51 protein-coding genes and 2 tRNA genes (1 of these 53 running past the window's edge) are annotated in these 57,671 nt (G+C 46.9%); 34 read left to right on the plus strand and 19 right to left on the minus strand.

The annotated features are described in order from the left end of the window. The first annotated feature begins 275 nt into the window (after positions 1–275). Positions 276–1,619: an APC family permease gene (locus Q0V82_RS00005; RefSeq protein WP_297571622.1), complete on the plus strand. Its 1,344-nt coding sequence runs from the start codon at positions 276–278 to the stop codon at positions 1,617–1,619. A 52-nt stretch (positions 1,620–1,671) separates the two neighbouring features. Next, positions 1,672–2,757: a calcium:proton antiporter gene (locus Q0V82_RS00010; RefSeq protein ID WP_297571624.1), complete on the plus strand. Its 1,086-nt coding sequence runs from the start codon at positions 1,672–1,674 to the stop codon at positions 2,755–2,757. 134 nt (positions 2,758–2,891) lie between these two features. Here Q0V82_RS00010 and Q0V82_RS00015 read toward each other — a convergent pair whose 3' ends face one another. From Q0V82_RS00015 to Q0V82_RS00040, 6 genes are all read right to left on the minus strand, one after another. Continuing rightward, positions 2,892–4,112, minus strand: coding sequence for an EAL and HDOD domain-containing protein (locus Q0V82_RS00015; RefSeq protein ID WP_297571627.1), 1,221 nt, complete (start codon positions 4,110–4,112; stop codon positions 2,892–2,894). Positions 4,113–4,175: 63 nt separating this feature from the next. Beyond that, positions 4,176–6,083 (minus strand): chemotaxis protein CheA, encoded by a 1,908-nt coding sequence (locus tag Q0V82_RS00020; protein ID WP_297571630.1) that lies wholly within the window; start codon positions 6,081–6,083, stop codon positions 4,176–4,178. A 29-nt stretch (positions 6,084–6,112) separates the two neighbouring features. Next, a complete protein-coding gene (gene cheZ / locus Q0V82_RS00025; RefSeq protein WP_297571632.1) occupies positions 6,113–6,865 on the minus strand; it encodes a protein phosphatase CheZ in 753 nt (250 codons plus the stop codon). A 39-nt stretch (positions 6,866–6,904) separates the two neighbouring features. After that, positions 6,905–7,294 (minus strand): chemotaxis response regulator CheY, encoded by a 390-nt coding sequence (cheY, locus tag Q0V82_RS00030; protein WP_173532170.1) that lies wholly within the window; start codon positions 7,292–7,294, stop codon positions 6,905–6,907. A 67-nt stretch (positions 7,295–7,361) separates the two neighbouring features. Further along, positions 7,362–8,309: a chemotaxis protein gene (locus Q0V82_RS00035; protein ID WP_297571638.1), complete on the minus strand. Its 948-nt coding sequence runs from the start codon at positions 8,307–8,309 to the stop codon at positions 7,362–7,364. Between the two features lie 28 nt (positions 8,310–8,337). Continuing rightward, positions 8,338–9,288 (minus strand): chemotaxis protein, encoded by a 951-nt coding sequence (locus Q0V82_RS00040; protein WP_297571641.1) that lies wholly within the window; start codon positions 9,286–9,288, stop codon positions 8,338–8,340. A gap of 196 nt (positions 9,289–9,484) precedes the next feature. Here Q0V82_RS00040 and Q0V82_RS00045 point away from each other — a divergent pair, with 196 nt between their 5' ends. The 17 genes from Q0V82_RS00045 to fliJ all read left to right on the plus strand — a co-directional run bounded on the left by Q0V82_RS00045 (position 9,485) and on the right by fliJ (position 29,487). Next, a complete protein-coding gene (locus tag Q0V82_RS00045) occupies positions 9,485–10,660 on the plus strand; it encodes a PAS domain-containing sensor histidine kinase (RefSeq protein WP_297571643.1) in 1,176 nt (391 codons plus the stop codon). 95 nt (positions 10,661–10,755) lie between these two features. Next, positions 10,756–11,061, plus strand: coding sequence for an STAS domain-containing protein (locus Q0V82_RS00050; protein WP_297571645.1), 306 nt, complete (start codon positions 10,756–10,758; stop codon positions 11,059–11,061). Positions 11,062–11,066: 5 nt separating this feature from the next. Next, positions 11,067–12,794, plus strand: coding sequence for a fused response regulator/phosphatase (locus Q0V82_RS00055; RefSeq protein WP_297571647.1), 1,728 nt, complete (start codon positions 11,067–11,069; stop codon positions 12,792–12,794). 724 nt (positions 12,795–13,518) lie between these two features. Next, positions 13,519–13,884, plus strand: a complete 366-nt coding sequence (locus Q0V82_RS00060) for a response regulator (RefSeq protein WP_182075441.1) — start codon at positions 13,519–13,521, stop codon at positions 13,882–13,884. 24 nt (positions 13,885–13,908) lie between these two features. Then, the gene (locus tag Q0V82_RS00065) at positions 13,909–16,047 is read left to right on the plus strand and encodes a chemotaxis protein CheW (RefSeq protein ID WP_297571653.1); all 2,139 of its coding nucleotides are present in this window, start codon (positions 13,909–13,911) and stop codon (positions 16,045–16,047) included. 7 nt (positions 16,048–16,054) lie between these two features. Then, on the plus strand, positions 16,055–16,537 hold the full coding sequence (locus Q0V82_RS00070; RefSeq protein WP_297571655.1) for a chemotaxis protein CheW: 483 nt from the start codon (positions 16,055–16,057) through the stop codon (positions 16,535–16,537). A gap of 10 nt (positions 16,538–16,547) precedes the next feature. Then, positions 16,548–19,322 carry a methyl-accepting chemotaxis protein gene (locus tag Q0V82_RS16540; RefSeq protein ID WP_374758505.1) on the plus strand — a complete coding sequence of 925 codons (2,775 nt, stop codon included), beginning with the start codon at positions 16,548–16,550 and terminating at the stop codon, positions 19,320–19,322. 209 nt (positions 19,323–19,531) lie between these two features. Continuing rightward, positions 19,532–20,428, plus strand: a complete 897-nt coding sequence (locus tag Q0V82_RS00085; protein WP_297571656.1) for a CheR family methyltransferase — start codon at positions 19,532–19,534, stop codon at positions 20,426–20,428. Further along, entirely contained in the window at positions 20,428–21,042 is a 615-nt protein-coding gene (gene cheD / locus Q0V82_RS00090) for a chemoreceptor glutamine deamidase CheD (RefSeq protein ID WP_297571657.1), read from the plus strand. Before Q0V82_RS00085 ends, cheD begins: the two co-directional genes overlap by 1 nt. Before the next feature lie 93 nt (positions 21,043–21,135). Beyond that, positions 21,136–22,218 (plus strand): chemotaxis response regulator protein-glutamate methylesterase, encoded by a 1,083-nt coding sequence (locus Q0V82_RS00095; RefSeq protein ID WP_297571658.1) that lies wholly within the window; start codon positions 21,136–21,138, stop codon positions 22,216–22,218. An 11-nt stretch (positions 22,219–22,229) separates the two neighbouring features. Then, positions 22,230–23,567: a sigma-54 dependent transcriptional regulator gene (locus tag Q0V82_RS00100; protein WP_297571661.1), complete on the plus strand. Its 1,338-nt coding sequence runs from the start codon at positions 22,230–22,232 to the stop codon at positions 23,565–23,567. A 119-nt stretch (positions 23,568–23,686) separates the two neighbouring features. Then, entirely contained in the window at positions 23,687–23,962 is a 276-nt protein-coding gene (gene fliE / locus Q0V82_RS00105) for a flagellar hook-basal body complex protein FliE (protein WP_297571663.1), read from the plus strand. A gap of 27 nt (positions 23,963–23,989) precedes the next feature. After that, entirely contained in the window at positions 23,990–25,708 is a 1,719-nt protein-coding gene (gene fliF / locus Q0V82_RS00110; protein ID WP_297571665.1) for a flagellar basal-body MS-ring/collar protein FliF, read from the plus strand. Between the two features lie 11 nt (positions 25,709–25,719). After that, the gene (gene fliG, locus Q0V82_RS00115) at positions 25,720–26,727 is read left to right on the plus strand and encodes a flagellar motor switch protein FliG (RefSeq protein WP_297571667.1); all 1,008 of its coding nucleotides are present in this window, start codon (positions 25,720–25,722) and stop codon (positions 26,725–26,727) included. A gap of 8 nt (positions 26,728–26,735) precedes the next feature. After that, positions 26,736–27,647 (plus strand): flagellar assembly protein FliH, encoded by a 912-nt coding sequence (locus Q0V82_RS00120; RefSeq protein WP_297571669.1) that lies wholly within the window; start codon positions 26,736–26,738, stop codon positions 27,645–27,647. A gap of 3 nt (positions 27,648–27,650) precedes the next feature. After that, complete coding sequence (gene fliI / locus Q0V82_RS00125; protein WP_297571671.1) at positions 27,651–29,051, plus strand: flagellar protein export ATPase FliI; 1,401 nt, start codon at positions 27,651–27,653, stop codon at positions 29,049–29,051. Positions 29,052–29,055: 4 nt separating this feature from the next. Continuing rightward, positions 29,056–29,487: a flagellar export protein FliJ gene (gene fliJ, locus Q0V82_RS00130; RefSeq protein ID WP_226763974.1), complete on the plus strand. Its 432-nt coding sequence runs from the start codon at positions 29,056–29,058 to the stop codon at positions 29,485–29,487. 54 nt (positions 29,488–29,541) lie between these two features. On the opposite strand, the gene Q0V82_RS00135 is transcribed toward fliJ, so the two are convergent. Beyond that, positions 29,542–29,616 (minus strand) — tRNA-Arg (locus Q0V82_RS00135). Between the two features lie 253 nt (positions 29,617–29,869). On the opposite strand from Q0V82_RS00135, the gene pyk reads away from it, so the two are divergent. Beyond that, positions 29,870–31,306 (plus strand): pyruvate kinase, encoded by a 1,437-nt coding sequence (gene pyk, locus Q0V82_RS00140; RefSeq protein ID WP_297571677.1) that lies wholly within the window; start codon positions 29,870–29,872, stop codon positions 31,304–31,306. 63 nt (positions 31,307–31,369) lie between these two features. Here pyk and Q0V82_RS00145 read toward each other — a convergent pair whose 3' ends face one another. Continuing rightward, a complete protein-coding gene (locus Q0V82_RS00145) occupies positions 31,370–33,574 on the minus strand; it encodes a bifunctional (p)ppGpp synthetase/guanosine-3',5'-bis(diphosphate) 3'-pyrophosphohydrolase (protein WP_297571679.1) in 2,205 nt (734 codons plus the stop codon). An 83-nt stretch (positions 33,575–33,657) separates the two neighbouring features. On the opposite strand from Q0V82_RS00145, the gene Q0V82_RS00150 reads away from it, so the two are divergent. Further along, positions 33,658–34,206 carry a DUF2062 domain-containing protein gene (locus tag Q0V82_RS00150; protein WP_297571681.1) on the plus strand — a complete coding sequence of 183 codons (549 nt, stop codon included), beginning with the start codon at positions 33,658–33,660 and terminating at the stop codon, positions 34,204–34,206. 68 nt (positions 34,207–34,274) lie between these two features. Here the strand turns inward: Q0V82_RS00150 and rsgA are convergent, their stop codons facing one another. From rsgA to Q0V82_RS00165, 3 genes are all read right to left on the minus strand, one after another. Next, a complete protein-coding gene (gene rsgA / locus Q0V82_RS00155) occupies positions 34,275–35,159 on the minus strand; it encodes a ribosome small subunit-dependent GTPase A (RefSeq protein WP_297571684.1) in 885 nt (294 codons plus the stop codon). Further along, positions 35,156–35,476 carry a 4a-hydroxytetrahydrobiopterin dehydratase gene (locus Q0V82_RS00160; RefSeq protein WP_297571687.1) on the minus strand — a complete coding sequence of 107 codons (321 nt, stop codon included), beginning with the start codon at positions 35,474–35,476 and terminating at the stop codon, positions 35,156–35,158. Before Q0V82_RS00160 ends, rsgA begins: the two co-directional genes overlap by 4 nt. Positions 35,477–35,539: 63 nt before the next feature. Continuing rightward, entirely contained in the window at positions 35,540–36,751 is a 1,212-nt protein-coding gene (locus Q0V82_RS00165; RefSeq protein WP_297571690.1) for a M48 family metallopeptidase, read from the minus strand. A 91-nt stretch (positions 36,752–36,842) separates the two neighbouring features. Here Q0V82_RS00165 and orn point away from each other — a divergent pair, with 91 nt between their 5' ends. From orn to hslO, 4 genes are all read left to right on the plus strand, one after another. Then, a complete protein-coding gene (orn, locus tag Q0V82_RS00170) occupies positions 36,843–37,409 on the plus strand; it encodes an oligoribonuclease (RefSeq protein WP_297571693.1) in 567 nt (188 codons plus the stop codon). A 169-nt stretch (positions 37,410–37,578) separates the two neighbouring features. After that, a complete protein-coding gene (locus Q0V82_RS00175) occupies positions 37,579–38,076 on the plus strand; it encodes a nicotinamide-nucleotide amidohydrolase family protein (protein WP_308445207.1) in 498 nt (165 codons plus the stop codon). Positions 38,077–38,112: 36 nt separating this feature from the next. After that, complete coding sequence (locus Q0V82_RS00180) at positions 38,113–38,679, plus strand: MFS transporter (RefSeq protein ID WP_297571696.1); 567 nt, start codon at positions 38,113–38,115, stop codon at positions 38,677–38,679. A 216-nt stretch (positions 38,680–38,895) separates the two neighbouring features. Next, positions 38,896–39,783, plus strand: a complete 888-nt coding sequence (hslO, locus tag Q0V82_RS00185) for an Hsp33 family molecular chaperone HslO (RefSeq protein WP_297571699.1) — start codon at positions 38,896–38,898, stop codon at positions 39,781–39,783. A 459-nt stretch (positions 39,784–40,242) separates the two neighbouring features. Here hslO and selD read toward each other — a convergent pair whose 3' ends face one another. Next, complete coding sequence (selD, locus tag Q0V82_RS00190; RefSeq protein ID WP_297571702.1) at positions 40,243–41,280, minus strand: selenide, water dikinase SelD; 1,038 nt, start codon at positions 41,278–41,280, stop codon at positions 40,243–40,245. Positions 41,281–41,427: 147 nt separating this feature from the next. On the opposite strand from selD, the gene mnmH reads away from it, so the two are divergent. Together mnmH and Q0V82_RS00200 are read left to right on the plus strand one after the other, a co-directional pair. Continuing rightward, on the plus strand, positions 41,428–42,462 hold the full coding sequence (gene mnmH / locus Q0V82_RS00195) for a tRNA 2-selenouridine(34) synthase MnmH (RefSeq protein ID WP_297572009.1): 1,035 nt from the start codon (positions 41,428–41,430) through the stop codon (positions 42,460–42,462). A 379-nt stretch (positions 42,463–42,841) separates the two neighbouring features. After that, on the plus strand, positions 42,842–43,891 hold the full coding sequence (locus Q0V82_RS00200; protein ID WP_297571705.1) for a TIGR03790 family protein: 1,050 nt from the start codon (positions 42,842–42,844) through the stop codon (positions 43,889–43,891). Positions 43,892–44,287: 396 nt separating this feature from the next. On the opposite strand, the gene Q0V82_RS00205 is transcribed toward Q0V82_RS00200, so the two are convergent. The 3 genes from Q0V82_RS00205 to pepN all read right to left on the minus strand — a co-directional run bounded on the left by Q0V82_RS00205 (position 44,288) and on the right by pepN (position 48,347). After that, complete coding sequence (locus Q0V82_RS00205; RefSeq protein ID WP_297571708.1) at positions 44,288–44,773, minus strand: DUF6882 domain-containing protein; 486 nt, start codon at positions 44,771–44,773, stop codon at positions 44,288–44,290. Positions 44,774–45,163: 390 nt separating this feature from the next. Further along, positions 45,164–45,508: a hypothetical protein gene (locus tag Q0V82_RS00210; protein ID WP_297571710.1), complete on the minus strand. Its 345-nt coding sequence runs from the start codon at positions 45,506–45,508 to the stop codon at positions 45,164–45,166. A 208-nt stretch (positions 45,509–45,716) separates the two neighbouring features. Next, a complete protein-coding gene (gene pepN, locus Q0V82_RS00215) occupies positions 45,717–48,347 on the minus strand; it encodes an aminopeptidase N (protein ID WP_297571712.1) in 2,631 nt (876 codons plus the stop codon). 259 nt (positions 48,348–48,606) lie between these two features. Between pepN and Q0V82_RS00220 the strand changes: the two genes are divergently transcribed. The 3 genes from Q0V82_RS00220 (at position 48,607) to Q0V82_RS00230 (ending at position 53,309) form a co-directional block, all read left to right on the plus strand. Then, positions 48,607–50,289, plus strand: a complete 1,683-nt coding sequence (locus Q0V82_RS00220; protein WP_297571714.1) for a nitrite/sulfite reductase — start codon at positions 48,607–48,609, stop codon at positions 50,287–50,289. Continuing rightward, positions 50,282–50,812 (plus strand): DUF934 domain-containing protein, encoded by a 531-nt coding sequence (locus Q0V82_RS00225; protein ID WP_297571716.1) that lies wholly within the window; start codon positions 50,282–50,284, stop codon positions 50,810–50,812. The genes Q0V82_RS00220 and Q0V82_RS00225 overlap by 8 nt, the downstream gene beginning before the upstream one ends. Positions 50,813–51,041: 229 nt before the next feature. After that, entirely contained in the window at positions 51,042–53,309 is a 2,268-nt protein-coding gene (locus tag Q0V82_RS00230; RefSeq protein ID WP_297571718.1) for a PhoX family phosphatase, read from the plus strand. 147 nt (positions 53,310–53,456) lie between these two features. Here Q0V82_RS00230 and Q0V82_RS00235 read toward each other — a convergent pair whose 3' ends face one another. The 4 genes from Q0V82_RS00235 to rsmI all read right to left on the minus strand — a co-directional run bounded on the left by Q0V82_RS00235 (position 53,457) and on the right by rsmI (position 55,170). After that, positions 53,457–53,582, minus strand: coding sequence for a hypothetical protein (locus Q0V82_RS00235; protein ID WP_297571719.1), 126 nt, complete (start codon positions 53,580–53,582; stop codon positions 53,457–53,459). 44 nt (positions 53,583–53,626) lie between these two features. Continuing rightward, complete coding sequence (locus Q0V82_RS00240; protein ID WP_297571720.1) at positions 53,627–54,064, minus strand: hypothetical protein; 438 nt, start codon at positions 54,062–54,064, stop codon at positions 53,627–53,629. A 126-nt stretch (positions 54,065–54,190) separates the two neighbouring features. Then, positions 54,191–54,275, minus strand: a tRNA-Leu gene (locus Q0V82_RS00245). A 67-nt stretch (positions 54,276–54,342) separates the two neighbouring features. Next, on the minus strand, positions 54,343–55,170 hold the full coding sequence (rsmI, locus tag Q0V82_RS00250; protein ID WP_297572010.1) for a 16S rRNA (cytidine(1402)-2'-O)-methyltransferase: 828 nt from the start codon (positions 55,168–55,170) through the stop codon (positions 54,343–54,345). A gap of 36 nt (positions 55,171–55,206) precedes the next feature. On the opposite strand from rsmI, the gene Q0V82_RS00255 reads away from it, so the two are divergent. The 4 genes from Q0V82_RS00255 to Q0V82_RS00270 form a co-directional block, all read left to right on the plus strand. Then, positions 55,207–56,313 (plus strand): penicillin-binding protein activator, encoded by a 1,107-nt coding sequence (locus Q0V82_RS00255; RefSeq protein ID WP_297571721.1) that lies wholly within the window; start codon positions 55,207–55,209, stop codon positions 56,311–56,313. Beyond that, positions 56,313–56,651 carry a YraN family protein gene (locus Q0V82_RS00260; RefSeq protein WP_297571723.1) on the plus strand — a complete coding sequence of 113 codons (339 nt, stop codon included), beginning with the start codon at positions 56,313–56,315 and terminating at the stop codon, positions 56,649–56,651. The genes Q0V82_RS00255 and Q0V82_RS00260 overlap by 1 nt, the downstream gene beginning before the upstream one ends. A gap of 69 nt (positions 56,652–56,720) precedes the next feature. Continuing rightward, entirely contained in the window at positions 56,721–57,311 is a 591-nt protein-coding gene (locus Q0V82_RS00265; RefSeq protein WP_297571724.1) for a phosphoheptose isomerase, read from the plus strand. Next, positions 57,311–57,671, plus strand: partial view of a BON domain-containing protein gene (locus Q0V82_RS00270; protein WP_297571725.1) — the 5' portion only. 224 nt of this gene lie beyond the right edge of the window; only the first 361 of its 585 coding nucleotides appear in the window; the start codon lies at positions 57,311–57,313; its stop codon lies off the right edge, out of view. The genes Q0V82_RS00265 and Q0V82_RS00270 overlap by 1 nt, the downstream gene beginning before the upstream one ends.

Genomic DNA, 57,671 nt, shown 5'->3' on the forward strand with positions numbered 1-57,671 from the left:
CCAGAAAGCCCGATTCGAAAGAGTCGGGCTTTTTGCTGTCCGGCGTTTGTGCGCGAAAGATAACAAAGATAAAACACAGCATGCCAGACCATGACACATCGTGAATTAAAAAATCAATTTTAGTGTTTTTTTTACTGCTTAAAATTTCTATAGGTGTAATACTACATTTGTTAATTAGCAAGAAATAAGAAGATGCAGTAAATAGTTAACTTGTGCGCAACATACCATTTTTGACTAAACTATGTGATCGATGATCAGCTTTGTGAGGTAGATCAATGCCAGTAGAATCAAAGTTAGATACAGCCAAAAATTCAGTGGTTATTAATAATAAAATTGGTTTGGTTAGTATTTTTTTATTAGGGATTAATGGAATTATTGGCTCAGGAATTTTTTTACTACCGAACCAGGTATATGCAAAAATTGGTGTGGCTAGCATTGCTATTGTATTGATTGCATCATTCCTTGTGCTTCTTATCGCATTGTGTTACGCAGAATTGGCCAGTAAATTTTCTGAAAATGGTGCGGCATGGATTTATAGCTACAGAGCGTTCGGGCGATTTGTTGGGTTTGAAGTTGGATTTTATGCTTGGGTTTTGGGGATTATTATACTTTCTTCTGAAATAGCTGGATTTTTAACGGCCTTAGCAGGTTTTTTTCCAGCGCTTAAGAATAATTATGTATATGATTTATCTGCTTTAATAATTTGTATTTTTTTGGTTGTAGTTAATTATTTTGGAGTTAGTCTTAGTAGAGTATTGAATGATTTTTCCTCTGTATCTAAGTTAATAGTTATATTTTTATTTATTTTTGTAGGTGCTTTTTTTGTAGATTTCAATAACTTCAAACCATTTTTATTGCCTAAAGTTGTGTCTGATGATTCTTTTTATTCATCATTTGGTGCCGCATTAGGTATTATATTTTATGCGTTTACTGGGTTTTCTTTCTTACCTATTGCTGCGGCAAGAATGAAAAACCCACAAAAGAATATTCCTTTAGCTTTGATTTTAGTTATTATGACATGTAGTATTATTTATTTTTTATTGGTCGCAGTTTCAATTAGTGTTCTAGGTCCAGATTTGGAATTTTCATCATTACCTGTTGCAGATGCATTTTCTAAAATGGTAGGTGAGTGGGGGTACAATCTAATTGTCATTGGTATGTTAATTTCTATTGGTGGTGTTATTTTAGCTTTTTCTTTTAGTGTTCCATTGATTGCATCCTCACTTGCATTACAACATCAGTTGTTACCTGAATTTATAGGCAGAAAAAATAAATATAATCGTCCGGTTAATGCTCTGGTTATTACTTTTTCTTTGTGTTCATTGTTACTTTTGAGTGGTGATTATTTGTTTTTAATCTCCTTGGCGGTTTTTGCTTCTTTTGTACAGTACATACCAACAGCCTTGGCGGTTATTAAACTAAGGAAAGATCAGGATTTACCTGCAGGATTTGTTATTCCCGGAGGTGTCTGCATACCTATTTTGGCTATATGTGCATCACTTTATCTGTTATCTAATTTTAATTTTAAGATTTTCATGTTTGGATGTGCAGGTTTGATTGTTGGCGCTATTGTATATTTTATTCAATGGAAGTATGTGAAAGTGAATTCTTCTGATTGATTTTATGGTGTTTATTGTTTTTGTATTTTTTGAAGTTTATAAGGTTGACTAAATGATTAAATCGATAATGCAATTGCCTGCATGGACTGTCGCCACACCATTTATAGGGTGCGTACTACTTTTTGGGCAGTTATTTGGTTTTGGTGAGTGGTATTTAATTTTATTGTCGATTGGTTTATTGTTTGGTGTCTTGGCTGCGGTTCATCATGCTGAAGTGGTTGCGCATCGTGTCGGAGAGCCATTTGGGACTTTAGTGCTGGCGGCTGCAATTACAGCAATTGAAGTTGCTTTGATTGTGACGCTAATGCTAACTGGTGGAGAAGCAGCGTCTGCATTAGCGCGAGATACCATTTTTGCTACAGTGATGATTATACTTAATGGTATTGTCGGATTGTGTCTTTTGGTCGGAGGAAACCGATTTGGAGAACAACGGTTTGGTATGTTGGGTGTTAATGCGTCATTATCAACGTTAGCGGCCATTGTAGTTTTAACTCTAATATTGCCTAATTATACTACTACTGTAGCAGGGCCAATCTATAGCTCAAATCAATTAGCATTTGTGGCATTAGTGTCTTTAGTTTTATATGGTACTTTTCTTTTTGTGCAAACGGTTCGCCACCGAGATTATTTTTTACCTCAACAGGGTGTGAGTGATGAAGATATTCATGCAGTACCTCCGACAACTAAAGTTGCGATATTGAGCGCTTTTTTATTAGTAGTTGGTTTAATCGCTGTAGTTTTATTGGCAAAATCTATTTCTCCTGTGATTGAGGCTGGTGTCGCTGCTATTGGTGCTCCGGCAGCATTAGTTGGTGTTATTATCGCTGCAATTGTATTGATGCCTGAAGGTTTAGCTGCACTACGCGCAGCAAAATCAAATCGATTACAAACTAGTCTAAATTTGGCATTAGGTTCTGCCTTGGCGAGTATTGGCTTATCGATACCCGCTGTTGCAATTGTTTCAATTCTGAATGACTGGCCTTTGATGCTTGGTATTGATGCTAAATCAACAGTATTGTTGGTGCTTACATTAATAGTTTCAACTTTATCATTAGGTAATGGCAGAACTACCGTTTTACAAGGGTTAGTTCATTTAATGATTTTTGCTGTTTATCTTTTTATGACTATTTTCCCATGAGATAAAAGAATAATAGTTGTTGGGTTTTTAATTTTATATTCTAAATGAAGTTTTTTAATAATAGAAAATGCTCGCTTAACTATTATGATAAGCGAGCATTATATTTTTAATATATGTATTAGATGATATGAAAATTAAACGCCCAGCTCTTCCACCCAATTTAAAGCTTGAACGTGAGATCGATTAAGCATTTCAGGCGTTATTTGTAATTGCTCACATAGCCTTGGTACTTCTGCCATTTCTGGGTCTTCACAGGCCTCTGCTAGTTCAAGAAATGGACCGTAGATGCCAGTGTGTTCCATTAGAGCATCGGTGACAGTTTCAGGTAAAATTAAAGTTTCTAAAATTCTATCCATTGGCATATCTAGCAATACATCAAGTAAAGAAAACATACCAACAATAAATAAATTATCTTTATCTTGTCCATCAAGTAGGTGTGAGCCTAATAATTCAACCAATCGACCACGTGTAACGGCTGTTTTTAATAGTGCAGGTGGTGTACCAGTGTCCGCTCCGGCAGTAACGAGTAATAGCGTAAGCCAGCGGTATAGTTTTTGATATCCTAATATCGTTACAGCGTGGCGAAATGATTGAATCTCACAAGAAAGTCCAAAGCCCGCCGAATTTATGTAGCGAAGAAGTTTGAATGAAAGTGCGACATCTCTTTTAAGTGCATTCTCTATATCTCTAATTTCAGCATTGTTACGCAACATATTTAAAAGCTGCAAAATATTTGCATAGCCTGGGTTAATTACTTTTGCAGATAAAGTTTCTGGGTGTGCGAAATAATAACCTTGAAAACAATCCATCCCTATATCAAAACACTTTGTGAATTCGTCTTTAGTTTCAACTTTTTCAGCAACTTGAAGCAATGGAAAACGACGTAATTCTTTTGATAATATGGGGACTTGTGCCATACCTAGTTGTTGAATGTCTAATTTAATATAATTAGAAAATTCAATCATTGATGCAGTTTGAGGTGTTAGTACAAAGTCATCTAACGCTATGCCAAAACCTTGTGCACGTAAATCACGTAAGCGATTTAATAAATCTTCAGTGGGCTGTGTGGTTTCAACAATTTCTAAAATGACGCGCTGAGGTTGTAATAGTTCTAGAAAGTTACTTTCAAGCATTGATTCGGCGACGTTGATAAATGCTAACTTATTGCCAACCAGCCAGTCTGTTCCCATATTAGATATCGTGTTTACCAGTACGTTTGTACCAGCATGCATATCACTTGAAAATTCAGCAGAAATGGCCTCTTGATTTAAGCGAAATAATAATTCATAACCAATAATTTGTTGCTGGCGATTCAGGATGGGTTGACGTCCAATAAATGCATGTTCTTGCGTCATATTCTGGTAACAGGCTAAATGCCATGCTCCTAGTTCGTTGGAATAATTTTATGCCAATTTTTATTAAACAAATTGTTCGATAAAACGAGAGGTTTTTATTGCTGATGTTTCTGCTGTATCAGACGCCAGTAGATCTTCCATATCGAGAACCAAGACGATTGAGCCATCTCCTGATAAGGTTGCACCAGCTACGCCTTTAGGACGGATGTTTTGCAGTGGTTTAATAACGACATCATCCCGGCCGATGAAGCTGTCTACAGCAAGAATAAATGAATGCTCCGCAGATTGCATTAATACACCAAATTGCGGTAATTGAACTTCTTCCCAGCCAATCAAGTTAGCGAGTGAGCGTACTGATAAAATTTCGTCACGAACGACTATCGTTGCTCTTCCCGATACTTCTTGCACATGCTCTTGACGAATAGTGATGATCTCTCTGACCATTGCTAATGGCACAGCAAAAGGCTGATTGCATACCTTTACAACGAGTACAGGTAAGATTGCGAGGGTTAATGGAAGAGAAATAGTGAAGCGGGAACCCTCACCAACTGCAGATTGAATATCAACGCGACCATTTAACTTTTGAATGTTCGTTTTAACGACATCCATACCAACGCCACGTCCTGAGACACTTGAAATTTGATCTTTAGTCGAAAAACCTGGAAGAAAAATAAGTTGTAAACTTTGCTTGTCATCGAGGCTATTTGCTGTCTCGATGTCAATTAAGCCCTTTTCAATGGCTTTTCGGCGAATGACATCTGGGCGCATGCCGCGGCCATCATCAATAATTTCAATGCGAATATGATCGCCCACTTGAGTGGCAGTTAGCTCGACCACGGCTTTAGCTGGTTTACCGCTAGCGATGCGCTCTTCTGTCGTTTCAACCCCATGATCAACTGCATTGCGTACTAAATGCACTAATGGATCATTAAGGTCTTCGAGCATCGTTTTATCGAGCTCTGTCTCTTCTCCTGATATCACGAGCTCTACATCTTTTCCCATTTGACGGGCCAAGTCACGAGCCAGTCGTGGGTACTTTTGGAATAATCGACCGATTGGCTGCATTCGTGTTTTCATCACGGCATTTTGTAAGTCGCCAACGAGCAGGTCGAGTTGACCAATTGCTTCATCAAGTGCTTTGAGCGTAACGCTATCCATTTTTCCAGACATAATGTCTGCACGTAAAGTGGTTAGCCTATTTTTTGTGAGGCCAATTTCACCGGATAAATTTAATACTTGATCCAAGCGAACGGTATCAATTCGGATGGTTGTTTCTTGAGTCGCAAGTTGTTGTGTATTGGCTTGAGGGCGTGCGTTAGTTGCTGCTGCAGCTGGCTTTAAGCTTTGCATTGGTTCTAGCACTGCAGAGGACTGGGCCAAGACTTCGCTCGGTTCTACGCTGATTATTTCAACATCTTTGGATAATTGCTCAGTAGGCACTTGAGTCGCCGCTCCTTTTTCATCGAGCAAGACATCATACAAATTTTTCCAGTCATGCTCTGACTGGTTTTCCGTGGTGGCTAAAATTGAAGGTGCAGTGGGTGGGCTTTCTAATACGGCAGAAGAGGCTTCACTGCTTTTGCCTTCTAGTACATCATCTAAAGCTTTAAGTAGTGCTGGATCTGCGGGAGCCGGTTGGCGGCCCTGGGACATTTCACCAAACATTTCACGCACTACGCCAGTTGCAGCTAAAATCTCGTCCATAATCTCAGGATTTAGCGTGAGTTCTGCGTTACGGAGTTTGTCAAAAAGATTTTCTGTTCTGTGGCACAGGCTCACCATGGAGTCGACATTTAAAAAGCCTGCACCACCTTTAATGGTATGGAAACCGCGAAAAATATCATTGAGTAACGCTTTATCATCTGGGCGCTTTTCTAGCTCAACTAACTTATTATCGACTTCAGACAACAACTCTGAAGACTCAGTTAAGAAGTCCTGTAATAGGTCTTCCATTCCGCCGAAAACACTCATGATATACCCCTTATACGCGGTAATAAGACTTAGAAACCGAGGCTTTCCAAGAGGTCATCAACCTGTTCTTGGTTAGTTACAATATCGGTTCTTCCTTCGGTTGTAATAACAGGACCATTGAGTAAGCTATTTTCTTCCACTTTTGTAGTTCCTTGTGGATTGAACATGAGTAGAAAGTCGAGTAAATGGCTTTCCATGTCTTTAGCCATGGTCAAAACACGTTTAATCACTTGGCCTGTTAAATCCTGGAAGTCTTGTGCCATCATGATTTCAAGCATTTGAGCGCTTACTTCTTCTGACTGCTGTGCTGTACTAGATAAATGAGTTCTTGTTTGTTTAACAAGAGACTTAAATTCATCAATGCTGAGTTGTTTATTAAAAAATCTATCCCATTGTGAGGATAGTTTTTTTGAGTTTTCAGTAATGTTATCCTGCAATGGCTTAGCGATATCTAGCGCATTGAGCGTTCGCTCTGCCGCTTTTTCCGTCATTGTCGCGACATAGGACAGCCGGTCTCTTGCATCAGGAATCGACGCAGCAGCAGATTCTAGCGACTTATCTAAGCCAAGCTCACGCAATGTGTCATGTAGTTTGCGTGTGATTTGGCCAATGTGAGAAAACATCGATTTGGCAGGGTCTGCCATCAATGACTGTGGGTCCTCTTGGTCGTTGGCGTTTATCGAGGCTACTGGTGAGGATACTTCTTGGCTTGACTCCAAAATACTATCAAAAAGCGCCTCAAGGTCGGGAGAGTCCCCATTATTTAATGCATTATCGCTCACAGTGCCTCCTACTGATTGTTATCTATGTATTGTGAAAAATTATTTTGCCATGTTGACAAAAATTTTCTTCAGCTTCTCATCCAGTGTGGCGGCTGTAAAAGGCTTCACAACATAACCGCTAGCTCCTGCTGTGGCAGCCTCGATAATGTTTTCTTTTTTTGCTTCAGCAGTCACCATCAATACAGGTAGATGTTTGAGCTGAGCATCGGCTCTAATCGCTCTTAATAATTCAATGCCGGTCATATTGGGCATGTTCCAATCGGTCACCACGAACTCAAATTGACCATTTTTTAATTTATGCAGTGCAACTTGTCCATCTTCTGCTTCATCCACATTGGTAAATCCAAGCTCCTTTAGAAGATTTCGGACGATGCGACGCATGGTAGAAAAATCATCTACCACGAGAAAACGCATGTTCTGATCTGCCATAACTTAACTCCAGCTGCGTTATCGCAATTGATATACGCATATAATATTTTTTTACGAAGATGTTGAGTTAGCTTTGGCTACTCAACATCGGGGAAAGAGTATCGGCTAAAATGAGTGCATCAAATTTAGCTACATAAGCATCGACACCTACGCTTGCACCCATTGCACGATTGGCATTAGATGAAAGTGAAGAGTGCATTACCACTGGAATACCCTTAAAACGATGATCTGATTTTATATACTTAGTCAGCACATACCCATCCATTTCAGGCATTTCAGCATCTACTAATATTAATTTTAGTTTGTCTCGCAAATTTTCGCCATCATGAACTGCTCTATTGGCTAAATTCTGTAGTTTATCCCACGCTTCTTTACCATTATTGGCTTGATGATACTTAATGCCTATTTTGTCGAGAACGCTAATAATTTCTTTGCGTGCAACCATTGAATCATCAACAAAAAACATAAATGTATCTGGATTTATTTGTGTTGGCGGTAGCTCCGGAATTAAAGGCTCTCCAATCACGGTGGCTAAAATTTGTTCAACATCGAGAATGGAAACCAATTTCCCATCAGGTAATTCAGTAATTGCAGTGATCAATGCTTGATTTCCAGCCAGCATTGTTTCTGGCGCGCGTACTTTGTCCCAGTCCACTCGAATAATGCGATCCACATCATGAACCAAAAATGCTTGAGTATGCTTTGAAAACTCCGTCACAATCATGGTGCTTGATGTATCACCGACTGGCTCTTCATGCGTTGCAATAAAACGAGCTAATGAAATCACCGGAATAATATTGCCACGCAAAGAAAGAACGCCTTCGACACCATGCGGCATATTAGGGGTTTTTGTTATTTTTGGCGTTTGCGAAACTTCACGCACCTTAAAAACATTAATTCCAAATATTTCTCGTGTTCCTAAGGAAAAAAGCAAAATTTCCATTTTGTTTGAACCCGCAAGCTTTGTGCGCGCATCTACGGTATCAAGTAAGTTAGTTTGTTGTGGTTTGCTCATAAGTCACCTCAGCTTGGTGTTTTTGCGATTATTCGCGACGCAAAAAATTCGTGATACTTTCTGATAGTTTATGTGGCTCAAATTTCGCAACATAACCATCAACCCCAACAGATTGCCCTAACTTTTGATTGGATAGACCTGATAGTGATGAATGCATCAAAACAGGAATACCTGCAAAACGAGGATCACTTTTAATTTGCTTGGTGAGCATGTAGCCATCCATTTCTGGCATCTCGACGTCAGTTAAGACTAAGTGCAATAAGTCTTTAACCAGTTTGCCTTGCATTTCAGCCGATTTGGCTAACTTCAGTAGATCTTCCCATGCGCGTTTACCATTGATTGCGTGCATATGATGCACATTCATTGCATCTAATGTTTGTTCTATCTGGCTGCGTGCAACTACGGAGTCATCGGCAAAAAACACGGTTTTATGACTGATGCTTGAATCGCAAACAACTGCTGCCGTATCGATTGTGCTGCTTTTTTGAGTGGTCTCTGCAAGTACTTTTTCAACATCAAGCATCATCACTAGCTTTCCGTTGTCTAATTCAGTTACCGCTGTGACTAGCCCCCCCATTTGCATGGTGAGCATGTCAGGAGGTACTCGCATGACTGACCAATCTAAGCGTAAGATAGTGTCAACAGCCTCAACTAAAAAGCCTTGAGTATGCCCATTGTATTCTGTGACCACCATAATCTCTGGTTTGCTTTCTGTCGAAATACCTGCGTATTTTGCTAAATCAATAACAGGAACAAGAACACCACGTAAGCTAACCATGCCTTCTACTGAGGATGGCATATCAGGAGCCTGAGTTATTTCTGGCGTTCTCATTACTTCTCGAACTTTAAATACATTGATACCAAAAGTTTCTCTTCGGCCTGATCTTTGATCTAGGCCCAGAGTGAAGAGTAATATTTCTAATTTATTGGTCCCTGCCAATTTCGTACGGGCGTCGATATTTTTTAGAAGGTCTGACACGACTTTACTCCCAGAGGCTACGGGTGATTGAATATAGCATTATCGGCCTTGAGCTCTAAATATAAAGCCTTAAAACCAAATTTGTTTAAAAAACTTTGTTTTTCAATAAACTTACTGACTTTGTTTTATTGTGGAAAAGTCTGTAATCTAAAATCTTTATAATGCATAACTATGCTGACGACAAGAGTGTTATCTGATGAGTTTAAACCATGAAGTCATTGATCCTAAAAATTTGGAGCAAGCTTTTGCTTTATTTACCGCTGCATCAGAGCAACTATCAATTGCTTATGCTGAATTACAGGATCAGGTTACTACTCTTACTGAACAGCTAGAGGTTGCCAATGGTAATTTACGGCGTGAGTTTGAGGAGAAGTCAGCATTGTCGCGACGTCTCAGCTTATTGTTAGATCGATTACCCGCTGGCGTTTTAGAATTGGATCAATGCGGAGATGTATTGACGCAAAATGCGGCAGCAAAAAAGTTATTGGGGCGCAGTGATCATCGATTTAATTGGTCGGTGGTCATGGCTGAGCAAATGCAAGCGACCGACGAGCCCGGCGTTTTGGCGTACCAAAGTGGGGATAATGCACGGCATCTTCTTTTAGAAGAGGTTGATGTGCCCGAAGAGGGGATACGACTGGTTTTATTGCACGACGTGACCGCGGCTACAGAAATGCGTCGTGCATTAAGTCGGCATCAACGTTTGGTCGAAATGGGTGAAATGGCGGCGGGCTTAGCGCATCAACTGCGCACACCATTGGCCACAGCACTGCTTTATAGTGGGCACTTAGTTCGGGTAGAGCTAAGTAACGAGGATCGCGTCCGATTTGCTCAAAAATCATTAGAGCGGCTTCGGCATTTAGAGGTCTTGATTCAAAATATGCTGCGTTTTGTTCGTGGGCAGCAACAGTTCACTGAGCGTTTAGATGTTAGTGGCGTATTACTTGATGCAATTCAGCATGTGCAGCCGCAATTTGACGCTAAAAATGTGGCATTGCATTGGGTTAGTTTGAATATGCCCGTATGGACAAAAGTGAATGCCAGAGAGTTTTCCGGGGCGATTGCAAATTTACTTGAAAATGCGCTGCAAGCCTCGGTATCAGGACAAAGTGTGGTATGTAGTCTATCGATGGACGTATCCACATTAGAAATTGAAATTAAAGATTTTGGTTGCGGCATGTCTGAAGCCACGTGCATTCGCCTGTTTGAACCCTTCTTTACCACGCGTAAAGATGGTACTGGTCTTGGTCTAGCCATCGTGAGAAATTTAGTCTCTGCATATGGTGGCGGGATTAGTGTTGAATCTAAGTTAGATTTTGGTAGTTCTTTTAAGATTCGCTTGCCACTAACGACAGCTACAACTAAGGTGTGAAAGTGGTTGAGAATTTAGATCGACAGTTAATTTGCCAGATCAGTTCTTGGGTTTGCCGTGAATATATTTACTACAAGTTATAAGGTTAATTACGTATGACACCTACCGTGCAGATTGAAGGTAACGTTGGCCGCGTCATTTTATCGGGGCAGTTTGATTTCAGCGCGCATAGAGAGTTTCGCCAGGTTTGCGAGTCTTTGATTGCAAATGCAGACATAAAAGAGGTGCTCGTTGATTTTCAAAATGTCAATTATTTAGATAGTTCTGCACTTGGCATGCTTTTACTTTTAAAAGAGAAAATCTCAGCCGCTAGCAAAAATTTAGCACTTGTAAATTGCCGTGACACTGTAAAGCAGGTTCTTGAAATTGCATGCTTTGGTAAAATTTTCACCATTAGGTAATTTGCATGAAAATCTTGGTTGTTGATGATACTGAAGCAATTTTACTGCTCATTTCTCGGTTTGTAGAAGCCTTGGGTCATAGGGCGATATTGGCTAGAAATGGGTTAGATGCAATTGAGCAGTGTCGTTTGGAACAACCCGATTTGGTTTTAATGGACGTCATGATGCCGATCATGACTGGCCCTGAAGCTGCGATTATTATTAAAGCAGAATCAGGGGAGCGCTGGGTTCCTATTGTTTTTGTTACGGGTATTGGCGAAGAAAATGCGCTGGCTGATGCAATCGAGCGAGGCGCTGACGATTATATTAATAAGCCCGTTAATTTTCGAGTTTTAGAAGCAAAACTAAAAGCTTTTGGCCGTACTTTAGAACTCAATAGAAAGGTCAGAGAGCAGTCAGAACGGCTTGCTGACTACTATGAAAATGCTGAAGAAGAAAAACGCGTTGTTCGGCACTTGATGGAGCAGTTAGTCAACTCAGAACGACTATCAGATCCCCAGCTACAGTATTTGTTGTCGCCAGCTGAGAGCTTATCGGGCGACTTGATCGCCTCTGCTCGTACCCCGGGGCAGGCATTGCATGTGATGCTTGCCGATGGGATTGGGCACGGCTTAACTGCCGCATTGAATGTGCTGCCTCTGACTCAGCCATTTTATAGCATGACCGAAAAAGGTTATGCAATCAGCGATATATTATTAGAAATGAACGATAAAGTTCGGCAGGTTTTACCCGTCGGCCGTTTTGTTTGTGTTACTTTAATTTCTATTGATGAAACCACTGGATGTATTGAAATCTGGAATGGCGGCATGCCGATGGTTTATCTCGTCAATGAACACGGTGATGTGGTTTCTGAGTGCCGTTCTAAAAACTTACCTTTAGGCATTATTCCTTCGCATTCTATGGATTTTTCTCCGGAAAGATTTTACTCGAACGGCACTGGATTTGTGGTGGCTTGTTCCGATGGTTTGATTGAGGCAAGAAATAAACAAGGCGAAGAGTTTGGAATCGAGCGTTTGCTGCAGTTATTAAAAGAAAAATCGAATTTAAAGCCTATTGAATATTTTCAAGAAACCTTCCTCAATTTCTTGCAGCAAGAAAAGCATCATGATGATGTTTCATTGGTTTTGGCTAATTTTGGTGCCAATCCAAATCGTGATTTAAAAATTAATCATCATTCCTCAGAAGATATTAGTCAGTTATTAACGGCTGATTTTGCAACAGGAAATCAAAGCACTTGGCGATACAATTTAGTATTGACCGCTAAAGAGCTGCGCTATGTCAATACGATTCCATTTATGATGACGTTTGTTAAAGAAATAAAATCATTAGCCAGTTCGCAATCGGATGTTTTTTTAATATTGACTGAATTGTTTGTGAATGCCATTGATCATGGTTTACTGGGTATGGACTCTCATATCAAAATGAATCCCGATGGTATGGAATATTATTTAATAGAGCGGGTACGCCGTTTAGCTGAGCTTGAAGAGGGTCGGATAGAGATTGATTTGATGGGCGTATTACTCAGAGGACATGAAATTTTACGTATTAGAGTTAAGGATAGTGGTCAAGGATTTGACTGGTCTCGTTCTTTGCAAAAGAGTGATGCAGTTGATCCCGTTCCTACGTTTACCTTTGGTCGTGGCATTTCATTGGTTAAGGCCCTTGCATTACGAGTTAATTATATTGGTATTGGAAATGAAGTCGAAGTCTATTACTTCCCTCAAGAAAGTTAAGTGGGTCGGCTCCTGATAGTTTGAATGTAGAAAACAACAAACCTATTTAAATCATAGGCTTGCGTTGCCATCATTCAAACTGAGTGAGGCGAGCGTACTTAGTGGTATTGAATTGCACACTCATTTCAATTTACTTTCTACTTTCAGCCCTCTTTTTTCGTGTCGATAAATAATCAGATTAGTCTTGGATTTTTTCTTGATTTATTTGAGTAAATGGATACGCATTTCACTTCGTCAAGGGTATTGGCGGCACTTTTTGCATGCCGACTTCCAGTCTGCTGGCTTTTCTAGCTAGATATTCAGTGGTTTGCACTGCTGATGGCCTTCGTTTTTCCCTCCTGCTTATACGCTTTATCTCTCTTTTTACATTGAAGATGCGGTACAACGCCTTGGTCTTGTTGCGCAGCAAGTTGAGCAACAAATGGATTGGGCCGTCTGTTCTCTGCAATTTCAAGACTTAACGCAATAACTGCTACGTCATGCGCAAAGTCGTGCCTATGAGATGCGGGATGTCCTGTAAAAACTTTCTGCAATTGACAGCGATTTGTCTATATTAAATTCAGGCTTTGGTAGGGAAAATGAAATTATACCGGCAATTTATACTCAGGCTATGTCGCTGAGTGCTGCGTTGCAATGTGATCTTATTGCACAACAAAATCTGCATAGCGGTTCAGTGGATTTATTTTAATCGCTCAGCATTCTTTAAAAGTTAAGGGAAAACAAGATGGCTAAAAAAGTTTTGACTGTGGATGATTCAACGTCGATACGGCAAATGGTCGCCTTTACTTTAAAAAGTGCTGGCTATGAAGTGGTTGAAGCTGCAGATGGCAATGCCGGTGTCGCACAAGCCAAAAACCAGCAAGTCGATCTCATTTTAACGGATCAAAATATGCCGGGCATGGATGGCCTGACTTTGATCCGTACTGTTCGTGCTTTGCCGCAATACAAAACAACGCCAATTCTGATGTTAACCACCGAATCGAGCGACACGATGAAGCAAAGTGGGCGGGCGGTTGGTGCAACAGGTTGGTTAGTTAAACCATTTGATCCGCAAAAATTACTTGAAGTGGTTCGTAAAGTCATTGGTTAGTTCACCGGCACTCAGGAGTAAGCAATGACCATCGATATGAGCCAGTTTATTGCCGTATTTTTTGATGAAGCTGCCGAGCACTTGGCTAGCCTTGAAGCACTATTACTCAAGCTGGATGTAGAAAGTCCCGATCCCGAAGCCTTAAATGCCATTTTTCGTGCAGCGCATTCCATTAAAGGTGGCGCAGCTACATTTGGATTTAACGACTTAACCGAAGTCACTCATATCCTTGAAAATTTGTTAGATCGGATTCGTAAACAAGAAACTCAGCTACGCCCTGAAATGGTTGATGCCTTTCTGCGTGCCGGTGACGTATTGCAAGATATGCTCGCCGCACATCGAGGACAGGGCGAAGCCGATGAGATCGCCATTCAGCAAATAACCGATGAATTAGCCAGTTTGTCCAATGAAGACAAGCAATCGGTTGCCTTCGAAGGCGTATCTATTGAAATAGCTGCCGGTGAAGCTTTTGACATGGGCAATTTAATTGCTGGCCTAGCTCGGTATGGTCGGGTCTCCAATATTGAGCATGGCGATGATGAGCATCCTTGGCACTTGACGATGGCAACAGAACAGTCCGCTGAAAGTATTATGGAATCTATTGCTTTTTTAATTTCACCGGAGCGTATTTATATACAAAACGGGCTAGATAAATTTAATAAAGTCATTGTAAAACCAGAAGATTTAAATAATAGCCAAGATGGTGCCTACGGTTTTTTTGAAGATGCCGCCGCCAGCGAGCCGACTGCAAATGAAGGCTATGGATTCTTTACTTCAGTCACCACGCCAGAACCTACTGTTCTCTTGGAAGACGGTGAAGGGTTTGGCTTTTTTACTGCTGTTGCAGCCATTGTGCCTGCGCCTCCCCCAATAGACGCGCCGGTCATTACTGAAACGTTAAATCGTCGTAGCAGTGATCGCATTGCAATGGATAAAGGGGCTGAAAAAGCAACAGTCAGTGATAAATCAGATTCCTCTATTCGCGTTAGTGTTGAAAAAGTTGATCAACTTTTAAATTTGGTCGGCGAATTGGTCATTACTCAATCCATGCTGGCACAAAATGCATTATTGCTTGATCCGGTAGTGCATGAAAAATTACTTTCCGGTGTCGCGCAACTCGAACGTAATACGCGGGAATTACAAGAATCCGTCATGTCAATTCGCATGATGCCGATTTCGTTTGTCTTTAATCGTTATCCACGCTTAGTGCGAGATTTAGCCAGTAAGCTCAATAAACAAGTTGAGCTGCGTATGATTGGTGAAAATACGGAATTAGATAAAGGTTTTATTGAAAAACTATCTGATCCAATGACGCATTTAGTTCGAAATAGTTTAGATCATGGCTTAGAAACACCAGAAGTTCGCTTAGCGAAAGGCAAACCAGCGCAAGGCAATTTGACGCTAAAAGCATTTCACCAGGGCGGCAATATTGTGATTGAAGTCAGTGATGATGGTGCTGGGCTTAATCGAGAGCGTATTTTATCCAAAGCCAGAGAGCGTGGATTTAATGTCAATGACAATATGCCTGACTCTGAAGTATGGATGCTTATTTTTGAAGCTGGATTTTCTACCGCTGAACAAGTGACCGATGTTTCAGGGCGTGGCGTGGGTATGGATGTGGTACGAAAAAATATTCAATCCATGGGCGGACGAATTGAAATTCAATCGATGACGGGGATTGGCTCAACGATGAGCGTCCGTTTGCCATTAACGTTAGCCATCTTAGATGGCATGTCGATTTCGGTTTCTTCCGAGCTATATATCATTCCATTGACGTTTATTGTTGAGTCTTTGCAACCAAGAATGGCCGATATTAAAAGTATGGCTGGTCGTGGTAGCGTCATTAATGTTCGTGGTGAGTATTTACCTTTAGTTGCTTTGTATGAAGTATTTAATCTGCCAACCGAAGTCAAGTCATTTGAAGATGGCATTGCGATTATTTTAGAGGCGGAAGGGCAAAAAATAGCCTTATTTGTTGATGATTTATTGGGTCAGCATCAGGTCGTGGTTAAAAATTTGGAAACAAACTATCGCCGTGTTGCTGGTGTTGCCGGTGCAACCATTATGGGTGATGGCCATGTTGCATTTATTTTAGATATCGCGATTTTAGTACAAATGGCGCAACAAATTACCACACCCTATTTAACGCAGATGGCTGCATAAGGAGAAAATGATGGATTCAATGATGTCAGATGATGAGGTCAATCGTGAGCTATTAGTTTTTGCCTTAGGCAAAGAAGAATATGGTATTGATATATTAAAAGTGCAGGAAATTCGTGGCTATGACGCGGTAACTAGCATTGCAAACTCGCCAGTATTTATTAAGGGCGTTATCAATCTTCGTGGAAATATTGTCCCGATTGTTGATCTAAGAATTAAATTTGGACTTGGTCATGTCGTTTATGATCAATTTACCGTGGTTATTATTATTAATGTTTCACAAAGAACCATGGGTATTGTGGTTGATGGCGTTTCTGATGTCATGACATTGGCTAGCGACCAATTGCGTAGCGCACCTGAGTTTGGATCGGCACTCGATACCGCCTATATACTAGGTTTAGGTACAGTAGAAAATAGAATGATTATTTTAGTTGATATTGAAAAACTCATGACGAGTGCTGACATGGCGCTTGTTGAAGCCATTGCAGCATAAGGAGATTCCAATGAACAATATGACTTTACGTAAATGCATGGTGTTGGGCTTATCTGTCATTGTATTAGTTTTTATTGCTTTGGCATGTGTAACCTATAGTGCAAGTGTTAAAACAATCGTTAAGACTGATGAATTAAAAAATCAATATCTACCTCATTTGATTCATGGTCAGGAATTAATGAATGAGGTTAATGGTGTTGCCAGACACTTGCGAAATATGCAAATTATTGGTACTGCAACACCCGAAGATAAATTGAAAGCGGATGCTGAATGGGAGCAGGTATTAAAATCTAAGGCGATTATTAATAAAATATTTTCTGAATCAGAAGAAAATGCAAAAATTAATAATGATCAAGAAGCGATTAAATATTTAGCTAAAGTCCAAGAAAAACGAGCTAATTTTTTGGCGGCTCAAGTAAAGTTTAAAGCGCTATTTGATACCGGCGATGCAGCAAGTTCTAGAATTTTTGTGATGGGGGAACTGAGAGAAACTTTTAATGTATACCGTGATGAGATATTGGCTTTTATCAGTATTCAGCAAAAAACGGTATTGGATGATGCCTCTCTTCTCAGCTCAACCTCTGAATCGACAAAATTATTAGTTTTGATTTCTGTGGTTTTGGGTGTGATTTTCGTGTTGGGTGTTGGGTTCTTTCTACTACGTAAAATTAAAAACCAACTTGGGGGGGATTTAGAAATAGTACAACAATTGGTCGATAAAATAGCGAGTGGTGATTTGAATTCAGATATTTTAGTCGCCAATCATGATACATCGAGTTTGATGGCTAAATTGCAACAGTTACAAGTCAAATTACGTGCGGCAGAAGTGGCTCGAATTGAAAATGCACGAGTTAAAACGGCCTTGGATTCGGTATCGACTAGCGTGATGATTGCGGATGCTGATCGCAATATTATTTACTGTAATCGCGCTGTTGAGCGTTTATTGCAAAATGCCGAATCAGACATTAAAAAAGATTTGCCTCAATTTAGTGCACGCAACATCATTGGGGCCAATATCGATGGCTTCCATAAAAACCCAGCACATCAACGCGGCATGTTGGATCGTTTGGCCGGTGAGCATCGAACCAGCATTGTGGTTGGTGGTCGTACATTTGCCTTAATTGTCAATCCAGTGGTCAATGAAAAAGGAGGCCGTGAAGGTTATGTCGTTGAGTGGTTAGATCGCACCGAAGCGCTGGCTGCAGAATTGCGTGAACAACAACTCTCCAATGAAAGTGCGCGAATTTTAGGGGCGCTTGAGGGTACTTCGGCCAATGTGATGCTCGCCGATGTGAATCGGGTGATTGTGTATATGAATAAATCAGTGATTTCGATGTTGTCGGGGGTGCAAAATGATTTGCGTAAAGTCCTGCCATCGTTCGATGTTGCTAAATTAATTGGCACCAATATTGATACATTCCATAAAAATCCAAGTCATCAATCGAGTTTATTGGCCAATTTAACCAGTACCTATATTTCACAAATTACCGTCGCGGGGAAAACATTTAAATTGGTGGCCAGCCCTGTCTTTGCTAAAGATGGCATTACTCGACTCGGCTCGGTCGTTGAGTGGATTGATCGAACGCAAGAGGTGGCGGTTGAGGTCGAGGTGGGTAACTTGGTCGATGCCGCAGTCAATGGTGATTTCACACGACGGGTTGATCCTGCCGGCAAAGAAGGCTTTATGCTGAAATTGGCCGAAGGGATGAATCAGCTGGTTGAGTCCAATGAAGCCGGTTTAACTGATGTGGCGCGCGTCTTGGGGGCTTTAGCGCAGGGCGATTTAACGCAAAAAATCACCGCTGAATATCGTGGTTTATTAGGGCAGCTGAAAGAGGACTGTAATACTACCAGCGAGCGTTTGGCAGAAATTGTCGCCAATATTAAAGAAGCGGCATCCACCATTAATGTGGCATCGCAAGAAATTGCCGCAGGTAATAGCAATTTGTCGAGCCGAACTGAACAGCAGGCAGCAAGCTTGGAAGAAACCGCTTCAAGCATGGAAGAGCTCACCAGTACCGTCAAACAGAATGCCGAAAATGCCCGTCAAGCCAATCAATTGGCCATTGGCGCCTCGGATATCGCGGTGAAAGGCGGCGATGTGGTGGGCCAAGTGGTGTCAACCATGGCCGATATTAATGATTCGGCGAAAAAAATTGTCGACATTATTTCGGTGATTGACGGCATTGCGTTCCAAACCAATATCTTGGCGCTCAATGCCGCGGTTGAAGCCGCAAGAGCGGGTGAGCAAGGGCGGGGTTTTGCGGTAGTGGCATCCGAAGTGCGTAATTTGGCACAGCGCTCGGCCGGGGCTGCTAAAGAAATTAAAACCTTGATTGGCGATTCTGTGCTCAAGGTAGAGGCCGGTTCTAAGTTGGTGGATCAAGCTGGGCATACCATGCAGGATGTGGTTGGTGCGGTGCGCCGTGTGACCGATATCATGAGTGAAATATCGGCGGCGTCTAGCGAGCAAAGCGCTGGGATTGAGCAGGTCAACCAAGCGATTACGCATATGGATGAAAATACCCAGCAAAATGCCGCCTTAGTCGAAGAGGCTGCAGCGGCGGCGGAGAGCCTTGAAGAGCAGGCGGGTAACTTAACTCAAACCGTGGCTATTTTTAAGTTAGGTGCAGAGCAAGCGACGCACCGTCCTGTCGCCGTTCGATCAACTAAAGTGGTTCATTCTGCGCCATCGGCAGCCATTGCGAAACCAAGTAGTAAGGCACCACCACGTTCGGCACCATCTAAATTGGGCGGGGACGATGCGCATTGGGAAGAGTTTTAATTAAATTAAGATGACTGCGCAAGCCAAAGAGGGTTCGCTTCTTTGGCTTGATGTCGATATCTGGCCCAGCCAGTTTATCGCGGGTTGTCTCGTTTTATTCAGTCTGTCTGCTGATGTGCCGCAACGCTTCAGAATGTTTCTTTCTTCTCTCTATTGTCCATTGTGTCTAGAATATTTTGATGGTATTTGCTTCTAGGCTTTGATTCTCAATGGCTTTGATCATATACGTAGGTTTAATTATGGTTTCAAACTCGCCACTTAGTGATCCACATGAATTTACTTATTCGACGGCTGATTTCAATAAAGTGGTGCAATTAATTTATCAGCGCGCCGGTATTCGACTCAATGAGAGTAAGCAGCAAATGGTGTATAGCCGTTTGGCACGGCGCTTGCGTGCACTCAATATGACGTCATTTACACAATATTTAACGCAACTTGAAAAAGATACCGATTCAGAAGAATGGCAGCAATTTACTAATGCATTGACCACGAATTTAACGTCTTTTTTTCGAGAGTCGTATCATTTTGATATGTTGGCGCAGCAAATGAAAAAAAGTGCCGCCAAGCCTTTTCGTATTTGGTGTTCCGCAGCCTCGACAGGGGAAGAGCCTTATTCTTTGGCAATGACTGCGATTGAGGCGTATCAAAATAATCATCCCAATGTTGAAATCGTCGCTTCTGATTTAGATACGCAAGTATTGGCCACAGGGGCAACTGGGATTTATACCTTAGACAAATTAGAAAAATTATCCATGGAGCGAAAGCGAGCCTTTTTTTTAAAAGGAAAAGGCAGTGATGCTGGCAAGGTCCGTGCCAAAACAATATTACGGGAATTGCTTGAGTTTCAGCAGATCAATTTGTTAAATGATGAATGGCCTTTGCAAGGTCGTTTTGATGCTATTTTTTGTCGTAATGTCATGATTTATTTTGATCGGCCAACACAGAAAGTGATTTTAGAAAAAATGGGGCATTTATTAAAACCGGAAGGACTTCTTTATGTTGGCCATTCTGAAAATTTGCAATTTCTATCGGATTATTATGCTTCTTGTGGAAAAACAACGTATCGCTTAACTGAGCGTGCGATTTCGCAATGGGGGCATCGCTAATGTCAACTCATCTTTATGAAGAGGTTTTGGCACCTACATTGTATTTTGATAAAAATTTTGATATTGAAGCGGCCAAAATTCTACCCGGTGAATATTATGTCACCGGCCGTGATATGTTGTTGGTCACCGTGCTAGGTTCATGCGTTGCAGCGTGCATTCGTGACCCCGTAACGGGGATTGGCGGAATGAATCATTTTATGTTACCAGAATCTGCTGAATCAATGGCGACAGTGAATGGTTTATCTACTCGTTATGGCACATATGCCATGGAAATTTTAATTAATCAATTACTCAAGCAGGGTGCCAAAAAAACGCGTTTAGAGGCAAAAGTATTTGGTGGTGGCAATGTGTTACGTGGCTTTACTGTTTCTAATGTGGGCCTAAAAAATTCAGAATTTGTAAAAAGCTTTTTATCTTTAGAGCGCATTCCTATTGTTGCTGAAGATTTATTAGATATCTATCCAAGAAAAGTTTATTTTTTTTCTCAAACGGGGCGAGTTTTAATTCGGAAGTTAAAAGAAGTCCACAATAATACGATTGTTGAACGAGAAAAAAGCTATGGCGCGCGTTTGACACATATTGATGAGGGTGGTGATATTGAGTTGTTTACTTAAAAAATGAATCAACCGTTTTTGTATTGTTGTCCGGCAGAAGGATCAATGACGGCACAGCCGTCGCGCTGAACTCAATGCGTTAGGGAGGCTGTAATGGGGCAAAAAATCCGAGTGATTGTCGTTGATGATTCAGCATTAATGCGCAGCTTATTGAAAGAGGTGATTGATACGGCGCCAGATATGGAATGTGTTGCGGCGGCTCCTGATCCGCTGATCGCGCGAGAAAAAATTAGGGAACTCAATCCAGATGTTATTACACTAGACGTCGAAATGCCGAAAATGGATGGTTTAGATTTTTTGGCGCGTTTAATGCGCTTAAAACCAACACCGGTACTGATGATCTCTTCGTTGACAGAAAAAGGCTCTGAAGTGGCATTGCGCGCGCTTGAATTGGGCGCTGTGGATATTATCGCCAAGCCAAAATTAAATATTGCGCAAGGCATTCAAGATTATGCAGAAGAAATTAGAGAGAAAATTCGCATGGCCGCCAAGGCGAGAGTAAGCACGCTATCGCAGCCGCATATTGCCGCGAACTACACTGCGGATGCGGTATTGTCTAAGACGGTAAGACCACTGATGAAATCCGAAAAATTGATTATTGTGGGGGCTTCAACCGGCGGCACAGAAGCGCTAAAAGAGTTTTTAGTGCCAATGCCTCCGGATGCGCCGGGTATTTTGATTGCGCAGCATATGCCCGAGATGTTTACCAAATCGTTTGCCAATCGTTTAGACACTTTATGTCGAATTACGGTAAAAGAAGCTGAGCATGGCGAACGTGTTTTGCCGGGGCATGCTTATATTGCGCCGGGGCACTCGCATCTTTTGCTGGGTATCTCGGGCGCCAACTATGTGTGTGAGTTGTCGCAAGCGCCGCCAGTGAATCGGCATCGGCCTTCGGTGGACGTGTTATTTCGATCGGCCGCAAATGTCGCTGGGCGTAACTCAATTGGCGTTATTCTGACCGGCATGGGCAAAGATGGCGCAGTGGGCATGCTAGAAATGCGCGAGGCGGGGGCGCATAATTTTGCGCAAGATGAAGCCAGTTGCGTGGTTTTTGGCATGCCCAAAGAAGCGATTGCCGTGGGCGGCGTGAATGAAATTGTTGGTTTGAAAGAGATGGCGCACAAAGTATTGTCATGGTTGGCGAGCAATGGTGGCAAGGCGCTTAGGATTTAAAAAGGAAGGACATGGCTTTACCGGTATTAATTGTGGAAGATGACGATGCCTTACGTGAGGCATTACTCGATACGCTTGAATTAGGAGGATATCCAGCATTGGCCGCCGAGGATGGTTTGGCTGCTTTAGAATTATTAAAAATACATCGGGTCGGTATGGTCATTTCCGACGTACAAATGCAGCCGATGGATGGCGATACCCTTCTGAAAGAAATCAAAGCGCAATATCCTTGGCTACCTGTGATGCTGATGACGGCTTACGGCGTCATTGATCGGGCGGTCTCCGCGCTGCATGCCGGCGCGTGTCATTACTTACCCAAACCCTTTGAACCGGATTTATTGTTGGCGCAAGTAGAAAAATATCGGCTACCCGATATGGAGGGGGATGAGGTGTTGGCAGAGGCGCCCGCGATGCGCCAGCTTATGGCGATTGCTCGCCGAGCCGCCCTGGCCGATGCTTCAATCATGTTGACCGGGGAATCGGGCGTGGGCAAAGAAGTCATGGCGCGCTACATTCATCGGCATAGTCCTCGGGCCAATAAACCATTTATAGCGATTAACTGTGCGGCGATCCCTGAACAGCTACTCGAGTCGACTTTATTTGGCCATGAAAAAGGGGCGTTCACCGGTGCGGCAAGTCATCACATCGGTAAGTTTGAGCAGGCGCAAGGGGGTACTTTATTGCTGGATGAAGTGACCGAAATGCCATTGGCCTTGCAGGCCAAACTCCTTCGCGTGTTACAAGAACGTGAGTTGGAACGCGTCGGTGGCGTGAAATCGATTAGCTTGAATATTCGCATCTTGGCCACCAGCAATCGAGATCTCAGTCTTGAGGTTAAAGCTGGGCGTTTTCGTGAAGATTTATTTTATCGTTTGAATGTTTTTCCTTTGCGTATTCCGGCGCTGCGCGAGCGCTTGGAAGACTTAATTCCTTTGGCACGATCTATGCTTTCTACGTATTCAGTCGCTTATCAGCGCCGTTTGCCTCATTTGACGCCAGCAGCAGAACAAGCACTCAAAGCGCATCGTTGGTTGGGCAATATTCGCGAATTAGACAATGTGATTCAGCGGGCTTTAATTTTGGCCCCAGGGGATGAAATTGCCGTTGAACATTTGTATTTGCCACACGATGCGGCAAATTCTGCCGTTGATGTAGCAGTCGTGCTGCATGCCGATGCCAGCATGGCCTCGGGCAATATGAAAGAGATGGAAAAGAATTTAATTCTTGAAGCATTGAAGTCAACGCAAGGGGTGAGAAAGGCTGCCGCAGAGAAATTGGGAATGAGTGAACGGACTTTGCGCTATAAATTGGCGCAATACCGCGAACAAGACGGCAATTTACCAGTTTGATGCGACAGGGCGCAGTATTTGCTTGCCGCCATCGCCTTGCGCCCCTACAATTTTGCCAAGAAGGATAGGTAGTTATGAGCGTGCAAGGAATAGATCAGGTTCTCGGCGAGTTAAGGTCGATGTCTGCTTTAGCATCTGGTCAGCCAGCAGCAAAAGCAGCCGAAGCGGGAGCACCTGATTTTGCCGAGTTACTAAAACAATCCATCGACCAAGTGAACCAAGTATCGCAAGGCGCACAAGCCCAGCAAGCGGCTTTTCAGTCGGGCGATTCTGACGCGAATTTACAAGATGTGATGGTTTCATTGCAAAAGGCCAGTTTGAGTTTTCAAACCATGGTGCAAGTACGCAATAAGCTAGTGACTGCCTATCAAGAAGTGATGAATATGCAGGTATAAACCTGACACCTTGAAAATCGGTAAGGTATGGCAGAAGCGGGCGTCGCGACAGATAACACCATAGTTAGAGCAGGAAATTTCGGTGGGCTGCGTCAGCGCTTCAGCGAGATGCCTGCTGCGCGTAAAATGTTGGCCATGGTGATGCTGGCCATTATTGTTGCTGGGGTCCTTGGTTCGTTAATGTGGTCACGCGAGCCGGCGTATCGCATTTTATTTACCAATTTGCCAGATAAAGACGGTGGCGCAGTCATTCAGTCTTTGCAGCAGCTCAATATCCCCTACAAGCTCGATGCTGGCATGATTTCAGTTCCAGCAGAAAAAATCTACGATGTTCGGCTCAAACTCGCGGCGCAAGGTTTACCTAAAGCGGCCAATACCGGTTTTGAGTTAATCGACAATCAAAAATTTGGTGTTTCTCAGTTTACTGAGCAAGTCAATTATCAGCGAGCAATCGAAGGTGAGTTAGTTCGCTCGATTGAAAGTATCTCTTCAGTAGAAAAAGCCCGGGTGCATTTGGCAACGCCAAAGCAAACGGTATTTTTGCGTGATCAGCAAAAACCATCGGCGTCGATTGTGCTTACTTTACATCCGGGCCGCGTGCTTGATGGTGGGCAGGTCGCGGGCATTATCCATTTAGTGTCATCGAGTATTCCCGGGATGCCGGTGACCAATGTGACGGTGGTCGATCAAGATGGCAATTTATTATCGCGCTCAGCCGATTTAAATAAGGGCACCTTAGATCAGCGCCAGCTGCAGTATGTCAATACCGTTGAAAGAGGCTTTGTTGAGCGACTAGAAACGATTTTGGCGCCGATTGTCGGTAAAGGCAATGTGCGCGCCGAAGTCACGGCCCAGCTCGATTTTTCTGAAATAGAGCAAACGTCAGAAACGTATCGCCCTAATTCGCCGCCCAATGCCGCTGCGATTCGTAGTTTGCAATCGTTGGAGCAAGCGGGTAAATCGAGCGAAGAGATGGCGATGGGCGTGCCAGGCGCATTATCTAATCAGCCGCCAGGTGCGGCACTCGCGCCGATTACGGCACCCGTTGCTTCTGGTGCGAGCGCCATATTGCCGGCCACACAAAGCAATTCGCGTAAAGAGGCCACGACTAATTTTGAAGTGGATAAAACCATCCAGCATGTGAAGCAGTCAGTGGGGGCTGTTAAGCGCCTTTCTGCAGCGGTGGTGCTCAATTACAAGGCTGGCAAAGATAAAGATGGCAAGTTGTCGTATGTGCCATTCTCGCCGCAAGAAATGCTACAGATTAACAATTTGGTGCGCGAGGCAATTGGTTATAACAAAGAGCGTGGCGACTCGGTGAACGTGGTGAATGCCGCTTTTGCTGAATCGATTCCTTTGGAAGAAAAACCATTACAAGATCGCGCTTTAAGTTATGTGCAAAATAATGGCCCAGACGTCTTAAAAGCGTTGGTGATTTTAGTGGCGGTGATTTATTTACTCTTCTTTATTGTTCGACCGCTGATGAAAGACATCACGCGCTCTCGCGAAGCGGCCCGCACCACCGAGCTTGATTTGGGGGATATGCCGGTCGGCGAGCACTTCTCGCCAGATTCGAAAGGGCCGGCCAGTGAGAGCGAGGACGAGCAGCAAAAAATGTCGGCTTTTGCTGACTTATTGCAGCAAGCTAAAGAGTTGGCTAAAAATGATCCGCGCATGGTCGCAACGATTTTGCGTGAATGGATGATGGTTAATGCGGAGAAATCCGATCCCAATAAAATGTCTTAGGAGTCATCGAGATGGCAGCCAATATAAATGAAGACGGCGTCAATCGTGGAGCCTTATTACTAATGTCTTTGGGTGAGGATTGTGCGGTTGAAATTTTTAAGTTTTTAGGACCGAAAGAAGTTCAAAAAATTGGTTTTGCGATGGCGAATATGAATTCGGTCAAGCGCGAAGATATGGACAAAGTGCTCGGGGATTTCATTGCTTCGACGCAAAATCGCGCCAATTTGGGCGCTGCCGATGAATATATTCGTTCGGTCTTAACCAAGGCTCTGGGTACCGATAAAGCCGCCAATTTGCTCGATCGAATCTTGCAAGGCAATGACAATAACGGCATTGAATCGCTTAAATGGATGGATGCCATTGCGGTGGCTGAATTGATTAAAAACGAACATCCGCAGATTATTGCCACCATCATGGTGCATTTAGAGCCGGATCAATCGTCAGAAATCATGGGGCATTTTGTTGAGCGCTTACGCAATGATGTCTTGCTACGGATTGCAACCTTAGAGGGCGTGCAGCCGGCGGCATTAAAAGAACTGAATGATGTCTTAACGCAGCTTTTGTCAGGCACTGATAAACTGAAAAAAAGTGCCATGGGCGGGGTGCAAATGGCGGCCGATATGCTCAATTTTATGGGCAGCGCGGTGGAAACCTCGGCGGTTGCCAATATTCGTGAATACGATCCTGAACTGGCGCAAAAAATTCAAGACAAAATGTTTACCTTCGACAATGTGTTGGACATTGATGACCGTGGTATCCAGCTCTTGATGCGTGAAGTTCAATCTGATTCTTTGGTGGTCGCGCTCAAAGGCACCAGCCAAGCATTACGCGAAAAAATATTTAAAAATATGTCACAACGCGCGGCAGAAATGTTGCGTGAAGATCTAGAAGCAAAAGGGCCGGTTAAACTTTCTGAAGTCGAAGGCGAGCAAAAAGAAATTCTTAAAATCGTACGTCGCCTGGCCGATGAAGGACAAATTGTATTGGGCGGCGGCGGCGGCGAGGGTTTAGTTGATTAAGGAACACCATGTCAGGACCCCATCGTCGCGTGATTCCACGCGAAGAGCTATCTGAGTTTCAGCTCTGGCAATTTAATTCTCTCCTTGATACCCCCAAGGCCACACCCGCTCCACCTGTAGTTGAAACGCCTGAGGTGATCGAGCCTATATCTGAGCTACTGGCGTCGCCGGAGTTGGCGCCGGAGGCGGCTTTGCCCGATGAGCCGAGCTTGCCGCTACCCACCGCAGAAGAGATCGAAGCCATTCAGCAGCAAGCGCATCATGAAGGTTTTCAAGCGGGTTTAGAGGCGGGACGCTTGGCTGGGGAGGCCGAAACGCAGCAATTGCTGCATTTACTGGGGCATATCACCGAAACCTTAGCGCAGGGCGAGGCACAATTGGCAGAGTCGGTACTCGATTTGGCTTTGCTCGCGGCAAGACAAATGATTTGTGATGAACTAAAAAGTCAGCCCAAGCAATTGCTGGCCCCGATCCGTGAGGCCTTAGCAATGATCCCAACGGCGACCCACCCATCGCGCTTATTTTTGTCGCCCGAAGATTTTGAATTGCTGCACTCGTCGCTACAAATTGAATTGCCTGACGACGTTTGGCGTTTGGTCGCCGATCCCAATTTATTGAGTGGCAGCTGCAAAATTGAAACACCCGCCACGCAGTTGTCTTTTTCTCTGGCGTCGCGCTGGGAAAATATTCTTAGGGTATTGAAACGCAGTGAGCGAACTGATTTAGCTTGGGGGCAATACCCGGCGGAAGAAACGCAGGCGGCACCTGCAGCCCCGCATTTAGAAACGCCACTGCCACCAGTAAGCACGGATCTTGAATCCGTAGCGATCATCGATGCATCGCCATCGCCATCGCCATCGCTATCGCTATCGCCACCGTCACCGTCTTTGGCGCCCGCGGCCGACGCTGAGCTCACTTAGTTTATGAGCACGCCAATTCAATTAATTCAGAGCTATCTCAATGATTGCGGCTCGGCCATTGCTGCGATTCGGCCCTGCCAGCCGCGTGGGCGTTTAACGCGTGTTTCGGGCATGGTGCTCGAAGCGGTTGGTTTGCGGCTGCCGATTGGCGCATCGTGCCAAGTGATGACGCCCAATGGCCATTCAGTCGAAGCGGTGGTGGTGGGTTTTCAAGAAAGTCGGCTTTTTTTAATGCCGATTGCTGAAGTGTATGGCGTTGAGCCCGGCGCGGCAGTGATTCCACTGGAGGATTTTTCCGCGTGGGAGCCCGAATTTGGCAAACCTCGCGTAGCGCAGCGGCGTGTTGAAGATCATGGTCGGCAAGTGCCGGTCGGATGGGGATTACTCAATCGAATTTTAGACGGCTTAGGGCGGCCACTCGACGGCAAAGGACCGCTGCAATTTGAGAGCTATCAGCCCTTATTTGCCCGTCCGTATAACCCCATGGATAGAGAACCTGTCAAGCAAGTGATGGACGTTGGCGTGCGCGCCATTAACGCCATGCTGACGGTTGGGCGCGGGCAACGCTTGGGTTTATTTGCCGGTTCTGGGGTGGGTAAATCGGTGCTGCTTGGCATGATGGCGCGTTACACCAAGGCCGATGTGGTGGTGGTGGGCTTAATCGGTGAGCGGGGCCGAGAGGTTAAAGATTTTATTGAAAACATTCTGGGTGACGAAGGCCGTGCGCGCAGTGTGGTGGTCGCGGCGCCGGCCGATACGCCGCCTTTGCTGCGTTTATATGGTGCCGCTTACGCGACCAGCATTGCCGAGTATTTTCGCGATCAAGGGCAAAATGTACTGCTGATTATGGATTCCTTAACCCGCTATGCGATGGCGCAGCGAGAAATCGCCCTGGCCATTGGTGAGCCCCCCGCAACCAAAGGTTATCCGCCTTCGGTATTTGCGCGTTTACCGCAATTGGTCGAGCGGGCTGGCAATGGTCGGGAGGGTGGCGGCTCAATTACGGCTTTTTATACTGTGTTGTCAGAAGGGGACGATCAGCAAGATCCCATCGCTGACAATGCCCGCGCGATTTTAGATGGTCACTTTGTCTTGTCACGGCAATTGGCGGAATCTGGGCATTATCCGGCGATTGATATCGAAGCGTCTATTTCACGGGTAATGCACGATATTATTAGCCAGCCTGAGTTTGATTTAGTGCGTCAATTTAAGCACTTGTATGCTCGCTATCAGCGTAGCCGCGATTTAATCAGCGTTGGCGCATATGTGCCGGGGTCCGATCCGGTGCTCGATGAAGCGATACGTCGGCATCCCGGTTTTGAAGCTTTTTTGCAACAAGGCATTCACGAACAAGAAAGCTACGAAGGCGCTAGAGTGAAGTTAGCGCAATTATTTGGGATGTGATTGAGTGGCGCAATTTCGTTTTGCTTTTTTATTGCAACTGGCGATTGATCAGCGCGAAGACGCGGCACGGCTGATGCAAGCCGCGCAAGCAGCGTGGTTATTGGCGCGCAATAAGCTTGAGCAAGTGGATGGCTTTCGGCATGAATACCGCGCTCGCTTGGCCAATAGTGCGCAAACCGGCATGTCGATTGGCCAGTGGCGTGATTATCAATTGTTTTTGGCCAAACTCGATGGCGCTGCCGATCAGCAAATCTTTGAAGTGGAACGTTTAGCGTTGGAATATGAACGGCATAAAACGGATTGGCAAAGCTGCGAGCGCAAAGTAAAAGCATTTGAAGCCTTACGCGATCGGCACAATCAAGCTGAATTACGCAAAGAAGGGCAGCAAGAGCAAAAACTGCTCGATGAATTTAATAGCCGTTTAGGGCGATATTAAACGCGCGGCAGTAACAGAAACAACAAAGCCCCACATTGGGGCTTTTGTCATTGCTGGTGTCCCCGACAGGAATCGAACCTGTATCTAGCGCTTAGGAGGCACTGGTACTATCCGTTGTACTACGAGGACTACGGCGGCGATTGTACCGCAAGGGCGGTGCTTCTGCCAGCTGTGATCGGGGGGCTGGATATTGAGTTTGAATCGCTCAAGCCAATGGCAACCGACCGGAGCCGTGCTGACTGGTAGATTGTGATGCTGTTGCCACGACTGTGGCTAAATAATTGACTACCTTGCAGCAAAATGACATTAATCAACGCTATGGGGTGATTGTTGCCCTAGGCTATACGTCAATAGTGTCAGCGCATTCGTTCAGGAGAAATTCATGTCACGCAGTACAAAAATTGTCGCAACCTTAGGCCCTTCGTCCAATGATGTCGCTATCTTGGAACAACTGATTGTGGCTGGAGTGAATATGGTCCGATTGAATTTCTCGCATGGCACCGCACAAGATCATTTAGATCGCGCTGCCTTGGTGCGTGAAATTGCCAAAAAACTCAATCGTCCGATTGCCATTATGGTCGATTTGCAAGGCCCTAAAATTCGCGTCGGTAAGTTTGAAAAAAATAAAATTGAATTAAAAAATGGCGCCAAATTTATCCTTGATGCTGAATGCGAGCTGGGCAATCAAAACACCGTTGGCTTAGATTACAAAGAGCTGCCCAACGATGTAGCAAGCGGGGTGGTGTTGCTGCTCGATGATGGCAAGGTCAAACTGCAAGTGGATCATGTCGAGGGCGCGAAAGTATTCACCACCGTGTTAGTCGGTGGCACGCTCTCAAACAATAAAGGCATTAATCGCCAAGGCGGCGGTTTAACAGCCCCGGCTTTAACCGCCAAAGACATGGACGACATCAAAGTAGCTGCCAAGTTGCGTGCCGATTATGTTGCGGTCTCGTTTCCAAAAAGTGGTGCCGATATGTATATGGCGCGCACCTTGCTCCGAGCTGCGGGCAGTAAGGCATTGCTGATTGCCAAAATTGAACGCACCGAAGCGATTGGTAATTTAGAAGATATTTTGACTGCGTCGGACGGCATTATGGTGGCGCGCGGTGATTTGGCGGTTGAAGTGGGTGATGCAGCAGTACCGGCACTACAAAAGCGCATGATTAAAGCCGCACGCGCGATGAATAAGCTCACCATTACGGCAACGCAAATGATGGAGTCGATGATTTCGAGCCCAGTGCCAACGCGCGCCGAAGTGTCTGATGTGGCCAATGCGGTGTTAGACGGCACCGATGCGGTGATGCTGTCGGCCGAAACGGCGTCGGGTAGTTATCCCGTGGAAACCGTTGAGTCGATGGCGCGGGTGTGTGTTGAGGCCGAAAAATCGCAAGATTATAAAGTCAGCAATGCGGCGCTTTTAGAGGGTGAGTATTCTCGCGTTGATCAAACCATTTCCATGGCGGCTTTGTTTGCGTCGAATCATTTGAATGTCAAAGTGATTGCCGCATTGACGCAATCTGGCTCGTCGGCATTGTGGATGTCTCGCGTAATTAGTGGTGTGCCAATTTATGCCTTAACGCCAGAAGCCGAAACCTACAATCGCTTGTCATTGTTCCGTGACGTAGAGCCGGTGATGCTGTCGCATGACAATACCGATCGTGAATCTTTATTGGTGCGTGCCGAAGTCGAAATGCTGCGCCGTGGCATTGTGCAAGTCGGCGATTTGATTGCCTTTACTTTTGGCGATGTGGTCGGTATGGGCGGCGGCACCAACTGCCTAAAAATCGTTAAAGCCGGCGAAATTAAGCACCGCTAAGGGCTGTAGCTTGAGATTGTGATGGTCTGAGGCGCACCGAGGTGCGCCTCTGTTTTATCGCTTTTATTGTCTGGAAACGCGAATCACGCCCGGGACATCCTTTAGGCGAACAAAGACTTTTTGCAGTTGCTCGTTATCGCGGATTTCAATCGTAAACCGCATTTGTGAACGGGCATCTTTGTTTTGCGTATGCACCGCAGTCACATTGATTTTGTCTCTGACCATCACGTCGGATAAGTCGCGCAACATACTCGCTCGCTCTAGCGTTTCCACCAAAATATCCACTGAAAACACATGCCCCGCTGATTGCCCCCAATCGGCTTTAATCAGTCGCTCTGGCGCTTCAGTCGCTAGTCGTTTGAGTGCGCTGCAATCGGTCCGATGAATCGAAATTCCGCGTCCCTTGGTCACAAAGCCCATCACATGATCGGGCGGAACGGGTTTGCAGCAGCGCGCCAGCATCGTCATTAATTTATCGATGCCTTCGATTAAAATGCCTTCGCCACTTTGATTAGCGCGGGCGGTTTTAACCATGAGCTCAGGTGTTTGGTCGGCGACTTCTTGTGGTGCCAGCGACTCGGCAAAGGCCATCGCTAATGCGCGCAAAGAGCATTCGCCTTGGCCTAGCGCGGCAAATACATCTTCGATTTGCTTATAGCCGAGTTTTTGGGCGATCAGCTCTTGGCTAATATTATTCGCCCCAGCGCGAGACGCTTCTTTATCAAATAAAGTACGACCGGCCTCGATGGCAATATCCAGATGCTGCTGACGTATCCAGTGCCGAATTTTTTGGCTGGCGCGATGGCTTTTAACATAACCTTGATGCAGCCAATCTAAGCTTGGGCCACCTTCTTTGGCGGCTAAAATCTCAACGCGTTGGCCATTTTCCAGTGGCGTGCCCAGCGGCACAATCGCGCCATTGACTTTGGCACCACGGCAACGGTGGCCTAAATCGGTATGCAAATGATAAGCAAAATCGACCGCCGTACTGCCCTTGGGTAGCGAAATGACGCGCCCCGCTGGGGTAAGGACATAAATCGTATCGTCGAATAATTCGGCTTTAAACGCATCGGAAAAATCACTTTCATTGGCTAAATCTTCGCGCCAATCGAGCAATTGGCGTAACCAGGCAATTTTTTCTTCATAGCGTGAATCGCCTTTGCCACCTTCTTTGTAACGCCAGTGAGCCGCCACGCCAAATTCAGCGTGTTCATGCATATCGAACGTGCGAATTTGCACCTCGACCGCTTTATCGGCCGGGCCAATCACCGCCGTATGTAAAGAGCGATAAAAATTGCCTTTGGGCTGGGCGATATAGTCGTCAAACTCACCGGGAATCGGTTGCCAGAGGTTATGCACGATGCCGAGCACCGTATAACAATCTTTAACATCATCCACCAGCACCCGAACGGCGCGAATATCATACAGCTCAGAAAAATCGAGCTTTTTCTGTTGCATCTTTTTCCAGATGCTGTAGATGTGTTTTGGCCGCCCCATTAGGTCAACATGTGTCACACCTGCGAGCGCCAATTCGCTACGTAGTTTACTGATCACATCGCCTATAAAATGCTCACGATCAACGCGGCGTTCATCAAGTAATTTGGCGATTTTTTTATAGGTATCGGTATGCAAATACCGGAAACCTAAATCCTCGAGCTCCCATTTGATTTGCCAAACACCTAAGCGATTGGCCAAGGGCGCGAATAAATCTAAGGTCTCACGGGCAATAATGCGGCGTTGTTCTTCGTTGACATTGGCTAAGCTATGCATGGTTTGCGTGCGCCAAGCGAGCTTAATCAGTACCGCACGAATGTCTTCCACCATCGCCAGCAGCATTTTGCGCTGCGCTTCGACCTGCTGCGCGTAGTCGGCGGCCTTGCCTTGCTGTGGCTGCGCCAATTGGCGTAATTGCCTGACCTTGATAATCCCTTCGACCAAGGCGGTAACGGTACTGCCAAAGCGTTTACTAATTTGCTCGGTGGCATTGCTGAGGGTATCGGGCGCACAAAACAGCAAGGCTGCGATCACTGCATTGGCATCCATGCGTAAATCGGCAACGATGGACGCGCTGGCAACCGCATGAATAAACAAAGACGTTTGTGTATCCGGATTGACTGAGCCTTGGTACAGCTCCGCCGCCCAGTCTAATGCTTCACGTAAACGAATAATATCCTGCGGTGGATAACGCTCAGAAAGCGCAATTAACCAACGGTCAGGATCGGCAGCTTCGGCAATCGATTGGGCTAGAGGACGAGTAACGGCAACCATAATTTTCTACAACGTAAACGAATCATTGAATTTTGCGGCAATAATGCAGTCTGTCATAGCTAAATCATTGGAAAAATAACCGAATGCCTCGAAAATACCTCCGCCGCTGGCTGCCCGACCATGCGGCGATGCTAGACAATCGCTTTTTACGGCGTTTTGCCCCTTGGTTTGAGCATCCCAATTTATTCCATCTCAATCGAAAATCCGTCGCTGGGGGCTTAGCCGTCGGCATGATTGGTGGCCTGATTCCGGGGCCATTGCAGGTGATTACTTCGGCGATTTTATGTTTGATTTTTCGCGTTAATTTACCGGTTGCCATTTTGGGGACTTTCTATACCAACCCACTGACCATTGCGCCAATTTATTGGCTGGCGTATCGCTTGGGAGTTTGGGTGACCGGCAGTAGTGCTGCAGTGCAAATGGTGGTGATGCCCTCGTGGAGTGCATTGTCTTGGAGCGATTGGCTACCGGCAATGTGGACTTGGGTGCAAGCCTTAGGCGCGCCACTCTTGATCGGTTTACCGTTGTTGGCGGCGATTTTGGCGTTGTGTTGTTATGTCGGGGTGCATCTGTTGTGGCGTTTATGGATTTATTGGAGCTGGCATCAGCGACGTAAGCAGCGTTTGAAATAAAGCGTTTGCACTGAGGTTGGGGTATATTCCTGTGGGCTTTATTGGGTAAAGCCCACAGATGAATACCCTTAGTATTTACTGGCAGCGGCTGCGCTGAGTTCATCTTGCAAGCGCTGCAAAAAGTTTAAACGCTCTTGTGAGATCGTTCCTTCGGCAATCGCAGCGTGAATGGCGCAGCCTGGCTCTTGGCGGTGGCGACAATTGTGAAAGCGGCATTGTCCAAGATGGCGCGCCATGTCGGGCATTAAGCGCGGTAAATCTTCAACCCCAATATGCGCCAAACCAAAAGATTGCAAACCGGGTGAGTCGATTAGCTCAGAGGTGGCATTGAGTTTATACAACTGAGCATGCGTGGTGGTGTGTTTACCCGAATCGAGCGCGGTGGAGATTTCTTTTACGCGGGCATTGGCTTCGGGAATCAAGGCATTGGTAATGGTTGATTTTCCCATCCCCGATTGCCCAACCAAGACCGACACTTGGCCTTCTAGCCAAGGCGTGAGCGGGCTTAAATCTTGTTTGGCTGAAATTTCAACCACTGGGTAGCCTAAGCCCGTGTAATACGCCAAACGTTCTCTAGCGGCATCAGCGACTGGCAAATCACACTTATTCAAGCAAATCACTGGGCGTATGCCTTCAGCTTCGGCGGCGATGAGGGCGCGGCTAATCAGCTCATCAGAAAAGCTCGGCTCAGTCGCCACCACAATCACAATCTGCGTGACATTGGCGGCAATCATTTTGCTGCGCCAAGCATCCGAGCGATAGAGCAGGGTTTTACGCTGTAATGCTTTATTGATGACGGCTTGCTCAAGATTGATCACGTCGATATCAACTTGATCGCCACAGGCATAATCGGTTTTTTTGCCTCGGGTTGAGGCGGAAAGACGGCGGCCATCGGCAAGTTCTACGATGTAAACCTTGCCATAGCTAGTCACAATGCGGGCTGTTTCGGTCATGAGGCCTTTGGAAGTGCATCTACGCACGCGGCGCAGATAAAGTCATTACGAGTTAAGCCGTTGGCTGAATGGGTATTCCATGTCAGTTTGCAACGGCTAAAACTCAGTTGGATATCAGGATGATGATTATGCTGGTGGGCAATAAACGCCACTGCATTGGTAAACGCTATCGTTTCATAAAAACTGCGAAAGCGAAACGTTTTTTCTAGGCCGTCATTCACGACAAACCAATCGTCTAGCTCGGTACACAGCATTTCAACCGCCAGCGTATCGAGTTTGGGCGCAGCTTGATTACATGATTCGGTAATTAAAGACATCGCAGAGCTCCAGTGTGGGTTTTCTCTGTTGTAGTCCAAGCTGCTGAATAAGCCCAAACCAAATTACACAGCAAGTCGTTGCAAGGCAGCAATGCGTAAACTGGCTGGCGGATGGCTGTCATAAAACAAGCTGTGCCAAGGATCTGGTGTCAGCGTTGCCGCATTGTCGCGGTAAAGCTTCACCAAGGCATTGATTAAATCAGCGCTGGAGCTTTGGCTGGCCGCAAAAGCATCAGCTTCATATTCATGGCGGCGCGACATCATCGAGCTCAGCGGCGAGAACAAAAAAGTAAACACCGGCAGCACCATAAAAAACAGCAATAAAGCCGCCGCTGTGGATGGCGTAGTCACGCCCAAACCTTGGTAAAACCACAACTGGGTTTTGAGCTGACCCAGTAGCCATAAAAAGCCCAGCATCAGCGCAAAAGTCCAGACGATGCGTTTCACAATATGGCGATGCTTAAAGTGGCCTAATTCATGCGCCAACACCGCTTCGATTTCTGACGGTGATAAATGCTTGAGTAGCGTATCAAAAAACACGATGCGTTTGGATTTACCCAAGCCAGTAAAGTAGGCGTTGCCATGCGATGAACGTTTGCTACCATCCATCACAAATAAGCCATTGGATTGAAAGCCGCAGCGCGTGAGTAGGGCAGTGATCCGTGCTTTTACTTCGCCGTCTTCCATGGGAATAAATTTATTAAATAGCGGCGCGATAAAAGTTGGAAACACCCACATCAACGTCAGCGAAAATCCCAGCCAGGTTAACCAAACCCATAGCCACCAATATTCGCCCATTGCCCCCATCAGCCACAATACCGCTGCAATTAATGGCAGGCCAATCACTGCGCCGATGAGCGTGGTTTTGGCCAGATCGGTGATAAACAGCTTGGCGCTCATTTGGTTAAAACCAAAGCGCGACTCAATCACAAAGGTCGAGACCAAAGAAAACGGCAGCGACAATAGGCTACTGACCACCGCCAAGCTGGCAATTAGCGCAATGCCGTGCCCTAAACTATCGGGGGTAAACCACTGTGCGGTGAGATGGGATAACCACGCAATACCGCCGCCTAGAGTAAACGCCGTCAAGATCATGGCATCAAAAATCGTCGTCATCATCCCAAAGCGCGTTTTGACCACGGTATACGCCGCCGCCCTTTGATGTGAAGCGAGGGTAATCTGTTCGGCAAATTCTGCTGGAACCGCGTTGCTATGTCGTTTTACATGGTTGATATGACGCAGTGCTAACCAAAGCTGTAATAAAACACTCGCCATCAGGGCAAACAGGAAAAGTAGTGAAAATTGTGTAGCGCTAAAAAGGTCTGTCATGAAGTAAAATGATGTTTTTTCTCGGGAATTGCTCAGTATGCCACAAGACCAGAACCGACTCATCTGGGTCGACATGGAAATGACGGGTTTGGAGCCTGAAACCGACCGTGTCATCGAAATTGCCGTGGTCATTACCGACAATGATTTAAATATCGTCGCCGAAGGCCCCGTTTTTGTGATTCACCAAGACGACGCCTTGCTCGACTCAATGGATGAATGGTGTGTTAAAACCCACGGTAATTCGGGTTTGACCGCCAAAGTAAAAGCATCAACCACTACCGAGGCGCAGGCTGAGGCGCAATTGATTGAATTTATTTCGCAATACGTGCCTAAAGGCGCATCGCCATTGTGCGGTAATTCGGTGCATCAAGATCGGCGCTTTTTAGTGAACTACTTGCCGCAATTAGAAAGCTGGTTCCATTACCGCAATCTGGATGTATCTACGCTCAAAGAGCTCTGCAAACGTTGGCAACCAGCGATTGCCAAAGGCTTTAAAAAGCGCGGCGCGCATACCGCTTTGGCAGATATTGTTGAATCGATTGATGAGTTGAAATATTACCGCGAGCACTTTATTCAAGCGCCAGCGGTTGAAGAAGCGTCTTAATTGGATTGCGTCGCCTTAAGCCCGATCTTGGGCTGCGGGGCGATTGAACGGGTGATTTGGGCAAAGCATCGCCCTGCATCCATGGTCAGTACCCGCTGGCATTGACCATTGACCATGGGGCATTGGCTTATTTTTAATTGGCTTATTTTTATGACTGTATTGGGCCCGCATGATGTTTAGTTCTGAAATTGAAGCCTTATCGACCGAACTCGGGCAACGGCTATTGGCGCGCGGTGAAACCGTTGCGACCGCCGAATCTTGCACTGGTGGCTTGATTGCCGCCGCGATTACCGAAATCGCCGGATCGAGTGCCTGGTTTGAGCGCGGTTATATTACCTATGCCAATCAAGCCAAAGTCAGCCTGCTCGATGTACCGCCAGCATTTATTGATGAGCTCGGTGCGGTGAGTGAGCCGGTGGTGGCGGCGATGGCGCAAGGTGCTGCCGATGGCGCGGCGGCGCGTTGGGCGGTGGCGGTCTCTGGGGTGGCTGGGCCAACCGGCGGCAGTGTCGACAAGCCGGTGGGTACGGTGTGGTTTGCATTTGCAACGCCAGAAGGGATTCATACCGAGAAGCAGGTATTTGCTGGAAATCGTTCTGCAGTAAGATCTGCAGCGGTATACCATGCATTATTACGTTTAGTTGCCTTATTAAAACAAGCCACTTAAGCGAGCGCAGGATTCGCTTTTGCAGGAGAGCTGACAATGACAACCATTGTGGTAGTAAAAAAAGACGGGCATTGCGCCATTGCCGCTGATAGTCAGTCGACCTTTGGCGACACGCGTTTAGCCGCGATGGACGATGCGCGCTGGAATAAGATTTTTCAATATGACGATAATTATTTCGCCATTTGCGGTAGCGCCGCACACGATTTGGTTTTGCAATCGGCATTAAAAAAAGTCAAAAAGCTTGATTTTTCTAATCGCGCCGCCATTTTTGAATCATTCCGCAAATTACATCGCAAGTTAAAAGACGATTTTTTTCTGAAAACCGACGAAGAAGACGACGACGCGTATGAATCGAGCCAGATGACGGTGTTGATTGTGAATCGACACGGTATTTTTGGCGTGTATAGCTTGCGCGAAGTGTATGAATTTGAGCGTTTTTGGGCCAGCGGCAGTGGCCGCGACTATGCGATTGGCGCGATGCACGCGGTGTATTCGCAACTGAGTGCCAGCGAAATCGCCAAAGTGGGTGTTGAAACTGGTTGTATGTTTGACGTGGCTTCCAGCTTGCCGATGACGCTGTACTCGGTCGAGATGAATGCGTAACACCCAGATATAAAACCTTGGTCATCCAGAAACTAGCGCAAGACGATTTGAAGACCTTGTTGTGGTGCGTTAGTACGGTCGTTACGGCGCATTCGCTTGAAATGGTGGGGGCTTTGGCTCCCACTTGTTGTTTAAAGCATCTTGCTTGGCAATCGCGTTGATCGCATGTGGTGTTGTTTGTTGGCCTTTACCTAATGACTAAATAAAGAGAATCGAATGAAAGATATTTTAGAGCGTTTCCTATTTGATAAAGCCCCAGTACGCGGTGAGTTGGTTCAGCTTGATGCGACGTACAAAGAAGTTTTACTTCGTCACGACTATCCGCTGGTGCTGCAACGCATTATTGGCGAATTGATGGCGGCCAGTGCTTTGCTGTCGGCGATGCTCAAATTTGACGGCACCTTGATTATGCAAATGCACGGTACCGGTGCGGTGCAATTGATCGTGATTGAATTCACGTCCGATCGCACCATGCGCGCTACCGCCCGCTGGGACGCCGAAAAGATCCAAACTTTTGGCCCCGGCACGTCATTGGCTGAATTACTCGGACGCGGTCGCTTTATGATTACGCTCGATCCAACCGTGGGCGAAGCGTATCAAGGCGTGGTCGGTATGGAACGCGGTCAATCTGTAGCGCAAATTATCGAGCACTATATGAGCGCGTCTGAGCAGCTAGAAACGCGGTTGTGGTTAGCGTGCAGCGATGCAAAAAGCGACAACAAAATGGCCGCTGGTTTGATGTTACAAAAAATGCCAGCTGAAGCCGACGAAACCCAATCGTATGCACATTTGGTGACGCTGGCAGAAACCGTCAAGCCCGAAGAGCTGCTGGAATTACCGGCGCGTGAAGTGCTGTATCGTTTATTTCACGAAGACAGCGTGCGCGTCTTTGACCCCACCACGCCCCGTTTTGCCTGCTCTTGCTCGCGTCACCGCGTTGCCGGCATGATTAAATTGATGGAACGCGATGAAGTCGATGAAGTCTTAGCCGAGCGCGGCAATGTGCATATCGTGTGTGATTTCTGCGGTAAAGAATACGAGTTTGACGCCGTGGATATTGGTGCGCTCTATGCCGATAGCCCAGCCACCGGCTCAGTGCAATAAGGGTATTGCTCGGGTACTTTTGTTGGCTAAGTACTTGAAGTGAATACTGCTGATATTTTCACTCTGTTTTAACTTGGTGTTTATGCTGTGCCGCGCTCGTTGGTCTGGGGCTTAATCACCCGTCCAAGCGCACCGAGTGCGAAGCGAGACAAACAGTTTTATCGTTTGGCTTGCGACAATCGAGGGCACAGCGGAGCTGGGCGCGCTCGGGTCGCCTTTCTTTCCCCCTCTTTCTTTGGCGAGTCAAAGAAAGAGGGTCCCCGTCGCGGACTGCGACTGTAAATAAACGTGCCGAAGGCACTTAAAACCATCAATCCCTTATCCATGTAGCACCTTGCGGTACTGCTGTAGTGGCTAGGCGACGCAGCGGGTAAGTCAATGTGTCTATCATCGTATCAATGAATAAGCCCAAGTGATACTGCATCACTTGGGCTTTTTGTTTGGGCGAGAGTACGGCTTTTAAATCACGCTCACCTTAGCAGCACCCGCTTGCAAGCGACCAATCACGGCCGCTTGGGCAAAGCCTTGTGCTTGAAATAAAGCCATGACTTCGTCGGCGGCGTCGGCGGAGCAGGCCACTAATAAGCCGCCTGAGGTTTGTGCATCGGCCATGATGCGTTGCTGCCAATCGGCAACGCTGGCAGCAAATTCAACATCGGGACCAAAGCTGGCTAAATTGCGTTCAATCGCGCCGGGGCCAATGCCTTGCTGGGCAAAACCAACGGCGGCCGACAATAGCGGCAAATCGTCAGCACTAATTTGTGCGGTCAGCTGGGCGCCACGGCAAACCTCTAATACATGGCCAAGTAGACCAAAGCCGGTGACATCGGTTAGCGCGTGCACGCCAGTCAGTTTGGCTAAATCACAGCCGACTTTATTCAGTTGAGTCGTGGTATCAATTAGTTGCTGATAGCCCGCAGCATCGAGCAGCCCTTTTTTCATTGCGGTACCCAAAATACCGATGCCCAAGGGCTTGCCTAAAATCAGTACGTCATCAGCTTGGGCGTCGCTGTTTTTTTTCAGCTGTTTAGGGTGCACCAAACCCATGGCGACTAAACCATAAATCGGCTCTGGCGCATCAATCGAGTGCCCGCCCGCAATCGGGATACCAGCAGCGGCGCACACAGCAGCGCCGCCAGCCAAGATTTGTTGGATATCTTCAATCGGCAAGATATTGACGGGCATGCCGACAATCGCTAAGGCCATAATCGGCGTGCCGCCCATGGCATAAATATCCGAGATCGCATTGGTGGCGGCGATGCGGCCAAAGTCGAATGCATCATCGACAATCGGCATAAAAAAATCAGTGGTTGCCACCAAAGCTTGCTCGTCGTTGAGCCAATACACTGCCGCATCATCGGCGGTTTCGGTGCCGACCAAGAGCTTGGGAAACATCGCCGCAGTGGGTAGTTTGGACAGCATTTCAGATAACACGGCCGGCGCTATTTTGCAGCCGCAACCACCACCGTGCGATAAAGTTGTTAATTTTGTGCTCATTACCACCCCTAAGTCAGAAACCAATGGCCCAAGATAGCAGCCCTGTCGCGCTTTGGCGAGAGGGCATCGGGATGAATTTAGCCACGGCTGCCGTGTAGGTGGGATAATCCACCGATTGAGTGGATAAGGTGAAAAAACGTGAGAAAAATGTTATCGACCTTGGCCGATCTAAACCAATTTGACGAAGTGATCGACGTTCGCACGCCGCTAGAGTTTGCCATCGACCATATTCCCGGCGCGATTAATGCGCCAGTGCTGAGTAATGAAGAGCGGGTGATTGTCGGCACGCTGTATAAGCAAGACCCGTTTGCCGCGACCAAACTCGGCGCGGGACTGGTTGCCAGCAATATTGGTCTACACCTTGCCACTACGTTTAAAGACAAGCCTAGAAACTGGAAACCGTTGATTTATTGCTGGCGCGGCGGCAAACGCTCGGGCTCAATGGCCACGTGTTTAAATTTGATCGGTTGGAAAGCCGGGCAATTGCAAGGCGGTTATAAAGCCTATCGTACCGATGTATTGCTCCAGCTGGCGGCGCTGCCCGCCGCATCGCGTTTTATTGTTTTGGCCGGACGCACCGGTTGCGGTAAAACGCGGCTCTTAACCGCCTTAGCCCAAGCGGGCGCGCAGACGCTGGATTTAGAAGGGCTGGCGCAGCACCGCGGCTCAGTGCTCGGCGCGAGCCCAAGCAGCGCGCAGCCGTCACAAAAATTGTTTGATAGCCTATTAACGCGCCAGCTGGCCTTGTTTGATCCGAGTCGTCCGGTATTTGTCGAGGCAGAAAGCAAACGCATTGGCTTAATCCATTTGCCCGCCAGCTTGATGTTGGCGATTCGCGCCGCCGATTGCATTCAGATTGAAGCGAGCGTTGACGATCGAATTCGATTCTTGTGCGACGACTACCGACATTTGTTTAACGACCCCGCCAATTTTAAAAGCAAACTGGCCCGATTGGTCGAAATGCACGGTAAAGCCGTCCTTGCGGACTGGAATGCGCTGATTGACGAAGGGAAAGACATCGAGTTATCTAGCGAGCTGATTCATAAACACTACGATCCAGCGTATACGCGCAGTAGCCAAAATAACTACCTAAGAATGGATCAAGCTCGAACATTAACCATTGATCCATCTGGCGATTTAAGCCACAGCGCTAAGCAATTACTGCACGAGCTTGGCGGGTGAGATTGAGCGTTAGTTGCGATGATTTAGCGCTATTCAGCGCTTAGGCCGGGCTTTAAGTCTTAGAGAGTAAGCCCCAGTCTGAACATCATTGGATTCAATCAAATGCCACGCTGTCGCGTTAATGCCGTTCACTTAAGCCAAGTGAGCGGCATTTTTTTCCTCGATTTCATTGCAGTTGTCGCTTTTGACGCAAAGGTACAGAGAAAATCAATCGAAAAACCCTGATTTTCCTCCGCGCCTCTGCGCCTCTGCGTCAGGTTTTCAGGGTTTGTCGTTAAGTGAACTGTATTTACGCTGTCGCTTGGCTTTTTTATGGATTACTTGTTATTACAGCGACACTGCCGCTATGATGCGTTGTTTATTAAACTTGGCGCGAGCGATGCGAGTTTTACTGGCTTTAGGTTTGGCTTTATTTAATGCTGTTGCGCTCGCCGCGACGCCTAAGCTGCAGGCTAAGCCCGCTGCACCCGCTTATCAATTGGGCCCTGAGCAGCTGGGTTTGGTGGTGAATAAAAACGATCCACAGTCTCTTGAGATCGCCGCCTACTACGCCGATCAGCATCATTTAACACCAGAGCAAATTCTCGAAATCAGCCTGCCGACAGATCGAGTGTGGATTACAGAGGGCGAACTAGAGCAAGTCAAAGCGCAAATCGACGCACATTTTTCACCCCAAATTCAAGCGCTGGCGCTGGCGTGGAGCAAGCCGTATCGGGTGAACTGCATCGGGATGACCTATGGGATTACGCTCGGTTATATTGAAGGCATCTGCAGTAATCTGGGCCAGCCAACGCCAGCATCGCCGTATTTTAATCACGCAACAACGCAACCTTTTACCGATTTGGGCATCCGCCCCAGCATGATGTTGGCGGCACAAGATATGTCGAGTGCTAAAAAATTGATTGATCGTGGTGTGCAAGCTTGGGGTAATCAGCCCAAAGCAACGGCGTATTTTTTAACGACAACGGATCAAGCCCGCAGCTCGCGCGCGGCCTTGTTTCCGCCGAGTCAAATCGTCAAAAAACCAGCGATTAAAATCGAAAATATCCACGCCAATACGCTGAAAGATAAAAGCGATATTCTGATTTACCAAACGGGTTTGGCGAACGTGGCCGATCTAGCAACGCTGCGCTTTGTACCCGGCGCGCTGGCCGATCATTTAACGTCGTTCGGCGGCATGCTGACCGATAGCGGGCAAATGAGCAGTATGCAATGGCTAGAAAGCGGTGCAACCGCCAGCTACGGCACGGTGAGCGAGCCGTATAGCTACCCACAAAAATTCCCGCATCCGCAAGTGTTATTAGCGCATTATTTGAGCGGCGCAACGGCGGTTGAGGCCTACTGGAAAAGCGTTGCATGGCCGGCACAAGGCGTATTTATCGGTGACCCACTCGCTGCGCCGTATCGGAGCTTAAGCCCGTTTAAGTAATCAGATTGCTGCTAAATTTCGGCAATGTTCAGATTGGATGTTGATAGGCTATACAAGTGCTTGAGCAGATCGACTTCAACGCCTTCCCCCTCGACGGGGGAAGGTTGGGATGGGGGTGTTGAGCTTAAAATATACGCCGTAGTATCACCCTCACCCTACGCCCTCTCCCATCAAGGGAGAGGGAATGCCGCGAAGCTTTAATCACCATCAACACGTAATCTGAATATCGCCTAAATTTCTGTAGTATTGCCCGCTAAGCTTTGACAGCAAATAGCCAGAGGCTGATACCTTGGGTTTTTTAGGGCGCAAGCCCCGCAGAGATTTACGCGCCATCAGCGATGGATTGTCCGAGCATCGAAGCATTGATCAATCCATCTCAGGCCTGTTTAACCACGATTAACTGCGCGGCTTGAGCGCCATAATCGCTAAAAATGTGGCGTCGCCATTGTTGGTGGTTGCGGCTTTGTAGCAGCCCAATGCGCCTAACAGATGCACCGCCATCGCGGTCAGCTCCCAAGCCATGGCTTCATCGCCAATTTCAAACACATAGTCAAAATCAAAGAGGGCATTGCCAGTTAATGTGGCTAATTCTTTGATTTTTGCCGAGCGCTCGCGCAGCGCAGGCAATCCGGCGGCATTGCTCCACGCCCATTTCCATGTATTGTTTTTGGCTGAATAGCTGCCGATCTCAATCACCTCGACCTCTACTTCAAGCTGATCGGCCGCGTCGAAAAATTGCAGTTTTCCATTGGCTTGGTCAAACCACCAACGCCCCAGCCCACTGCCTAAACTGTAGCTGGCGCTTAACATCGCTTGTTTTTGCTCAAGCTCGGCAAAGCTCGCGTCAATAAAAGCGTAAAACTCATCATCGGTCATGCTCATACACAATATCCTTACTCTCAAACTTTAATCAAAATCTCAAATCGATTGCTCGATCCGCTTTTTATCGGCGAATCGATTTTAAGTCAACAGCCGATCGGTTTTGTTGATGTATTGCGGTCTAAGCGTGGATAGGCAATGGTGGGAGACCGATACATCGCTGTTGTAGGGTGCGCCTTGGCGCACGCGGATGCGGTGCGCGGTGATTGACGTGCTGATTGACGCGGTATCCGCGTGCGCAAACCCTGCGGATTTGCACACCCTACATCGAAGCACGTAGGGTGCTGATGAGCGAAGCGAATCGCGCCGTGGTTGCGGCGGCCACGGCTGTCTCGGCTTCTTCGGCGTAATTCGCTGCGCTCATTAGCGCCCTACGGGAGTGCGGTTTACGAGTTAATTGGCGTGACTTTGCTCGTCATTTATACCGAGGAAGGGATTATTTTTGAGTTTAAGTAGAGCATCACTGATGTCAATTTCATCTTCTGAAAAACAATAAGTCGTATTTTGATTAGTTTTGATATGGAGATATTTTTTTTGTGAGCGCTTGCCGTTTTTTCGCGACAGGTATTTGCTAATTAAGCCGGCAATTAGCAAAGAAAAAATACCGCCAAGATAGTGGTTTTCTTGGTAATGATTTCTGATGGCTTTTTCTTGGTTTGATTCAGTGTCAATCCAGTATTTATTGATCTCTTGGTTTTTAAAGTGTATTCCACCAATTTCTATCAATTGTTCATTCATGTTGACACGCCTTGAATTGGTTTTTGAAAATCGCAGCTTGCTGATTATTCTTATGCCAGTTTAGTCGTGTCAGGGTGAATTAAACATCATGTTTTCTCGATAGATATTTCAGTTTTTTGCTGCTCGTAGGATGGCTTGAGCGCAGCGCTACCCATCCATTCAAAGCGATGGGCATCGCCAAATTATGGTTTAACCCATCCTGCGCCACTTACCCTAATGCTTTATTCACAATCTCATATGTATCGCTCGACAATCCTTCCGTGGCGCGAATCCGCTCTAACTCTTGTTGCATTAACTCACGGCGGCTGGCGTCGACTTTGGTCCAGCGGTTAAAGCAGCTGGCAAGGCGGGCAGCGATTTGTGGGTTGATGGCGTCTAATTGAATAATATGATCGGCAGCAAAGGCGTAACCGTAGCCGTCAAACGAGTGAAAATGCGGTGGGTTGCCCAGACAAAATGCAGTGATCAGTGAGCGCACTTTATTTGGGTTTTTGATCGAAAACGCCGGATGCTCTGTGAGCTGCTGCACGCGGCTTAGCGCGCCGGGGCGGCGGCTGGTGGCTTGTAGCGTAAACCATTTGTCCATCACCAGCGCATCGGTGCTCCAGTGCGCGGCAAAGTCAGCCAGTTGGGCGTCACCGCCGTCGCGATTGACTAGCGCTTTGAGTGCCGCAAGGCGATCGGTCATATTGTCGGCGCGCTGGTATTGGCGAGCGAGTAAAGACGCAATCATCGGCTCATCGAGCTCAGCCAAATAATCCAAGCAAATATTTTTTAAGCTGCGGCGCGCGACTTGTTCACCTTCGTAAACATAAGGTGTCGCGTCGTTCAGCCGTTGATACACGGCGAGCAGTTCTTGGCGTAATTCACGGGCGATTTGCTGTTTGATGCTGCGGCAAACCTCGTATAAACGCACTGGGTCAACGTCGGATAATTGCTCAAACAAATAGTTTTCGCGTGGCAATTCCAGCATTAAGGCCACTAGCGCAGGGTCGAGTTTGTCGCTGGTGAGTAGCTTTTGGTAGGCGGCAATAAAGGCGGCTGGTGCTGCGACTTTTTCGCCTTGGCCGGCCGCAGCGTATTGCGTTTTGAGTAGTTGCACGGCAAAGGTGTTGGCCGCTTCCCAGCGCGCAAAAGCGTCGCTGTCATTGGCCATTAAAAACACCAAATCGTCATCGTTATACGCAAAATTTAAATGCACTGGCGCAGAAAAGTCGCGCAATAACGACGGCACCGGCAGGCACGGCACGTTAATAAACGTAAAGCTTTGCACCGCTTCGCGGATTTCTAATACGCGGGTGGTGCTGCCCGCCACGGCTTCGCCTTGCAATTGCAGCGGTAAATCTTGGCCACGGCGATCAATCAAGCCAACGGCCAAGGGCAAATGAAACGGCAGTTTGTGATCTTGCCCGGGCGTGGCTGGGCAATGCTGCGCTACGGTGAGCGTATAGGTTTGTGCGGCGGCGTCGTAATCGGCGTTGACCGACAAGACTGGCGTACCGGCTTGGCTGTACCAGCGCTCGAACTGATCGAGGTTCACGCCATTGGCGTCGCTCATCGCGCGGCGGAAATCGTCGCAAGTAACGGCTTGGCCATCATGGCGTTTAAAATACAAATCCATGCCACGGCGAAATCCGGCAGTGCCAAGCAAGGTGGCATACATGCGCACCACTTCGCTGCCTTTTTCGTAAATCGTCCAAGTATAAAAATTATTAATTTCTAGGTATTCATCGGGGCGAATCGGGTGCGCTTGTGGGCCTGCATCCTCAGAAAATTGGGTTTCGCGCAAGCTGCGAACGTTGCTAATACGCTGCACGGCGCGGCTACCGATATCGCTAGAGAATTCCTGATCGCGATACACCGTGAGGCCTTCTTTCAGGCTGAGCTGAAACCAGTCGCGGCAGGTCACGCGATTGCCGGTCCAGTTGTGAAAATATTCATGCGCGACGACTGAATCAATACCATCAAAATCAACGTCGGTGGCCGTATCAGGCTTGGCCAAAACAAACTTGGTATTAAAGATATTCAAGCCCTTGTTTTCCATCGCGCCCATATTAAAGTCGCTAACGGCGACAATCATATACGTATCGAGATCGTATTCCAGCGCAAAGCGTTCTTCATCCCAAGCCATAGCTTTTTGCGCGGCGGCCAGCGCATGGTGGCATTTATCTAAATTGCCCGGCTCGACATAAATCTCGATTTGAATCATGCGCTGACTCGGTGTGCTATGGCTGCCCGACAGCGCCACCAATTTGCCCGCGACTAAGGCAAATAAATACGCCGGCTTTTTAAATGGATCGACCCATTTCACCCAATGGCGATTTTTGTCCAAAGTGCCACTGCCTACGCGATTGCCGTTTGAGAGCAAGACCGGAAATTTGGTTTTATCGGCAATGATGGTGGTGGTGAATTTGGCCATCACGTCAGGGCGATCTAAGTAATAGGTGATTTTGCGAAAGCCTTCGGCCTCGCATTGGGTAAAGAAATTGCCATTGGATTGATATAAACCCATCAGGCTGGTGTTGTCGCTAGGTAGCAAACGCGTCACGATTTCTAAAATGCCATCGTCGGGCATCTGGGCAATGCGCAAGCTGCAATCGTCGAGAACATAGTCGCTCCTCGTGAGCGGCACGCCATCGAGTTTAATGCTCTCGAGCGTCAGTGCTTCACCATCCAAAACCAGCGGCGTATCGGCGCTCACACCCTGATTGCGTTTAATAATCAGGCGCGATGTTACTTTGGCATGGGTATCGCTTAGCTCAAAAGTTAAATCAACGCGGTCAATTAAATAGCTCGGGGGGGTATAGTCGAGACGACGAATCGCTTGGCGGCTGCTCATAGTGGGCGGCTCTTTTTGGGAATGGCAGAAAGTCGCCAGCTTAAACCGAGATTGATTCACAAACAATCGGCAATAGTGCGGTTGTGCGAGTTCGCCTCATTGGCTTGGTGTAAACGGCGGTTAACTCCGGCTGACATCATGCTGAAGGTGGGTATATTCCGAAAAAGTTCGATCTTAGACAAAAACAGTCATTCAGCTTATAAGTGCTGACTGGTATTATGACCCACATATTTTGCCGTCATTACGGAATCACACCACGATGTATATTTACGACGAATACGACCAGCAGATTGTGGACCAGCGCGTAGCGCAGTATCGCGATCAAACGCAACGCTTCTTAGCCGGTGAGTTAACGGAAGAGCAATTTCGCCCACTGCGCTTGCAAAACGGCCTTTATATTCAAAGGCATGCGCCGATGTTGCGGGTGGCCATTCCTTATGGTCATGTGAGCAGCCGCCAAGTTCGCAAGCTGGCTGAAATCGCCCGTAAATATGACAAAGATTATGCGCATTTCACCACGCGCCAAAACATCCAATACAACTGGCCAGCGCTGGAAAACGTGCCCGACATCTTGGCGGAACTCGCTACAGTGCAAATGCACGCGATTCAAACCTCGGGCAACTGTATCCGAAATACCACGACTGACCAGTTCGCCGGTGTGGCGCATGATGAAATTGTTGATCCACGCCCTTGGTGCGAAATCATCCGTCAATGGTCAACATTTCACCCTGAATTTGCTCACTTGCCGCGTAAATTTAAAATCGCCGTCAATGGCTCGGTCGAGGATCGTGCTGCCGTGTTGGTGCACGACATCGGTATTAATGTGGTGAAAAACGCCGCTGGCGAGGTGGGATTTGAGATCTACGTCGGTGGTGGTTTGGGCCGCACGCCGATTGTTGGTAGCCTGATCAAGCCTTGGCTTGAGCCAGAGCATTTGCTGTCGTATTTGGATGCCGTCTTGCGCGTATATAACCGCTACGGTCGCCGCGACAATAAATACAAAGCGCGGATTAAGATTTTGGTGAAAGCGATGACACCAGAAGCATTTGGTGCCAAGGTCGATCAAGAATGGGCGTTTACCAAAAACGGCCCAATGACATTAACGCAAGACGAAATCGCGCGTAACCAGCAATACTTTACTGCGCCAGCGTATGAAGTATTTACTGGGGATGACGCTGAATTTTTACGCCAAAAGTTGGAAAGCAAAGGGTTTAGCCGCTGGCTTGAGCGCAATGTGTTTGCGCACAAACAAGCTGGCTACGCCGCAGTGACCTTGAGCTTGAAACCCAACGGCGTTGCGCCGGGGGATGCGAGCTCAAGCCAGCTCGATGCCGTTGCTGATTTGGCCGATCAATATAGCTTTGGTGAATTGCGCGTGTCGCATCAGCAAAACTTGATTTTGGCCGATGTGAAGCAATCTGATTTGTTGGCCTTGTGGGAAGCGGCCAAAGCGATTGGTTTTGCTACGCCGAATATTGGCTTATTAACCGACGTGATTTGCTGCCCGGGCGGGGACTTCTGTTCATTGGCGAATGCCAAGTCGATCCCGATTGCGCTGGCGATTCAAGATCGTTTTGATAACCTCGATTACCTGCACGATTTGGGCGAGATCGACATGAATATGTCGGGCTGTATGAACGCTTGCGGTCATCACCATATCGGCAATATCGGCATTTTGGGCGTCGATAAAAACGGCTCAGAATGGTATCAAGTCTCGCTCGGTGGCCGTCAAGGCAAGGGGGCTAGCTTGGCCAAAGTACTTGGCCCCTCGTTTGCCCAAGATGAAATGCCGGATGTGATCGAAAAAATCATCAATGTGTTTGTCGCCAATCGCAATGGCGAAGAGTCGTTTATCGACTTATTTGATCGCATTGGTGCCGAGCCATTTAAAGCCAAAGTATATGAAGGCAAACCCAATCGTCGGGAGAAAGCAGATGCTTGATCAAAATCCTCAAGTCATTATTGACCGTGAAGTGGTTGCAAATCGTTGGGTTCGCGTTGTTGCCAATGAAGAGGGCGTGGTATCTGTCCCTAGCGAAGGCGCGGTGCTGCTTTCATACCAATACTGGTTATCTAAGCAAGAAGAACTCACATTACGTGCGGCGGCTGGTCATGCGGTGGCGGTGTGCTTTGCACCGGACGACGAACCAGAAAGCCTGCCGGTTGCTGCCAATCATTTTGTGATGATTGCATGTGATTTCCCGGCGTTTACCGATGGCCGTGGTTTTTCGATTGGTCGTTTACTGCGCGAGCGCCATGGCTTTACCGGAGAATTACGCGCGGTGGGCGATGTGTTTAAAGACACTATCAATTATTTATCGCGCTCTGGCTTTACCGCGTTTGACGTGCGTAGCGACAAAGATATTGTCGACGCTGCCAAGGGCTTGGATGACTTTACTGAGTCTTATCAATCGAGCGTGGCGCAACCCTTACCGCTGTTTCGCCGCCGAGCTGTCATTGCTTAAACTGGCGTTAATCGAAACGATATAAAAATACCCCAAGGCAAAACCTTGGGGTATTTTGTTATAAACGTTCTAAAAATTAGTCTAGCTGAATATACCCATGTAATTTTCTGATTGTTCATACCAATGATGCACTTATGGGCTTTTCATAAAACCGTCATTAAACTGGCGTGATACTGTCATATTGAGACTTTAAAGTAGCGCTTTTTTACCATTAAGGCGATTGCAGCGAATGTCTAAGTCTAATAATTTTAATGATGAAAACTCTAATACCTCAGAGAACCCAACATTTGATTCGGTGCTTGAACAGCGATTAATTAATCGCCGTCGTTTTTTGGGCATGAGCTTGTCGGGCGCAGCGGCTTTAGGCGGGATGGGCTTAGGTTTGGTTGGTTGCTCTTCAGGTGAAATTTTGCCACCGCCAGTATCGCCAACCGCAACACCAAGTGGCAGCCCTGTGCCGAGCCCAACGCCAACGCCACCGGTTGCCGTTAACCCGATTATGGCCAGCCTGGGCTTTACCGCCGTCGGCAAAAGCTTATTGGATAAAGTGGTGATTCCAGCTGGGTATAGCTACCAAGTGATTTATGCCTTGGGCGACCCGCTAACGGCCAGCACCCCGGCGTATAAAAATGATGGTAGCGATAGCGATTATGAAAATCGTGCGGGCGATCATCATGATGGGATGGAGTATTTTGGTCTTGATGCCGCCGGTAAACCGTCGAGCTCTGGCATTGAGCGCGGCCTGTTGGCGATGAATCACGAAGCGACCACTGATGAAACCAGATCGTCGTTCTTTTTGTACGCCAATGGCGGCACCAGCACTTTGCCACGCCCTGCGGCCGAAGTCGATAAAGAAGTTGCGATTCATGGCTTGTCAGTGGTTGAGATCAAGGCGACCAATAAGAAGTGGGCAACTGTTCAGGCCTCGGCATTTAATCGTCGCGTTACGCCATTGAGCGAAGTTGAAATCGCGGGTCCAGCGCGCGGCAATGCATTGTTGAAAACTAAGTATTCTGCTGATGGTACCAAAACACGCGGTACGATCAATAACTGTGGTACAGGTAAAACGCCTTGGGGTACTTTCCTGTCTGGTGAAGAAAACTGGAATGGTTATTTCTCCCGTGTTACCGCAGATGATACCGCTCGTGCCGATAAGAGCGTCGTGGCGCTGAAGCGTTACGGCCGCAGTGCAGGATCTGTATCTCGTCACGGGTGGGAAACAGGCGGTAGCGATGATAAATACGCACGTTGGAATATCAGTAAACTCGGTACTTCAGGTGATGGTACGGATGACTATCGCAATGAATTGAATGGTCAAGGCTACATCATCGAGATGGATGCTTACGACAAAACTAAAGCACTGAAAAAACGTACTGCCTTGGGGCGTTTTGCTCACGAAAGTGCAGCATTTGGTTTGCTGGTAGTGGGTCAACCATTGACCGTGTACTTGGGCGATGACTCAAAGAATGAATATATGTACAAGTTTGTATCAAAGGCGCTTTGGTCGGCTGCGGATGCAAATCCAGCTGATCGTATGGCGACAGGGGATAAATACCTGAATGAAGGTACGTTGTACGTTGCAAAATTTAACGCGGATGGTACGGGCGAATGGGTTGAGCTGTCGCTTAATAACCCATTGGTAAAAAACTACACAACTTATACCTTTGCTGATCAGGCTGATATTTGTGTAAACACACGCTTGGCTGGCGATGCCGTTGGTGCGACGAAGATGGATCGCCCTGAGTGGGGTGGCGTGCATCCGGTGACGGGTGAGTACTACCAAACTCTGACTAAGAATGAAAATCGAAATATTAATCCAGTTAAATCTACTGATTTGGTGCCCGATAGTGCTAACCCACGCGCGTATACCGATAGTGATGGTATCGGTGGTAAGGGTAATCCAAACGGTCACATTATACGCACCAAAGAAGGTACGACTGTGGGTGCGTTTAATTGGGATGTCTATGTATTTGGTGCTGAAGCCGATGCCGACAAGGCGATGATTAATCTGTCGAATTTGACTGATGATCAAGATATGTCTTCACCCGATGGTTTGGCATTTAGTCCAAGTACAGGTATCTGCTGGATTCAGACTGATGATGGTTACTATACCGATGTGACTAATTGCATGATGTTGGCGGCGATTCCTGGCAAGGTTGGCGATGGTGCAAGTAAAACGCTGAGCTATACAAAAGCGGATGGTACGAAACTGGATGTGGCTACTAAAGTGGGTGCAGCTCCTGCGGCAGATAAGCTAAAGCGCTTCTTGGTTGGCCCTAAAGATTGCGAAATCACGGGTCTATGCGAAACCCCAGATGGCAAAGCAATCTTTATTAATATCCAGCATCCGGGTGAAGGCACCAAGATGGCCGATGTGGCTGATCCAAGCAAATACACCAGTCAATGGCCAAGCAATGCCGGCTACGGCGCAGGTAAACGCCCACGCTCGGCAACGATTGTGATTACCAAAGACGATGGCGGTCGTATCGGCTCGTAAAATGAGCTGTTGAATCATGAGCTGTTGAATCATTGATTCGCGGAGTCGATAAGCACAATACCCCAAGGTTTTTTGGGGTATTGTCTTTTGTGGCTTTAAAATAAGAAGCTAGCGGCATATACCTTTAGGGGGGGGCTATTTTGGTCTTTATGCTGGCGTAGCTTCCATCGTATGCGTGGCTTGAGTGAGCAAACTTTTACTCATTGCCAGCACGCGAACAGCAAAGCCCAGTTCTTGGTATAGGGCGATGGCCTGCTGATTAAATTCAAACACAAGGAATTTGAGCGCAGTGCTACGCTTGGTGTTGATGGGGTATGTTAAAAGCGTTCAATAATTTGTTTCAAGACATCTTCTTGGTAGGGATGTAATTCGCTGGCGTCTTCCATTTCGGCCAATAAGACGGGGTTGTTAAATTTAGTTCGCGCTTCTTCGTAATAGGGGATTTGCACTCGGCGATAAAAATCAACATATTCATCAAAATCCAGCACATGGCAGTAATTGCGATAGCGACCGCGCGCTTTGATTTTGCCAAGGCTAATAAAAGACAATAAATAGGTGCTGCCCTTGGTGCCAAGGAACTCAGTGAGCGGGGTGGATGATGGATAGTTTGGCGGCTCGCAAACAAATTTATGGATGATTTTAAAATCAAAGTCGCGCTGATCAGCATCATGACGCCAGATGACATAGCCCGCATCGACGTGGGGGATAATTTTTCCACAGCAATCACAAATCCATTCTTGTAGCGGCTTGAGCATGGCGTGCTCCAGTGTTGTTCTGCTACAAGCTTAGTTAATTTTAATAGGAAGGCTAGCTGATGTGGTGCTTTCTTTGAAAGACAGACGACAAAAAACCCACTTCATTGCTGAAGTGGGTTCTGTGTTTGGTGCCCGGGGCCGGACTCGAACCGGCACACCTTTCGGCGGGGGATTTTGAGTCCCCTGCGTCTACCAATTCCGCCACCCGGGCAGGTGTCTGGTAAAGAGCCGACATAATAGCCAAGCTTTTTAAGCTTGGCAAGCGTTTTGTTGTTAAATTAGACCTGAGCGTTTTTTTTCAGTACTAAAGCGCGCTCATAAAGTGCATTTCTTGGTGCGCCAGTAATCGCTTGCGCCAGAGCAACTGCTTGTTTGACCGGCAATTCTGCAACCAATGGCACCAAGACTTGGTCATGCGCTGCCGCTTCGTCTTTTTCTGCTGGTGGTGCAGCATTCACCACGACAACCGATTCGCCTTTTTGCTGATTCGGATCGTTTTTGATCCACTCTGCGAGTTCAGCGAGTGGGCCGCGACGAATTGTTTCAAACGTTTTGCTTAATTCACGACATAATACCGCCTCGCGCTCAGCACCAAAGATGCTGCTCATATCGGCGACACAGTCGGCGATGCGATGCGGGGCTTCATAAAATACGGTGATATACGGCGAATCTTTAAGTAATGTTAATTCATCACAGCGTTGTTTGGTTTTTGGGGGTAAAAAGCCGTAAAACAAACTGTGCGCACAGCTAAAACCACTGGCCGATAGGGCCGCAGTTAAGGCCGAGGCTCCCGGAATCGGGATGACCTTAAAGCCCGCAGCATGTACGCTGGCGGCCAATACCGCGCCAGGGTCAGAGACCGCAGGGGTACCAGCGTCAGAAACTTGCGCTACGATTTCACCGGCAGCTAAGCGCGCAATGAGTTTTTCGGCCATGGCCCGCTCATTGTGTTCACGCACCGAAATCATTGGGGTGGTGATGCCGTATTGCTTGAGTAGTTGCCCGGTGACTCGGGTATCTTCGGCTGCAATCACATCGGCCGCTTTTAAAACCGCGATGGCTCGGGCTGTCATATCACCCCAGTTTCCGATTGGGGTGGCAACCACATATAATGAAGACTTACTGACATGGATATCAGGGTTATGCACGCCAAATTTCTCCTTGCCCACTTAAAGGCGGCTGTGTCGTGGTTTCGCGATACTGCGATCTTAGGGCTCATACTATACGGGGCGCTGGCCTTTACGACCACTACCATCCACGCCCAAGAAACGGATTTGACGGTTGAGCCGGTGCAGTCGACGGGCTTTATTGCGCTGATTTTGCCTAGCAAAGCCAAGGCGTTTAAGTCGGTGAGTGATACGATTCGTGCGGGGGTGTTGGCGGCAGAGCGCGTGCATGGCGGCGCAGAAATTCCTTTGGTGCGTGCTTATCCAACGGATGAGAAAGAAGAAAACGTCATTTTGGCGTATTTACAGGCCCAGCAAGATGGCGCGCAAGCGGTGATTGGCCCGTTAACCAAATCGGCGATTAATTATTTGTCCGATAGTACCGCACTCAATATTCCGGTCTTGGCGCTCAATAGTTTTGATGAAACCACTTTGCAGCAGCCCAATTTATATAGCTTTAGTTTGTCGGTTGAGGCTGAAGCGGCGCAAGTAGCGCAAGAAATTCAAAAAAATCAATCGATGCGGCCAGTGGTATTGCAAGTGAATGACGCCTTAAGCCAAAGAATGGCGCAAGGTTTTACCCAAGAATGGAAAAAAGCCACTGGCAATGAGGTGCAGGTGATTACCGTGGTGGATGCTCGCCACGATGCCGCGCAGCTGCGTGAGCAAATCGCTCAGCTGGGTGCGGATGTGATTTTTTTGGCAATGGATGGCAAGACGGCGCGTTTTATTCGACCTTATCTGGGCAACGATATGGCGATCTATGCCACCAGCCAAGTGGATTCGGGTCGCTTAGGACGTACTGCGCTGGTAGACTTAACGGGTATACGTTACGTCGATATGCCCTGGTTGGGTATGCCGCATAGCGAAGGCTATGACTTGTATAACCGCACTCGCTCTAATGCCTATGATTTAGAGCGATTATTTGCTTTTGGTATTGATGCTTGGCGTATTGCGAGTGTATTGGCCAAAGATACGCCGCCCACATTCAGTATCGATGGGGTGACCGGCCAGCTCACAATGGGCCCCGATCGCGTGGTGGTGCGCAATATGTTGCTGCGCACGATGACACTCGAGAAATAATGAATTCCCTCGGGCAGGTGGCCGAACAAGCTGCGCTTGAGTATTTGCAGCGACAAGGTTTACGGCTGATTGTACGCAATTGGTCGTGTAAACTCGGCGAGATAGATTTGATTATGCACGATGGGCGGACCTTGGTTTTTATTGAAGTTCGTTCACGCCGTAACCCTCGTTTTGGTGGCGCGGCGGGCAGTATTAATTCGGCCAAACAAGGCAAGTTATTGCGAACGGCACAATGCTATTTGCAATCGATGACTACCTTACCGGTTTGCCGGTTTGACGCCATCTGTATCGATGGCGAACACTTACAATGGCTAAAAGATTGTATCCAAGCGGATTAGCCCCATATTGACCCTATTCACGTGATAACACGTGAGCCCTTGAGTGGCACGTTTAAAAAAGGAAACCTCATGGACTTGATCCAGCGTGTTCAGCAACACTTTGTAGAAAGTATCGAAGCCAAACAATTATCGATGGGCGCTTTGTCGCCAGCGATTGCGATTGCCGCCGAGAAGATCGTGCAATCATTGATTGCCGACGGCAAAATTTTGGCCTGCGGCAATGGCGGATCAGCAGCGGATGCGCAGCATTTTGCTGCCGAAATGGTCGGCCGCTTTGAGCGTGAGCGTCCCGGTTTGCCGGCGATTGCCTTGACGACCGATTCTTCGGCGCTCACTGCCATTGCCAATGACTATGATTTTGATTTGGTTTTTTCTAAGCAAGTGCATGCGCTTGGCCGCGCGGGTGATATTTTGCTGGCGATTTCGACTTCGGGTAATTCAGCCAATGTGATCTCGGCGATTCATGCCGCACATGATCGCCATATGGTGGTCTTGGCCTTTACCGGCCGCGATGGCGGGCAAATTGCCGATTTATTGACTGGCGATGATGTGCATTTATGTGTCCCTCATCCACGCACTGCGCGGATTCAAGAAGTTCATATCACCGCGATTCACGCTTTGTGTGATGCCGTTGACTTTATGCTCTTAGGGGGCGATTAATGAAAGGGCGCATCACGGCCGCGATTTTGGTCGCTAGTCTGGGTTTGTCGGCGTGTGTGCCTTTGGTCGTCGTGGGCGGGATTGCGGTTGGCGCTTGGATTGGTTCAGACCCGCGTAAAACGGTGATGATTAAAGACGATGCGGATTTATCGGCCAATATCAGTGCCAAAATCATTGATCGTTGGAAAGCGCTGGCGCATGTGAATGTCGACGCTTTTAATGGTGCGGTATTGCTGGTGGGTGAGTTGCCAAGTAGTGAGGCGCAGCAAGAAGCTACGGCGATCGCGAAAAGCTTTCCAAAAACCCGTAAAGTCTATAACGAAACCGTGATTGCGCCGCCATCAAGCGCGATCGATCGCT

The organism is uncultured Deefgea sp. (genome assembly GCF_947072475.1).
Classification (GTDB): domain Bacteria; phylum Pseudomonadota; class Gammaproteobacteria; order Burkholderiales; family Chitinibacteraceae; genus Deefgea.

What these genes read in the sequence shown, in the direction of transcription:
- pyk (WP_297571677.1), top strand. Translation starts at nt 29,870, where the DNA reads ATGTCACGCAGTACAAAAATTGTCGCAACCTTAGGCCCTTCGTCCAAT.
- fliE (WP_297571663.1), top strand. Translation starts at nt 23,687, where the DNA reads ATGTCTGCTTTAGCATCTGGTCAGCCAGCAGCAAAAGCAGCCGAAGCG.
- Q0V82_RS00180 (WP_297571696.1), top strand. Translation starts at nt 38,113, where the DNA reads ATGACAACCATTGTGGTAGTAAAAAAAGACGGGCATTGCGCCATTGCC.
- Q0V82_RS00050 (WP_297571645.1), top strand. Translation starts at nt 10,756, where the DNA reads ATGACACCTACCGTGCAGATTGAAGGTAACGTTGGCCGCGTCATTTTA.
- pepN (WP_297571712.1), bottom strand. Translation starts at nt 48,347, where the DNA reads ATGAGCAGCCGCCAAGCGATTCGTCGTCTCGACTATACCCCCCCGAGC.
- Q0V82_RS00065 (WP_297571653.1), top strand. Translation starts at nt 13,909, where the DNA reads ATGACCATCGATATGAGCCAGTTTATTGCCGTATTTTTTGATGAAGCT.
- cheD (WP_297571657.1), top strand. Translation starts at nt 20,428, where the DNA reads ATGTCAACTCATCTTTATGAAGAGGTTTTGGCACCTACATTGTATTTT.
- Q0V82_RS00145 (WP_297571679.1), bottom strand. Translation starts at nt 33,574, where the DNA reads ATGGTTGCCGTTACTCGTCCTCTAGCCCAATCGATTGCCGAAGCTGCC.
- mnmH (WP_297572009.1), top strand. Translation starts at nt 41,428, where the DNA reads ATGTTATCGACCTTGGCCGATCTAAACCAATTTGACGAAGTGATCGAC.
- Q0V82_RS00005 (WP_297571622.1), top strand. Translation starts at nt 276, where the DNA reads ATGCCAGTAGAATCAAAGTTAGATACAGCCAAAAATTCAGTGGTTATT.
- Q0V82_RS00060 (WP_182075441.1), top strand. Translation starts at nt 13,519, where the DNA reads ATGGCTAAAAAAGTTTTGACTGTGGATGATTCAACGTCGATACGGCAA.
- Q0V82_RS00120 (WP_297571669.1), top strand. Translation starts at nt 26,736, where the DNA reads ATGTCAGGACCCCATCGTCGCGTGATTCCACGCGAAGAGCTATCTGAG.
- Q0V82_RS00035 (WP_297571638.1), bottom strand. Translation starts at nt 8,309, where the DNA reads ATGAGCAAACCACAACAAACTAACTTACTTGATACCGTAGATGCGCGC.
- Q0V82_RS00015 (WP_297571627.1), bottom strand. Translation starts at nt 4,112, where the DNA reads ATGACGCAAGAACATGCATTTATTGGACGTCAACCCATCCTGAATCGC.
- cheY (WP_173532170.1), bottom strand. Translation starts at nt 7,294, where the DNA reads ATGGCAGATCAGAACATGCGTTTTCTCGTGGTAGATGATTTTTCTACC.
- Q0V82_RS00055 (WP_297571647.1), top strand. Translation starts at nt 11,067, where the DNA reads ATGAAAATCTTGGTTGTTGATGATACTGAAGCAATTTTACTGCTCATT.
- Q0V82_RS00175 (WP_308445207.1), top strand. Translation starts at nt 37,579, where the DNA reads ATGATGTTTAGTTCTGAAATTGAAGCCTTATCGACCGAACTCGGGCAA.
- Q0V82_RS00240 (WP_297571720.1), bottom strand. Translation starts at nt 54,064, where the DNA reads ATGCTCAAGCCGCTACAAGAATGGATTTGTGATTGCTGTGGAAAAATT.
- Q0V82_RS00100 (WP_297571661.1), top strand. Translation starts at nt 22,230, where the DNA reads ATGGCTTTACCGGTATTAATTGTGGAAGATGACGATGCCTTACGTGAG.
- Q0V82_RS00200 (WP_297571705.1), top strand. Translation starts at nt 42,842, where the DNA reads ATGCGAGTTTTACTGGCTTTAGGTTTGGCTTTATTTAATGCTGTTGCG.
- Q0V82_RS00205 (WP_297571708.1), bottom strand. Translation starts at nt 44,773, where the DNA reads ATGAGCATGACCGATGATGAGTTTTACGCTTTTATTGACGCGAGCTTT.
- Q0V82_RS00225 (WP_297571716.1), top strand. Translation starts at nt 50,282, where the DNA reads ATGCTTGATCAAAATCCTCAAGTCATTATTGACCGTGAAGTGGTTGCA.
- selD (WP_297571702.1), bottom strand. Translation starts at nt 41,280, where the DNA reads ATGAGCACAAAATTAACAACTTTATCGCACGGTGGTGGTTGCGGCTGC.
- orn (WP_297571693.1), top strand. Translation starts at nt 36,843, where the DNA reads ATGCCACAAGACCAGAACCGACTCATCTGGGTCGACATGGAAATGACG.
- rsgA (WP_297571684.1), bottom strand. Translation starts at nt 35,159, where the DNA reads ATGACCGAAACAGCCCGCATTGTGACTAGCTATGGCAAGGTTTACATC.
- Q0V82_RS00160 (WP_297571687.1), bottom strand. Translation starts at nt 35,476, where the DNA reads ATGTCTTTAATTACCGAATCATGTAATCAAGCTGCGCCCAAACTCGAT.
- Q0V82_RS00260 (WP_297571723.1), top strand. Translation starts at nt 56,313, where the DNA reads ATGAATTCCCTCGGGCAGGTGGCCGAACAAGCTGCGCTTGAGTATTTG.
- Q0V82_RS00165 (WP_297571690.1), bottom strand. Translation starts at nt 36,751, where the DNA reads ATGGCGAGTGTTTTATTACAGCTTTGGTTAGCACTGCGTCATATCAAC.
- fliG (WP_297571667.1), top strand. Translation starts at nt 25,720, where the DNA reads ATGGCAGCCAATATAAATGAAGACGGCGTCAATCGTGGAGCCTTATTA.
- Q0V82_RS00095 (WP_297571658.1), top strand. Translation starts at nt 21,136, where the DNA reads ATGGGGCAAAAAATCCGAGTGATTGTCGTTGATGATTCAGCATTAATG.
- Q0V82_RS00085 (WP_297571656.1), top strand. Translation starts at nt 19,532, where the DNA reads ATGGCTTTGATCATATACGTAGGTTTAATTATGGTTTCAAACTCGCCA.
- Q0V82_RS00150 (WP_297571681.1), top strand. Translation starts at nt 33,658, where the DNA reads ATGCCTCGAAAATACCTCCGCCGCTGGCTGCCCGACCATGCGGCGATG.
- Q0V82_RS00230 (WP_297571718.1), top strand. Translation starts at nt 51,042, where the DNA reads ATGTCTAAGTCTAATAATTTTAATGATGAAAACTCTAATACCTCAGAG.
- Q0V82_RS16540 (WP_374758505.1), top strand. Translation starts at nt 16,548, where the DNA reads ATGAACAATATGACTTTACGTAAATGCATGGTGTTGGGCTTATCTGTC.
- Q0V82_RS00210 (WP_297571710.1), bottom strand. Translation starts at nt 45,508, where the DNA reads ATGAATGAACAATTGATAGAAATTGGTGGAATACACTTTAAAAACCAA.
- Q0V82_RS00220 (WP_297571714.1), top strand. Translation starts at nt 48,607, where the DNA reads ATGTATATTTACGACGAATACGACCAGCAGATTGTGGACCAGCGCGTA.
- Q0V82_RS00045 (WP_297571643.1), top strand. Translation starts at nt 9,485, where the DNA reads ATGAGTTTAAACCATGAAGTCATTGATCCTAAAAATTTGGAGCAAGCT.
- fliI (WP_297571671.1), top strand. Translation starts at nt 27,651, where the DNA reads ATGAGCACGCCAATTCAATTAATTCAGAGCTATCTCAATGATTGCGGC.
- Q0V82_RS00255 (WP_297571721.1), top strand. Translation starts at nt 55,207, where the DNA reads ATGCACGCCAAATTTCTCCTTGCCCACTTAAAGGCGGCTGTGTCGTGG.
- Q0V82_RS00020 (WP_297571630.1), bottom strand. Translation starts at nt 6,083, where the DNA reads ATGAGTGTTTTCGGCGGAATGGAAGACCTATTACAGGACTTCTTAACT.
- Q0V82_RS00265 (WP_297571724.1), top strand. Translation starts at nt 56,721, where the DNA reads ATGGACTTGATCCAGCGTGTTCAGCAACACTTTGTAGAAAGTATCGAA.
- hslO (WP_297571699.1), top strand. Translation starts at nt 38,896, where the DNA reads ATGAAAGATATTTTAGAGCGTTTCCTATTTGATAAAGCCCCAGTACGC.
- fliF (WP_297571665.1), top strand. Translation starts at nt 23,990, where the DNA reads ATGGCAGAAGCGGGCGTCGCGACAGATAACACCATAGTTAGAGCAGGA.
- Q0V82_RS00010 (WP_297571624.1), top strand. Translation starts at nt 1,672, where the DNA reads ATGATTAAATCGATAATGCAATTGCCTGCATGGACTGTCGCCACACCA.
- Q0V82_RS00070 (WP_297571655.1), top strand. Translation starts at nt 16,055, where the DNA reads ATGATGGATTCAATGATGTCAGATGATGAGGTCAATCGTGAGCTATTA.